The following is a 57671-nucleotide window of genomic DNA, read 5'->3' as shown; positions in this document are numbered from 1 at the left end:
ACAGTAATGATCAGCTTTAATGATAATACCCAAACCTTGAGGTTCACAAAGACGCTCTATCTCATCGGCTAAAATCATTACCGCCTCTTCTTGAATGTGAGGCCTTGAAAAGACCCAATCGGCGACTCTCGCAAATTTAGATAAGCCAATTACACGAGTACCTGGTTTTATTCCAATCCAACAGTGCCCCATAATTGGCACAAAGTGATGCGAACAGGCTGAACGAACAGTTATAGGTCCAACTGTATAGATCTCATCTAATTTCTTGACATTGGGAAAGCTCGTAACCTTGGGTTGCTTATGATATCTTCCTTTAAAAACCTCAGATATATACATTCGTGCAACTCTGCTTGCTGTTTCTTCTGTATTATGGTCATTATCTATATCAATCACCAAGCTCTTTAGAAGGTCTCTAAAGCGAACTGCTACTTCATTTTCAAGCTCTTTAAGCTCGCCTGGTTCAATGCATTCAGAAACGTTATCATTAGCGAAGTAAGAGATTCCTTTCTCAACTAATCGTGAACGAATCCTCTCAGAAACCAATTCACCATTAGGAGTACCCCCAATCTCCTGGATAACATTAGTTTCTTTTGTTACATCATCAGTTGATGAAGGAATAATAGAAGTCATAAATGCTGGTTAAAAAGCACCAGTAGCTGGCATAAGTGTTAGGTCTTCGATTACCTGTGAAGATGGTTGCTCCGCCATATAAAGAAGTGCAGATGCTGCATTTTCAACGGTAAGCATTGAATTACGGTCAAAATCACTTTGGACGGTATCAGTATCCCAAAGAGTTGAATTAACCGAACCAATGGTTAGCGTACACGCGCGTATTCCATTCATACGCTCCTCCTCAGCCAGGCATTTTGTAAAGCTAGCTAGAGCCGCCTTAGTAATGCAGTAAGCACCCCATTGAGGGAAAGCATTCCTAGCTGCATGGCTACTAACATTAATAATTAATCCACCACTAGACCTCATCAAAGGAACAACTGCTGAACATACTTGAAAGACACTAGTCACGTTCATCTGAAAAACCCATTGCCATCTCTCCAACGACATCGACAAAAGTTCACCAGTCCAAGCTACTCCAGCATTATTAATTAATACAGCTGGAGATACTCCATTCCCAACCAATTCATCTACACCTAATGCTATTGCTGCAGGATCTGAAAGATCAATTGATTTGTAGCGAATAGTGCTGACAGTAGTCTTAGTAAGTTCTTCAGTTAATAGCTGAAGATCATTATTACTACGAGCAACTAACAAAAGGTCCCAACCTGCTTTTGCAAACAATTTGGCGGCAGCTTTTCCGATACCTCTGGAAGCACCTGTGATAAGGACTGTGGACAATTAATAACTTATAAAGACTGCAAAAGATTTTAAGTGGTCAAATCTTTCTCTGTAGTGGTTTGTTCTAAAAACCGACCCATAGATCTAAATTTGCGATAACGAGCTTCACGCAACTGCTTCGTTGACAACTTCAGAAGTTCATCGAGATGCTTTTCTAAAGCTTGTTTAAGAACCTCACCTGCCTGTAGAGGTGCCCAATTATTCCCTCCAGCAGGCTCTTTTAAAACTTCATCAACAACTCCAAGAGTCAACAAGTCAGGTGCTGTTATTTTGAGTGCAGAAGCAGCCTCAGGTGCTTTTGCTGCATCTCTCCAAAGAATAGAAGCACACGCTTCAGGACTAGCAACTGTATAAACACTATGTTCAAACATCAAGAGTCTATCTGCCACTCCAATACCTAAAGCCCCGCCAGAACCACCTTCTCCAATAACTGTTGCAACTATAGGAACACGTAAGCGAAACATCTCACGCAGGTTTACAGCAATAGCTTCTCCTTGACCTTGCTCTTCGGCGAGGACTCCTGCATAAGCACCAGGGGTATCAATAAAAGAAATTATCGGTAAATGAAATCGATCTGCATGCTCCATTAATCGAAGGGCCTTGCGATAACCACCTGGAGTGGCCATCCCAAAATTCCTGGCCACATTTTCTTTGGTATCTCTGCCCTTCTGTTGACCCAATAAAAGCACGGATCTTTCACCAATTCGACCAATCCCCCCCACAAGGGCCTTATCATCACTACCATTTCGATCTCCATGTAATTCAACCCAGTCATCGCAAAACATTTGAATAAAATCCAAAGTGCTAGGGCGTTGAGGGTGTCGAGCCACTTGGATCTTTTGTGCAGGGGTAAGAGCTTGAAAAATCTCTTCTCTTCTTCTTGCCGCAAGAGTCTCTAGTTGAAGAAGTTGCTGACTAACATCTACTTCAGAATCTCTAGCAAGTTCTCGAATCTGTTCAATCTGCTTCTCGAGCTCTACAAGTGGCTTCTCGAATTCAAGTAGATAACGACGAGCCATAATGAAAAGATCGAGTAACTAAAAGCAAATATCCCTATCAGGCAGCGGCTGCCTGATAGGGATTATTGAGGTTAAGGGTTTTGAATCCATTTCTAACAGAAGCCTCCCCAATAAAATCCATCTTTTCAAGTGTGATGTTGTTACGTCCCCAACTGAAATTGGTGTGGCAATTTTCAAATTCAAGAAGCATGGCCTCTGCAAAACAGGCAAACATCTGCCTTTGAGGTTTTTCCATTTCTGCAAGCGCCATCATGTTCCAACCGATGTCATTAAAGAATTCAACAATTCCTCCCTTTAAAACATGCACACCTTCTCCTGAGACTTTTCCATCGAGATTCTTTGGGTAACCTCCATCAATCATTAAGCAAGGGTTACGTAACTTCGATGAATCAATTTCAAGTGTTCTAGGCATACTCGCTACCCAAACAACTACATCAGCCTCAGGTAGAGCATCTTTAAGACCAAGTATTCTTCCACCTCCTAGTTCATTTTGCAGTTCTAGAAGAGGTTTCTCCTGTCTCGCTACCAAAATAAGCTCAGCAACTCCTGTTCGCCTAGAAAGCCAACGACAAATCGCGCTGCCAATATCCCCAGTTGCACCTACTACTGCAACTCTAGATTTTTTGAGATCAATTCCTATTGAAGGAGCATTAATTTCTAACTGGCGACAAATCACCCAAGCAGTATGGGTGTTGCCAGTAGTGAAGCGTTCCCACTCAAGAGTGGTATTTCTAATATTTTTATGCTGAAGAAGGTTGAAATTCTCAAAAATAATTGACGTAAAACCTCCAAGAGCAGTGATATTTATTCCCTTCTTCTGGGCTAATTCCATTGCATTAAGTACTTTTCTTCGTGCTGCTTTGAACCGACCAAGCATTTCAGGAACAAAACAGGAGTCGATATAAGCCCCCTCAATTGTATTTCCAGAAGGACTTACAACTTTTACATGCTCTACCAATTGAGGGGGAGCACTACACCAAACATCTAAATCACCTTCGGCAATATGGTCATAACCCAACTCCATCGCCTTTAATCTGGCGTCCTTAAAACTTGTCGAGTGTCCGATCAATCCAAACATTGACAAAGTAAATAGGAATAACCGGATTAGAACTCTTGTCCCTAGGAGGGAAGAAAGGAGACTAACCCATCGTGATCCTAAGAAAAGAGTTGTGAGTAATAATCTTTTCTAGAAACCTATCAAAGAATAAATCCTTAACTGGTTTTTCTAGTTATACAACTGCAGAAAGAGCCATTCTTGCAATCTCCCGATTATCCAAACCAATCTCCATGAGTGAATCCTGGTAAGCAATCATGAATTCCTCCATCAACTCTTCCTTATCCATATGAAGTACAGAAGCATCTTCTGCAACTTGATCCAACATTGAACGAATAATTGGAAGGTTGATTTTATTAGCATTAATTAATTCTTCCTTACAGTTCTGCAAATTTGCTTTGAGCCATTCCTGGCCATAGTTCAAATGAAGATATTCATCTTGAACAACACCCTCTGTAATCTTCTTTGCGAAGGGGTCTGCTACTCGAATGTAAACGTGGTAAGCAGATATCGCAAAGGCTTCAATAAGTATTGCTTGTATGAGAATACAAGTAGTTAGGTTTCCCTTCTCTAAAGCTTTTTGAAAGTTGTCATGCAGAGGGGAAAAGAACTCCTTTGCAAAAGGCATGTCAGCCTGAACACCTAGGTTTTTACCGCACGCGGTAAAACCTTTCATGTGCTTTAGCTCCATTCGACCTAGTTTTTCAAGCTCTTCAGCCTGTTCTGGTATTAACGTTCCAATCGCCATGTAATTGCCATGAGCTTCCTTCTCGCCTTCTATGACAATTGCATTGATACGACTGTAGGCATCTTTATAGGCATCGGTTGTGAAGTCAGGCAATTCTCCAGAAGAGAAGTCCGGACGATCCAGCAATGCAACCTCAGATAATTCGACGGTCGCCATAGATCTATCAATAATTTGAGCAATGGGCGAGATATTACTCCCCATTCATGATAATCAGCTCCTTTGTGTTACTCCTTAAACTGAACTCAACCTTTTAATTGCTCAACTGGAGGCCATTTGCTCTCCATAAGACTGATTAAAAGACTTAACCAATGTTCAACAAGAGCTTTTTCCAATTCTTCCCCTAAAGATGAGGTGGATGCCCTGCTATCTCCAATAACACCAGACTCGCTTAAGTCCTCTGTGAGCCAGGCCCAAGGTGCAGCCCCCTCCAAACTCCAACCGCTTGGAGGAGTCGCCACAGCCTCTGAAGACAAATGTTCTCCATCCATAGGACGTTCAGGACCAACGAGTTCAGGAGCCAAGGAAAGCATCAAACTTGTCTCTCCAAGTCCTGCATGCAATCCAGCTTCACGCTCCTGGCGAGGGAGTAATTCTTTTAAAGGCTCCACCCCACTCCAAAGGAAACATGGCAGTACTGCCATAGAAGGACAATTAACCTTTAACTGCCTAGCTGCAGCTTGTAACAAGCCAATTTGACCTCCATGAGCATTGAAAAACAACAATCTTCGAAATCCCAACGATGAAGCCTGCTGACCAACCTCCATAACCAAATTCAACAAAAGCTGCGCTGAAAGTGAAAAGGTTCCAGGGAAAGCAGAGTGTTCTGGAGAGAAACCTAAGGGTTGAGAAGGCAACATCCAAATAGGGAAATCCTTAGGCAATCGATCTAAAACTTTCGTTAAAATTTTTTCAGCAAATAAATTGTCAGTAGCCAAAGGCAAGTGAGGCCCATGCTGCTCACAAGCACCAAAGGGCCAAACCAAAGTAGATCCATCCCTCTTTACCGCCTCTTCAGCCTTTGGCCAACTGAGATAATCGAAACGTCGAGGTTGAGAAGTCTTAGACATCGCGAGCTCGACTTTAAACAAATTAACTTCGCCTGTCAGAATGAGCCCCCGACGACCTCAAGGGGCCCATGGCCGGATCAGGCGTACAAGAGCCTAATAAACCCAAGAAACCTGTCAGGCAAGAAGCGGAAGCTCCTCGCAAACCTTTGCAGGTCATTCACATCAGTCGAAAAGACGAGCAGGAACGCCTTAACAAAATCTCGGACGATAAATCAAATGCAACTTCACAGACCAGTGCTGAGACAACCAAAGTTTCTCTAGGGACTGGACCAAATTATTCTGCTAAAGAGGCCACCCCATCTAATACAAAACCAATCAGTCGAAATCTGGACCTTGATGATCTCGAAGGGGTCAGCATGGCCGATTTTCTTAGTCCCCCTGATCAAGCGAGAGGTTTTAGAAATAATCAAACGTCAAAAGATTCACCATTAAATGATCTAAAAAGAAATCCAGAAACCCGAAGTGTTGATGATTTTGACTTTGATGAAGATGCTTTTTTAGCTGCATTAGATGAAAATGAGCCCATTGGCAATACAGGAGAAATAGCAAAAGGAGCTGTAATTGGGGTTGAAAGTGACGGTGTATACGTTGATATTGGAGGGAAAGCACCTGGCTTCATGCCTAAAAAAGAGTGTGGCCTTGGTGTGATAACTAGTCTCAAAGAACGTTTTCCTAAAGGTTTAGAAGTAGAAGTACTAGTAACCCGTGAACAAAATGCAGATGGAATGGTCACTATTAGCTGCAGAGCACTAGCCCTTAGAAAAAGTTGGGAAAAGGTTCGCCAACTTGAAGCTGAGGGGAAAGTTGTAAAGGTATTAATAAATGGTTTTAACAGAGGAGGAGTTACCTGCGATTTAGAAGGTCTACGTGGTTTTATTCCACGCTCTCAATTAGAAAACGGAGAAAATCATGAGTCACTTGTAGGAAAAACACTTGGTGTTGCTTTCTTAGAGGTGAATCCAGAAACAAGGAAACTTGTTCTTTCAGAGAAACGAGCTGCAATTACAGCTCGTTTCTCTGAACTTGAAATCTGGCAACTTGTAGAAGGACAAATTGCAACAATTAAACCGTATGGATATTTTGTCGACCTTGGTGGAATAAGCGGCCTATTGCATCATTCAATGGTTACGAATGGCAGCTTCAGATCATTGAGAGAAGTCTTTAGACAAGGAGACGCCGTAAAAGCCATGATTACCGAACTTGATCCCGCCAGGGGCAGAATTAGCCTCAGCACAGCACTCTTAGAAGGGCCGCCGGGCGAAATAATTACCGAAAAAGACAAAGTAATGGAAGAAGCGGTTGAAAGAGCAAATAAAGCGCGGATCGCTCTAAAAGAGAATGCTGAAAAACAGAAACAAGATCAGGAGAAAACGACTTAAAATGTCTACAGCTTCCCCAAAAGAATTACCTCTACTCCAAACATCTGATTGGGAGCTGGACTTTTACTCTCGACCAATAATTGAAACAGACGGCAAAAAACGCTGGGAACTACTCATAACGAGCTCAGAAAATCTGACAATGGCAAAACCATTTCGATGGGAAAAAAGATGTCCAGCTGGGGAAGTCAATTCAATTTGGCTTTCAGAAGCGCTTGAAGAAGCTATTGAAGATGCAAAAAAAGAAGGCTGGGGAATCCCCCTAAGACTGCGCTGCTGGCGAGCATCTATGAAAACTATGATCACAAAAGCTGCGACCAAAGTAGGAATAGAAGTCATCGCAAGTAGACGTACCTTTTCTCTTCTTGATTGGCTTGCTGAGCGTGAAAAAGATTTTTATCCAAAGCAAGAGGGCTATATCACAGGCCCTATAGCACCACCTCCTTCTCCGATACTGAATGAACCAGAACCACTCCCTGAAGCCGTAAGAGGGGATGCTTGGAGCTTCGCTTGGCTGCCTCTTGGAAGCCTTCATGAGGCAAACGAATGGCCAATTGAATTCAGTGGGCTTCTGCCAATAAAAGAAAGCTATGATCTTTCAATTCCTATCCCTGGATTACGTTTATTCAGCAAAACTCGTGCTCTTGCCTTAGCCGGATGGCTGGGTGGACTTGAACCTGTCAAATTAGTTATAGAAGGAAATCAACTCTTACTCGAAGCAGGGCAAGATGATCGCTGGTTAGTAACAGATATGACAAATGAAGCATCTAAAGAAGCAAAAGAAGTTCTTATCAGATCTAGAGAGAAGGCAGGTGGAATTCAATTCATATCAGTACAAAGCACTCCAGAAGAAAAAGTTTTCAAAGGTTTCTGGATGCTGAAAGATATAGCTGGCTACTAAATATTTATTCAACATCATTAACTAAAAACAAATTGTTGTCTAATAAACATAGTTCTGATTCAAGTAAAGACTGGCACTGGATCAAATCCAAAAAAGGAAGTTACCTACAAGCTAATTCACTTAGGGAAAATGGTATTCAGCATGGTTTCTTCACTAAAGAGTGGGGGAATCAATCGCCTAAAGAGTTAACAAAGCATCTAAATTTAGATCACAGCATTCATATAAACAAACAAATCCATGGCTGCAATGTTATAGAAGCATCAAAAGCATGCCAAATACCCTGGCCATCAGGAGATGGGATAGTTAGTGATCAAAAAAAACAAAGCATATGGATATATACTTCAGATTGCATACCTGTTCTGTATGCGGACCCTAAAAATGGTCTTGTTGCTGCAAGCCACGCAGGGTGGAGAGGGATATCCAAGGGTATCCTTTTAAAGACAATAGAAAAGCTGGAGTATTTCGGAGCTAATAGACACAATTTAATCATTGCGTTAGGCCCTGCCATTAGCAAGACTAACTACCAAGTTGGATATGATGTAGTTGAACTTATATGCCAAAGTATATACCAAGAATCATTCAACAAGCCCATTGAAGCTGAAGAAAAAATACTTAATATGTTCTATTTAGGCCTAATTGGTTTTGACTCTACTCCAAGAAAGTTTTTTCTAGATATTCGCCTATCTGCGGCTAATCAGCTATATAGAGCTGGTGTAAAACCTGAGAACCTTTCCATAAGCCCGTTTTGCACATTCTCTGACCAAAATCTTTTTAATTCATGGCGAAGAGATCAGCGCAAATTAATTCAATGGAGTTTTATCGCCAACTGATTCCAAAAGCATAATTTGATCATTCATATCATACTTCTCAACAATAATTTCGATTGATCAAGTTTATTTGCGAGGCGATTTAACGAACTAAAAACAACATCTAGTACCTATCATTAACATTTTAAACCAGCCAATCCAGCTTGATAAAGGCTTTGAGCTAAGTCAATCTTGCTTCGCAAAGGAATAATCTTGGCCAACAAAATACCATTATTTGTACCTTTTGGCATCAAGTTAACTTTTTCATTCTTTCTTAGCTTTGATCGTAAGTAATTAATTGCGGCAATTTCATCAGTCTTTTCTACTTCTACACAAGCCAACTTAACAGTATAACTTCTGTTTCTATCGCCTATTTGTAATAACGATGAGCTTCTGACCTGAAGCACTTCTGCTGCATAAAGATTTAAGGGGGAACAGAAAAAGATAAAGAATAAAAATATACAAAATAAATTCTTTATTTTCATTAAAGGGAAGTTCCACACTCCGGGCAATATCTATATTCATGCACAGTACTATTGCCACAAGCACTACAAGTTCGAGTAGCCCCCATTGCAAGTTCTGGATGAGCAGGTAATCCAACCATTTCTGCATTACTTTTCCCTGGTGGGACCATCGGATAACAATTTTCACCTCTTCGCACATGCACATCAATAATCATGGGACGAGTATCATTCAGCGCATTCTGCAATCCAGTCTTCAAATCATTTCGTTCGGTAATTAAAACTCCTCCAATACCAAAAGAGGCTGCCAAAGCAATGAAATCAGGCATACCTGGAAGCATGTCTGTTGATGAATAACGCTCTTCATAAAAACTTTCTTGCCACTGACGAACCATTCCTTGCCACTGGTTATTAACAATGACGACCTTTATAGGGAGTTGGTATTGAGCAATAGTTCCTAATTCTTGAATATTCATCAAAATACTTGCATCGCCTGCAATGCAAACAACTTTTTCTTGAGGGAGTGCAACTTGTATGCCCAGTGCAGCAGGCATTCCATACCCCATTGTTCCAAGACCTGAACTACTAGCCCACCTTCTTGGTGCATTTCTCAGATACTGAGCTGCCCACATTTGATGCTGCCCCACATCTGTAGTGATGTAGGCCTCTGGTACTAAATCTCGAATCGCCAACAAAACCTCTTGAGGGAAAATTTCTCCCTCTTTAGGCGGAAGAGTTAATGGATAAAGCTTCTTCCACTGCTCAATTCGAGCCAACCAAGAGGAAGTTTTGGGTATAACTTCTTTTTTTTCACTAAGCTCCAACAACTTTGAAAGAGCCTCGTCAACATCACCCAAAACAACAACATCTGGCCTTCGATTTTTTCCTACTTCTGCAGGGTCAATTTCAAAATGAACAACTTTTGCGCGAGGTGCAAAAGTATCTAATTTGCCAGTGACTCTGTCATCAAAGCGAGCTCCAACAGCAATCAACAAATCGCACTCAGTAACAGCAAAATTTGCATATGCCGTTCCGTGCATACCAAGCATGCCGACAGATAATGGATCACATTCATCAAAAGCTCCCTTCCCCATTAAAGTTGATGTAACAGGAATTTGGTGGCGCTTTACTAATACAGCCAAGCTTTCATGGGCCCCAGCTGAGATAACTCCCCCACCTACATAGAGAAGAGGGCGTTGAGCATTCTCGATCAGATCTAAAGCCGCAGATAAAACTAATGGGTCTGGATTATTGGGTAGCCGGAAACCAGGAGGAATAACACTTCCTGGCTGTACAGGAACATAATCAAAAAACTCTTGGCCTACATCTTTAGGTATATCTATAAGCACAGGCCCTGGACGGCCAGAAGATGCAATTAAGAAGGCCTGCGAAACAACTGAAGCTAAATCTGATGGGTCCCTCACAACCCAAGAATGTTTGACAATTGGCAACGTAACTCCAAAAATATCAATTTCTTGAAATGCATCAGTACCAATTGCAGGGCGGGGTACTTGACCAGTAACAACAACCATAGGAATTGAATCCATCTGGGCCGTTGCAATTCCTGTTACTAGATTTGTTGCACCTGGGCCTGAAGTCCCAAAACAAACACCGACCTTTCCTGTAGCCCTTGCATAACCATCGGCAGCATGAGTTCCACCCTGTTCATGACGAACAAGGATGTGTTTTAACCAACCTTCAGATTCAGCCTTATGAACAGCATCATATATAGGAAGAATAGCCCCTCCTGGATAGCCAAATATCGTATCCACACCATGTCGGCGGAGAGCATCCATAAGGGCATCTGCCCCTGAAATACGATGATGCTCCTGATTTTCTATTTCACCTACAGATTTAGGTGAAGAAGTCAGGGTCACAGCAGCGGCAATGAACGATGATATTCAAGATTAAGTCTCAAAGGCTCTATTTGCACAATTAATACCTAAACATTACATGCAGAGTTTAAGAATGAAAAAAAAGGATTGAGAGGGGAAATAAGGCAAAATTAGTTTTCAAGTTAAACTTAAGCCGCAAAGGGTGAGATTAAACTTATTCAAAAATATTTTAATTAACCCCCTAAATTTCAACTCTTCAATCTGAAAACTAACAACCAAAGCGGCCTAAGTCTCTTTAAAACTTTAGGAAGAAAGTCTAATATAATATTTTCAATGCCCAAGTTCGAGAAGATATTTAAAACCTGACAATCCATGATTTGAGAGCATAAATCTAATCAAGACTGTCTTTTTTACTCTTCTTAAATCTGAGAAGGAGCAACACAATTCACAAAGGAGTACCTAAAAAATAATAAAGAACAAAACAAGAACTCTGTAGACTTTTTTCAGACAATCTAAAGACCAAGAAAAACAGTTGAAAGTTCTACTAGCTATAGAAGCCCTATCATATGCAAAGGTCCGTTACCACCAACAACTTCCAACAAGAATTCAAGAAAAAGTATCATTGCGACTCTTCCATTCCAAACTTCTGAACTATTATTCCAGCCCCATTGCCATTTCTCTTGCGGATAAAGTTTGACACCTGCAGGCAACTCTGAAGCATCATCAAGGCTTATCTCAGGTCCTTCTAAAGATGTAATAACAAGATCCGCAAGTCCTTGGATAAATAATGGGTAAGTATCTAATGCTGGAACTCTTCGAAAATTAACAATGCCAAAGTTCTTAGCAAGATTGCGATATTCAATATCTATTTCTTGCAGAGTCTCTATATGTTCACTAACAAAACTAATAGGCACCACAACCAGCTCACGTGTCCCTTCATTAGCGAGCTTTTCCAAAATATCTTCTGTATAAGGTTGTAACCATTCTTCAGGACCAACCCTACTTTGATAAGACAAACTGGAAGGATTCCTGCTGCCCAAAACCTTTTCAAGTTCATCCATGATCAGATTCGAACAAGCTTCTATCTCTTTCTGATAAGGATCACCAGCTTCTTCTACATATATTTTGGGAACCCCATGAGCAGTAAAAAATACATGTGCATTGCCAGGCAACTCACACAAATTGACCTGTTCAGCAATTAACTCAGCCATAGAACGAACATAACCAGGATGGTCATACCAACTACGAATACAACGAAGAGATACTTTTTGGAACTCAACATCTCTATCCCGTAGTCGCCTCAACTCGCGAAAACTGGAACCACTAGTACTAATAGAAAAGTGAGGATAAAGGGGAAGTACTACTACTTGGTTGATTTCATCAGCCTTAATGTCAGCAACAGCCGATTCTGTAAAAGGATGCCAATAACGCATCGCGACATAGCTAGTCGCTTCAATCCCTCGCTGTCGTAATACGCTTTGTAATTCCCTAGCCTGTTGTTCAGTGATTCTTCGCAGAGGTGATCCACCACCTATTGAACGATATGCCTTCTGTGATTTATTACTGCGCAAGGAACTTATCCCCCAAGCAAGCGGTTTTTGAAGAACCGAGATGGGTAGTCTGATTATTTCTGGATCGGAAAAAAGGTTATATAAAAATGGCCCAACGTCCTGTATTCGTTCAGGTCCTCCAAGGTTCATTAAAAGGATGCCTACACGAGCCATTTAAGAAGAGAAATCTTTAAAGAAATTGAGGTTAAACCTTACAAACATAAAGATAGCTAAAATATAGAGTGGAATGGAACTCAATACTGAGCTTGCAAGAATTAACCATGACCTTGCGTCCAAAGGTATCAAGCTGAGAATTGAACGAAGGGAAACACTCCTAAATATAAGAGGTCCATTGCCATGCAATACATCAAAAGAATTAGTAAAAAACCAAAGAATAAGTCTGCATCTAAATGCTGACGAGGATGGACTAATAGAAGCCCAAAAAATGCTACAAATGGTTCTTTTTCAATTAAAGCACCAACAATTTAAATGGGAGCATTGGTCAAAAAAACGGTTAGCAAAAAAACCAACTGCATTAAAAAATGCTGCAACAGAAGCAGTCAAAAGCTTCAAATCAGCCTTTTTTTCAGAACCAAGCCGTAAAAATTCACATGCAGGCTCACTTACTACTTGGTCCTCCTCTTATTTGCCATATCTAAGGCGATTAGTAAATATTGAGCGGAAAACCAATTGTAATTTAAATATAGAGCTGCTCAACCAAACAATTGAAACATATTCAGAAAATAGCCGCAGTAGACAACAATGTGCAACAGCATTAGCAGCCTTAGCTAATCACTTAGATCTGGATCTACCAGAAGACTGGAGAGCGAAAGGGAATGGGTATGGACTACACAAAGCACATTTTCGTGCACTACCCAGCGATAATTCAATAAAAGCAGCATGGTTGCAAATTCCCAACCCAAAATGGCGCTTGGTTTTTGGATTAATGGCCACTTACGGACTTAGGAATCACGAAGTTTTCTTTAGCGATCTAACAGGGTTATCAAAAGATGGAGATAAAGTCCTAAGAGTTTTGCCTAACACAAAAACTGGGGAACACCAAGTTTGGCCCTTTCATCCCTCTTGGTGTAACGAGTTTGGATTAGAACAACTAGTCAATGATCCAAATAGCTTGCCTGCAATAAATACAGATCTAACTGCAACGACTCTGCAAAAAGTAGGTAGACGTGTTAGCGAACAATTTCGTCGCTACAACTTACCTCTCACTCCATACGATTTAAGACATGCTTGGGCTGTAAGAACTATTCACATAGGACTTCCAGATACAGTTGCAGCCAAAATGATGGGACATTCAGTGACTATTCACAACCGCACCTATCATCACTGGATAACTCGAAGAGATCAACAACAAGCTGTTGACAATGCATTAGCGAGAATCAATGCTTAAAGTTTCCTAGCTGAACTTTTCAAGAATAAGTAAAAAGTTTTTTGATGCTTCAGTCAATTAGTAGCAGCCTCCTAACAGATCTTATAAACAAGATATTATATTTAATCATTAAGGCCAAACTAGCTTCAAGTCCTGCCTCAGATTTTTCTCACAACATCATTAAAAAAAGACATAACAAATGAAAGACCTTGATCAACATGCAATCGAAATTGGGATGGGTGGTCATTTAGGAGAACAAATTAACGAAGACGGCTATCGAAAAAAAATGAAGAGGCGGAAGGAAGTGCAACGAAAAAGATTGGAAAAGAGGCAAGAAGAAAAAGGTTTAACCATAATCTTCTCTGGAAATGGCAAAGGGAAAACCACAGCTGCTCTCGGCATGGCGCTAAGAACTCTCGGTCACGGCAAGCGGGCCGCAATAATCCAATTCATCAAAGGAGGTTGGCAACCTGGTGAAGCCATGGCTCTAAAAATTTTCGGGGAGAGTATTAGCTGGCATGCTCTTGGAGAAGGCTTTACTTGGGAAACTCAAGATAGAGAGCGTGACAAAAAACTTGTATCAAAAGCATGGGAAATGTCTTTGCATTACTTGCAAGATGAAATACACAGCTTAGTAATTCTTGATGAAATAAATATCGCAATAAAGCTTGGTTACCTTTCACTAGAAGATGTCCTGCAAGGCCTAAATAACAAGCCACCTATGAAACACGTTGTACTAACAGGCAGAGGTGCCAAACAAGAACTAATTGATCATGCTGATCTTGTTACAGAAATGAAATTAGTTCGCCATCCTTTTAAAGAAAAAGGAATCAAAGCTCAAGCAGGAGTAGAATTCTAAAGATTTGTTTGATGTACCTTTTAATCTGCATTTAATAGTTCAGTTGCAGCAGTTAAAACCGATAATCCACTACATAGCGAAGCTCTATGGACAAATTGTTAATTCGAGCAAGAAGTGCTTTTACAGACTTTTTCTAAGGCCATAATGGTCAAAAAAGACATCAACCAGCTTTGGCTAGCGATCTGTTCTCCCATACCTTTCTGGAATGGGTGGTTAAAAAAAATTTGTAGACAATTACCAGAGAAACAAAACCTATTTATATATGTCAGAAGAAGACTTGCTACTGTCAAAAAGATATCGATAATAAATGCCCTACGCGAGAGTCCTACTTAAACTCAGCGGCGAAGCGCTGATGGGGAAAAAGCCTTACGGCATAGATCCAGCAATTGTTCAATCTATTGCCGCCGATGTTTCGAAAGTGGTGTCCAATGGCACACAATTAGCAATTGTCGTTGGAGGAGGAAACATATTTCGAGGCCTAAAGGGGTCAGCCGCTGGAATGGATAGAGCTACCGCAGATTATGTGGGCATGTTGGCCACAATAATGAATGCGATCACACTTCAAGATGGTTTAGAGCGCGCGGGAATAGCCACACGAGTACAAACAGCAATAGAGATGAAGGAAGTTGCAGAACCATATATCCGTAGGAGAGCAATTCGACACCTTGAAAAAAAAAGGGTGGTTGTCTTTGGAGGTGGTTGTGGTACTCCTTTCTTTACAACTGACACAACTGCAGCTCTAAGAGCCGCTGAAATCAATGCAGATGTAGTTTTCAAAGCCACAAAAGTGGATGGTGTTTACGACAAAGATCCTGAACGTTTCTCAGATGCAGTGCGCTACGAGAATCTCACTTATCAAGAAGTACTTCGCAGGGAAATAGCTGTTATGGACAGTACAGCTATTGCTCTCTGTAAAGATAACAATATTCCAATAGTAGTCTTTAACTTATTTGAACCCGGCAACATCAGCAAAGCTGTAGCTGGAGAATCTGTCGGGTCCCGTATTGGTAATTCCAGCTAAACAAAATATTTAGCTGGAATTAATTCTCCTAGTCTTTGCCTTTTCTCTAGCTCATGTCGAATCAAGAAGTCGAATCAAATATGCGCAAGTCTGTAGATGCAGCCCAGCGCAACTTCAATACCATCCGAACTGGTAGAGCTAATCCATCTCTATTAGACCGGATAAATGTTGAGTATTACGGTGCAGATACACCTCTAAAATCTCTAGCAACAATATCTACACCTGATTCTCAAACTATTGCGATACAGCCCTTTGATTTAGGGTCCCTAACTCTTATAGAAAAAAGTATTGCAACAAGTGATCTAGGTTTCACACCAAATAACGATGGGAAAATTATTCGAATAAATGTACCGCCTTTGACAGAAGAGAGAAGAAAAGAATTTTGCAAAATTGCTTCGAAGTATGCAGAAGAAGGCAAAGTATCACTACGAAATATTAGGCGCGAGGCAATTGAAAAAATAAAAAAACTAGAAAAAGCCGCTGAAATTTCTGAAGATCAAAGTCGAGATGAGCAGGACAAAGTACAAAAACTCACTGACAGATTTATTGCCGAAGTAGAAAAGCATCTGATTGAAAAAGAAGCTGATATTCTCAAAGTGTGAGAACTAAAGACGTTCTAATTATTGGGGCTGGGGCCGCTGGCTCTACCGCGGCCTTTCATCTGGCGAAAGCAGGTAATAATGTGACCCTGCTTGAACAGCACTCAAAGGAAAATTTAAAGCCATGTGGTGGTGGGATGGCGGCTGCAGTACAAGAGTGGTTTCCCTTTGATCTAATGCCAGTAGTTGACGAGGTAATCAATCGAGTTGACTTCACTTGGTGCCTCTCCGATCTGGTCATCGCTCCATTGCCTGGTTCCTCCCCTTTTTGGATCGTGCAAAGAGAAAAGCTTGATTCCTTTATTACTGAACAAGCAATTAATGCGGGCGCTGAACTTTTAAGGCCTTTTAAGGTAACAAATCTGCAAAAGCATGGAAACTATTGGCAAGTAACTAGCAAAGATGGCCAGCAACTAGAGGCAAAAGCTGTTGTCATAGCAGATGGCTCAAGATCTCCATGGCCAGAAATGTTTGGTCTAGGACCAAAGAAGCAACATTATGCTTTCACTACATCAGTACGGCTAGAAGGTAGAGGAAATATAGAAAAAGGTACTACCAAATTTGAATTTGGATTGGTTCATCATGGTTTCGCATGGGCCTTTCCTCTAGCAAAAGGCGTAAATGTAGGGATAGGTAGTTTCATCGGTCAACAGGCACTTAATAGTGATGCTGTGCTTGACAAGCTCCTACCAAGTCTTGGCTTTGATGCAAAGGAAGGGAACCGAAAAGATTCACTATTAAGAGTTTGGAATGGGCACAGCCCACTGAATGGAGATGGAATAGTTGTAGTAGGAGATGCCGGCTCATTATGCGACCCATTCCTTGCAGAGGGCTTAAGGCCTGCCCTCATGAGTGGGTATGAAGCAGCAAACAGCCTCAACTACTGGCTAAAAGGAGACAACAAGAACTTAAATGACTACACAAATAAAATTCAAAGAGAATGGGGTGACTCAATGGCATGGGGCAGAAGAATTTCTCAAGTCTTCTACCGATTCCCTAAGGTTGGATATCAACTCGGAATCAAAAGGCCAACTGCTCCACAGAGAATTGCAGAGATTCTTTCAGGGAAGCTGGGCTATGGCGATATCGCCACGCGGGTTATTAGAAGACTTCTCTTCAAGCGCACCTAATATCCAAAGCAACCTAATCATTTATTAGAATAAACAAATCATGGAAAAGAAAAAAGCCTGGGTTTGGTTTAAAGGAGGCTTGAACGGAGGATCATGGGTATCGGGCTTTATAGCTAGCAATGATGATCTCCAACCAGGAGTATTAATAGAAAAGGCAGATTTTGTAAGCTGCAGAGTCCCAGAATGGAGAGTCAGTTTTGATCAACCAGAACATAAAAAGAAAAGTCCTGAGATACCTAACAACCCAACATGGAAATATATTTAGAAAGTATAAAGAACTTTACGTTATCTAATCTCACTTATATTTTTCTAATTAGAAAAGCAACTGTATTAACAACACATTCCAATAAACAGAACAAGATAGATAAAATAGCTATAAAAACTAAATCATAAAAGTATTCACTTCAAGGCCAATTTCTTTCGTTATATCTTTCCTAAAGCCAAAGCAGCCCCAAGACCTGAGAATAAATCATTCTGAAGCAATCGACCATCGTGATCATTATCAAGAGCGTCAAAAACAGCATCGCTGCCTAGCCATTCTTCCCTAGTAATGCACCCATCTCCATCAAGATCATTGAGCATGAAGATCTCATGAACCACATGAGTAAAGGCAGATCCCCCTTCAAGAACAGCAAGGCGGTGAGCAAGTTGTGCTTCTAAAGTCTCAATCGCTTTACTAAAACCACGAATACCTTCATCCAACTTTTCTTTTGCCATGAGATCTTCTGCCATCAGAGAAGCAAAGCTTGTTTTATCTAAATGAACCTTATCTTCCTTAACAGATGGGTTTGCTGAATTTAGTTTTTGCTTCAAAGGCAATTCTGTTGTCTTAAGTTGGTCTAGAAGTTTTGGCGAAATTGTCAACAAGTCACACCCTGCTAATTCAATAATTTCTTCTATATTACGAAAACTAGCTCCCATTACTTCTGTCCTATATCCATGAGACTTAAAATAATTAAAAATTTTAGTAACGGAAATTACGCCAGGATCTTCATGTCCTAAATACGATTCTTTGCCTTTATTTGCTTTATACCAATCAAGTATTCTTCCCACAAATGGAGAAATAAGAGTTACCCCTGCTTCTGCACATGCCACTGCCTGAGCGAATCCAAATAACAAAGTAAGATTGCAGTGGATACCTTCTCTTTCGAGAACTTCTGCAGCTTTTATTCCTTCCCAAGTAGAAGCTATCTTAATAAGAACACGATCGTTATTAATCCCCGCTTCGTTATATAGGCCTATGATCTTTCTAGCTTTTGCAAGTGTTCCGTCTATGTCATAACTCAAGCGAGCATCTACTTCAGTTGAAACACGACCTGGAATTAGCTTCAGAATTTCTTTTCCAAAATCTACACAAATTTCATCTAGCGCCTCCTCTACCACCTCCTCTACTGCTGCAGAAGTGCCAATTCTTTTCCTGGAGGACTTAAGTGCCTCATCAATCAAATGCTGATAAGCAGGAATTTGAGCTGCTGCCAAAATCAAAGAAGGGTTGGTCGTTGCATCTCTGGGTTTAAACCTGCGAATAGCGTCAAGCTCTCCAGTATCAGCAACAACCACTGTCATAGAAGAAAGCTGTTCAAGAAGGGTGGCCATTAAAGGAATCTCTGCCATTCGCTAGTAAGTTAGCCACCTTTTGAAGGATTACACCCCTTTCTAGGAACTCAAAATGTGAGTTTTTCTAGATCTTGGCTTTTTTTTAAGTAAAAGTTTGATTTCTAGTTGCTTGGTGGAATTTTTTCCAATACCAGTAATCCTTCAATAATTTTCTTCGCAACAGGTGCCGCCACTGTGGAGCCAAAAGCATCACCTCCTTTAGGTTCATCGACAACAACTAATACGACATAACGAGGGTTGTCAGCTGGTAAATTGGCGACAAAACTACAAACCTTTAGACCACCTCCAAATTGACCGTTAACCAGCTTGTCGGCTGTACCAGTCTTGCCGCCTATTCGGTAGCCATTGATTTTTTTAAAGCCAACTACTGAGCCCGTATCTACAACAGACTCCATCCATCCACGTACAATCCTGGTCACCTCAGGTCGTAACAATGGAGCACTCTTATCAGCAGCGGTAGCTAAAGGTAAATCACCGCCTTTTAGTCCTCTTGTTATATGTGGACTCACTAAGTAACCGCCATTAGCAATAAGAGCGTGTAATTGCGCCAATTTCAAAGGGGTCAAGGAAAAACCATGGCCATAAGAAGCAACGGCAGGCTCAATTTCTTTATTCACAAACTCTTTCTTTGGCTTTAAATAACCTGCCACTGCTCCAGGCAAATCTGTCTGAGGTTTCGAATTCAAGCCCAGTCGATGTAACAACTCCCAGTAACGAGATGGATCTAAGTTTTGCATGGCCTTAACCATTCCAATGTTGCTGGAAGCTTGAAGGACTTCAGCAAAGTTCATCACACCATTAGATCCAAAATCGTAATTTCGCAAAGACCACCCACCAACATTTATTATTCCTGTGTCATTGACAGTGCCATCAGGTTGAATGACTCCTTCCTGAAGAGCCAAAGCAAGGTTAATAGGCTTAAAGGTCGACCCAGGCTCGTAAAGGTCTTGAACAGACCACTCCTTATAAAGGGCTGGAGAATATTTCCAAAAGCGATTTGGGTTATAGGAAGGAGTCGAAGCTAATGTCAAAAGCTCTCCATTCATGACATTCATTACAATTGCCACTCCCCTCGTCGCATTCCACTTGCTGATTGCATCTGTTAGAGCTTTCGCCGACAGTTCTTGAAGACGTGAATCAAGTGTCAACTGCAATTGCGCGTCATCTCTATAAAACACTCCAGGTGCCAAGTCATCTGGAAGAGGTGTGCCATCCATTGCAAGCCTCAACCTTCGAACTGGCTCTTTTCCTCTAGAAAGGGTCTTATCTAAACTTTGTTCTAAACCCGCTTGAGGAATCCGATCATCATTCAGAAACCCAACTACATTTGCGAAGAGGTCATCTTGAGGGTAAACACGTTGCAAATAGGACTCAAGTTCTAATCCACTAATACCGAGTTTCTGTATTTCAGAAGCCACTTCAGGCTCGAGTCCCTCAGCGAGTCTGATACCCGAGACTCTATTTCCTATAAGCTCAACTAATTCATTTTTCGATTTTGAGATTAAAGCAGACAACTTGTGAGCAACATCATCGGGCTTGCGAAGCAAAGAAGAGGCATCTCCAGGAAAGCGAAAATTATTAGGGTGTGCCCATAACCTAAACCGCTGAACATCAAGTGCCACCAATCGACCAGTTCGATCAACGATAGAACGTCTCGCACCAAGTGGCTGGATTCTTTGAATCTGAAAAGCTCTTGCTTTAGCTTGAAGTTCAGAAGTGCGAAATACCTGTAACCAAGCCATCCTAGACATAAGGCCTAATAGGCCTACCGCAAGAATAGCAAAAACAAACCTCAACCTAGAAGCTGAGACTAACTGAACGTCAACTGACCCTAAACGGTCACGTCTAGGTTTACGAGGCGGGCGATTCTTTGATAGCGGCATTAGTAGCCGTAATTTACAGGGTAAGAGGCAAACCTTTTTAAAAGGCTATTTCTAACTGAGTCAGACCTCTTAATCCCAGTAATTATATCTGGATTGTCTAAATAATATAATTTTGCTGCATTAGTTCTCACCATTGACAAAGGTAGTTTTGAGCGCTTCAAAAGATGCTGCTCAATCATCGCAGTAGAGGATTTTAATTTGTGCGTCAATTCTCGAGTTGTCTCGAGTTGTGTATATGCAACAGTCCACAAATGCCTCCAGTGCAATGAGAGTGCAGACATCATTAACACTGCTACAAGCACTCCCCATAGAGCTCCATCTGTAGCCCTATGAAACCCTGCAAGGACAGGATATTGCCGGGCAACCTTCTTTGGAGAGAAAGAGCCATGAATCAAACGAAGCGTGCTGGATGAACGGGCTATGGGCACAGCAAATTAAAAAGTGCATGGCGTTGTTTTACAACAACGCCAACAAAACAAGCTACTTAATTAATTAGTCAAACACCCTAAACATTTCATTGCAAGGTTTTAGTACATACATAATTTAAAAAAGATAAATTTATCCAAGAAGAAGAAGATTTATGAACGTAACTCCATTCCACAAAGAATGCATCAGCACACAAGGGAAAAGACGACCAGAGCTAAGCCTTAGCAACGCCAATCCAAGCCCTAAAACCACTAAAGGAGGAAACTCACCGACACTCAAATGAGCCAAAGCAAAAACCAAGGCACTCACAATCACTCCTCCACTACGGCCAAGTGTTTGAGCTAAAACAGGAAGAAGAGTTCCACGAAAAATCAATTCTTCAAATAGAGGTGCAAAAACAACAGTTGTCAAAAGCAGAAGAGCCAATGACAAAGGTTCTTGACTCTTTAAAACCAGCTCAAGTAATGGATTGCTGCCCCCCTGGTCCCCAACAAGAGAGTTCATTAGCCAGCTAGTAAGCAATACAAGCGGCATCACCATTAACCAACCATGTGAAGCCTGAACTAATCCATTACCAAAAGGCTTTAGCCGCCACTGCAACCAACCATTTTTCGGCAGGTCAAGGCCCTTAAGAGAGCCAAGTTGCTGACGAAGAATAAGTAAAGGAGGTATTGTCATGGCTATATAACCAAGAAATACCCTCAAAGACTCCTTAAGAGGACTGCCAATGTCCTTAGTTAAAGTTTCAGTTATTGGAGCAACTAGAGCTGGGAATAGAACCTCTCCTAATACAACAAACCCACCTGCAACAAGCAACACCATGTCAATCGGAAAAAGAGGTAGTGCAACAAGTCCTGGCCATGAAGCATTTACCCTCCTCAGCAAAAGCCACAGTTGACGTATCAAGAAGCCACTACCCAAAAGAACCGCTATTACCGGGACTCCTTGGCTAAACATCAACCTCAGGAACATTGATTTTGATATAAGGCCATCAACACAAGTCTTTTCATTCCCACCCAATGCAAAGCAAGTTAGTTGATAAAGCAATGGGTCATTCTTTATTTTTGCTAAGTCATTCAAAATGAATTGTGTATTCTTCTTGTCAGTAGAACTTTCTAATAATCTTTTTTGAATAGAGGATAAAGACTCATTTTCTGCAGTTTTCTGCAAAGTCGAACGTCTCACATCTTGCGATGGTTCAAGTAAAGCAAGAATCAATCTTTCGCGATCTTCCAGTTGATCTAAAGGAAGATCGCGTAGAATCTTTCTAAGATTACTTTTAGGTTTCTCTCCAATTAATAAAGGCTTTAGAGAATTAGGGACTGCAGGAGCTGCCAACAAAGAGATTTCTTGCTGGCGCATAGAAAGCTTTGGGACAACAGAAGGACGACTAAAGCTTTCTTGAAGCCCTTTCCCCCAAATCAATGTGGCCAACAAGAGTGAGAGAACAGCCAGCGCAACTTTTCCTGCCGAGGTGCCTTGTCTCATAAGATGTCCCACCCAATAAAAAGGCCTAGAAGAAGCAAATTCTCCTAATCAAAGAAAGCCTAGATCGACTGATTGCCAAATACGATGATTAATACCAAAACTCTTTTCCAGTGACTTTGCGCCTTTTACTCGTTCGTCATGGTTTGAGCAGCTTCAACCTCGAACGCCGCATTCAAGGTCGCAACGATCTTTCAACTCTTACTCCTGAAGGAAAAGAACAAGCGATCAAAACTGGGAAAGTTTTATCCAATACACCCATAAATGCTGTATATAGCTCACCTCTACAAAGAGCAGCCGACACTACAAGAAATTTACTTCAAGAATTCAAAAGCAAGCCAAAGCCAAATTTTGACCAAGGTCTACTTGAAATAGAACTTGGAACATGGAGTGGAATGACCTCAGACGAAGTAAAAGAAAATTTTCCTGAGATCTACGATACATGGCAAACTAATCCTGAAGAGCTAGTTCTAAAAACGAGTAATGGCAAGGAGTTTCAACCAATTAAAGAACTAAAAAGCCAAGCTGCAGACTTCATAAGAAGACTAATCAAAGAGCATCCACTAGAAAGCAATGATACAATTTTAATTGTTGCACATAATGCGATTTTGCGATGTATTATTCTTCAGTTATTAGGCCAGCCAAAGCAGGGATTTAGAAGACTTAAATTAGACAATGCATCCATATCTGTTTTTAATTTAAGCCCAAGCTTATTTAAGCCCTATCAAGCACAACTTGAATGCTTAAATAATACCGTTCATTTAAACTCGACTCTACATAAAAACAGTAATTATGCGCGAGTTATTCTTGTTCGTCACGGAGAAACAAATTGGAATCTTGAAGGTCGATTCCAAGGTCAAATAGACATTCCTCTTAATGACAATGGCAAAGCACAAGCAGCAGCAGCAGGTTTATTTCTGAGCATGGTGCGCTTAGAGAAAGCCTTTAGTAGTTCAATGTCTAGGCCTCAGCAAACAGCACAAGCAATCCTTAAGCATCATCCTGGTATAGAAATCGAGCTTCAAGAAGGTCTCATCGAAATAGGTCATGGACTCTGGGAAGGGAAACTCGAATCAGAAATCAGAATGAAATGGCCGGAACTTCTTGAAACCTGGAAAACTCATCCTGAAAAGGTCCAGATGCCAGAAGGAGAAACTATCCAAGACGTTTGGGCTCGAGCAGAAAATTCCTGGGAAAAGATCTGTTCAAGCCTTACCTCCGCGCAAACGGCCCTAGTAGTCGCCCATGATGCAGTCAACAAAACTATTCTTTGTAAATTGCTAGGACTCAGCCCAGCAGATATTTGGATGATCAAGCAAGGCAATGGTGCCATCACCGTAGTCGACATCCCAACCGAACCAACTCAACCTAATGTCGTTACTTGTCTCAATCTGACATCTCATCTAGGCGGGGTATTTGACTGCACAACATCAGGAGCACTTTAAAGTCATGCCTGAATCACATCTATTGGATCCAGTTCAAGTCCTTTACGGATCTCATAAAAAATCAACTAAAGACGCAGTTTTAATTAGTAATGGTCTAATAAAAGCTTTCGGAGAAAAAGCACGAGAACAAGGCAATCAAGATGGTGCTATAGCAAAATCTTTACCTAACCAATTACTTGCACCTTGTCTGGTTGATCCACATTCCATTCTAGAAGAACCTTTTAATAGTCGTAGTGAGACACTGACAACTCTTCGGCATAAAGCAGCCAATGCTGGATATGGGCATTTAGCTCTCCTGCCTCGTAGTCCATCATGGAGGGATCGAGCCAATCAACTTCAAGGGTTCGACAACCCTAATAGTGACGTAATCATTCACCTCTGGGGCAGCTTCAGTAAAAGTGGTGAAGGCTCAGAGCTCGCTCCACATGCTGAATTACTAAAGAATGGTGCTATTGGTATAGCAGAAGACGACAAGATGCTTCCCGTTGGACTTCTAAAGCGAGGCCTATCACTAGGAGAAATGCGCGAATATCCGGTTCTGCTAGCCCCGAGAGATATTGAACTACAAGACAATGGTTTGGTTAGAGAAGGAGTGGAAGCATTAAGAGCAGGATGGCTACCTGATCCCTTGGCGAGCGAAACAATTCCTCTTGGTCAATTGCTTGCACTACATAAACAATATCCAAAAATCTCAATGCGACTAATGAACATATCAACTTCAGAAGGGGTATCAATAATTGCCGACAGTAAATCTAAGATTATGTCTAGTGTGTGCTGGTGGCACTTAATAAAAGATATTAGTTCGCTTTCGCACAACGAGCTTGAATGGAGAGTTGTCCCTTCACTTGGTAGACCAGAGGATCGAAAAGCTCTAATAAAGGGATTACTTGAGAGAACAATTACAGCAGTAGCCGTTAACGGAGTTCCCCTCAATGAAGAAGAGACCAAACTCCCCTCAGATAAAAGGGCACCAGGACTAAGCGGATTTCAACTGGTTCTACCTTCATTATGGCAAGAACTAGTTGTAAAATCAGGATGGGAAATAGAGCAACTATGGGAAGCTCTAAGTTTCGGTCCCTCACGAATGCTCAATCTAGATGAAGAGCAGCTTCAGGTGAATAGTCGGCGCTGGTTATTATTTGACCCAAATAAAAAATGGATAAATAAATTAGATCACCAGAAAACACCATTTTGTGCGAATGAGCCATTTCAAGGGGAAGAGATTCTCGGAAAAGTAGTGGAATGTGGTCTCAGAGGCTAAGAGAATCAAAACGGTTAAGAGGCCAGAATCTCCATATTGCCCTTCCTAAGATTTCCCTCTCCGGCAAGAAAGGTCCTCCAGGCCAATAGCGGCCATCCCAACTATTACCCCGATTATCTCCCAAAACCAAAACATGTCCCATTGGAACCCTTGCCTTTAGGGTTTTGCAATTAGGAAAGGCTTTGGTTAATTGATCACAAAAATTTGTGACATATGGCTCTACAGTCTTTCGACCATTAAGAAAAACCTCTCCTTTCAAATTAATTAAAACTTGATCACCTCCTATAGCAACAACTCTCTTGATATAAGCATCACAAGCAGGATCTCCAATCCCTGTAAGCAATGCAAATAATGGGAACGTAACTAAAGCACATTTAAAAGTTGAAGGACCTTTCCTGCTGCGCAAATGTGGATCAAAAGAGTATGGCGAGTTAAATACAACTATTTCACCTCTTCTAGGTGCGCGCCTGAAAAAAGTAAGCTTTTCAATCAATAGTCGATCATTAATTTCTAATTCTGGAAGCATTGAGCCAGAAGGTATATATCTAGCCTCTGCGATATAATTTCGGATCCCTGTGTATAAAAACACTGTAAGAAAAATTGGGCCCCAAAAGTCCCAAAAAGGATGTGATTTAGAGTCAGAAGACTTCATTACCAAAAATACTTTTTTTAAGTGGTCTGTAATTCATACGAGTAAAGCTTCCGCCCAAATTTCAGGTTTAAATCCTATCAAAATTTTATCTTCTTGAGTAATTAGAAAAGGTCTTTTAATTAACTTCCCATCTGAAAGAAGTGCTTTAATAGCTTCAGAATCACTCATAGATTGAACCACCTTTGCACCCAATGCCCGATAACTAAGGCCACTTGTATTAAAAAGACTTTTACGGCTGCCTAAATCTTTCATTGCCTTAATAAGCATCTCTTTTTCAGGTGGATTTTGAGTAATGTCTATCAAAGTATAGTTAAGGTTATTTTCTTGAAGCCATTTCAGGGCTTTCTTGCATGTTGAACAAGAAGAATAACTATAGATCTGTAATTTAGATGTCATAAGAGTTTCTCAGCAGGTTTTCAATTGAAATAAGTACATTAGGTTTTTAGTCTATTTCTTGATCATTTTTTTCAGCCACTATGCAACTCTGTAGTAATCCATCAACAGCATCAAAGTCTCGCCAACCATCTATAACAATTACTCGCCCTTCCAAGCTTTTGTAAGTACGAAAAAATTCAGCAACATCTTCAAGTTGATTAGGCGCAATTTGTCGAATGCTGCGAATGGTTTTCTGACGAGGATCTGCAACAGGTACACATAAAAGTTTTCCATCATATGCACCAGAGTCATGCATATCTAGAACACCAATAGGACGAGCCTTAATAAGACATCCCGCAAAAGTTGGCTCAGCCATGATTACCATTGCATCAAGAGGAGCACCATCTTCTGCAAGAGTATTTGGAATAAAGCCATAATCAAATGGATAGCGAACCGAGGAGTGCAATACTCGGTCAAGGGCCATTACTCCAGCCTCAGAAAAATATTCGTACTTGTTCCTACTTCCAGCTGGAATCTCAACTACGAGATTCACCAAGCCTGGGGAGGGAGAGGGTAAGAGGGAGCTTAGATCCATCACTTTCTACGGCAGTGGGGACAAATATTTCCCTGCTTGAAGGCCTTTCAGTAAGCACTGCTACTAAAGGAACTCCAACTACAGCAATCGCCATAGTCAAACCAAACAAAGGAATAGAAGTACCACTCAAAGTGTAAGGGTCTTCACCATCTATGCCTTCTATTACTCCATTTTGAGACGATTTTGATGACATCTCACCCTGGATATAAGGCTTTGAGATGGCAGTTAATTCGGAATCCATTCATAGGTGAATTGAGAAAGCCCAGCAAGAAATGACATAAAAGGGGTTTGAAGCTAGGCAACTAAAGAAAGGAGGAAACCATTTCCAAACAAGCTGCACTTAATTCTGTCATTTAATTCAGCTATGCAGCAGGACGATCTTGAAGGTCACGATGAGTCGAAAGATCAGCAGGAGAATTCTTCAAGTCCTCAATATGAGATCTAATGAAACGAAGTTCTTCAAGAATAGAAACTAATACCTGTTGAGTTGCAGTAGAAGGAGAGTTAAGCACCTCAACGGTTACTTCTTTGATTCTAAGAATATCTTTTGCGAAGCGAGCAACTTCATTGGGATGAAACAAAAGCGGGTCTTTCTGATCACTTCTATATTCAGGATTTAGCTTCCGCGGGTTAAATGTAGGGTTAAGATTACGAGGGTCTGTATTGGTATACCGATACACTGATGCCCTTGAACGATTTAAAGATCTTTGAACATCATCAACGCCAACAAGCGAGTCAGAGTTAGCTATTACGGCTTGAATATCTTTACTTAGTTCAGGCACTGAAGAAGAACCAATAGAATTAGGATCTACATGCCCACTGAACATAATCTCCTCTCAGGAAGCCATCGGTTCATGAGAAATTAGCAGAGCAAACTCAACCTCAACAGAGCAGTTCACAGGAATGTGACAATCCTCACATTGGTTATTTATACCGGGTGTTAGTTTCTTTTCTTCTATGCAATAAGAACTATGCGCGTCTCCCGCCTAATGCTGGTGACGCTAAGAGACGTTCCAGCCGAAGCAGAAATAACTTCACACCAACTGCTTCTAAGAGGAGGCTTCATTCGTCGTATTACAGCAGGGGTGTATGCCTACATGCCTCTGCTATGGAGAGTCCTGAGCAAAATCACAAAAATTGTTCAACAAGAAATGGACTCTGCAGGTTGCCTTCAAACACTTTTGCCTCAATTACATCCTGCTGAATTATGGGAAAAGAGTGGCAGATGGACCAGTTATACAGCTGGAGAAGGTATTATGTTCCATCTAGAAGATCGTCAAGGAAGAAAACTCGGGCTCGGCCCTACTCATGAAGAAATAATAACAAAAATCGCAGGAGATCTACTTAACTCATACAAACAATTACCAGTAAGTCTTTATCAGATCCAAACAAAATTTAGAGATGAGATTCGTCCAAGATTTGGCTTAATGCGTAGCCGAGAATTCATCATGAAAGATGCATACTCTTTTCACGCAAATGAAGAAGATCTAAGAAATACTTACAACACAATGCATAAAGCGTATAAACAAATCTTCTTAAGATGTGGTGTACAAACAGTCCCAGTAGATGCTGATAGTGGAGCGATAGGCGGTTCTGGATCTCAAGAATTCATGGTCACAGCAGAGTCAGGGGAAGACTTGATCTTATTAAGCTTAGATGGTCTTTACTCAGCGAATCAAGAAAAAGCAGTTTCAAAAGCACCAGAGGCACTCGCTTTAGCAAATAATAAGCCCAGTATTCTTGAGACTCCGAATCAAAAATCTATTGAAGATCTCTGCAAATCGAACAATCTCTTAAAATCACAAATTCTAAAAGTAATTCTAACCTTGGCTGTTTTTGAAGATGGTGAACAACAACCTATATTAATAAGTATTAGAGGAGACCAAGAGCTTAACAATGTAAAGCTAATAAATGTACTAACTAAGAAGAGAAGCAAAGGAGTTCTTGGTGTTTCACAAATCACTCCTGAGCAACTAAAGGTCCAAGGCTTAGAAGTTTGGCCCTTCGGATCTATTGGTCCTGACTTAACAGATTCTATATTGAATGGTGCGAAACAATGGAACAACAAGTTCCTTAGGATAGCGGATAAAACTGCTGCCGAACTCACAAACTTTGTGTGCGGTGCTAACACAAAAGACCAGCATCGAATTTTCATGAATTGGGAGCTCCTTGGAGGGCTACCAGAACAATTTGATCTAAGGAATGCAAAAGCCGGGGATTTATGCCTTCATGATCCAAGCCAAAAGCTTATCGAAAAAAGAGGCATTGAAGTTGGACACATCTTTCAACTTGGGCGCAAATATTCCCAAGCATTAGGAGCAAGTTTTACAAATGAAGAGGGGAAACAAGAGCCTTTCATAATGGGTTGTTATGGCATAGGTATTTCCAGGCTGGCCCAGGCTGCAGTAGAGCAAAATCACGACGAAATTGGTATTTGCTGGCCAATTGCAATTGCTCCATTCGAAGTAATTGTTGTAATAGCCAATATCAAAGACCCCTCACAAAAAGATTTAGGGGAAAAGCTTTATCAATTTTTGCAATCCAAAGGCATTGATACCTTGTTAGACGATAGAGCTGAAAGAGCTGGAGTTAAGTTCAAAGATGCAGATCTGATTGGTATCCCATGGAGAATTGTCGTAGGAAGGGATGCCGCGTCAGGAAAAGTTGAATTAGTCAAGAGATCAAATAAACAGTCCAAGTTATTAAGTAGTGACAAAGCCATGCAAAAACTATTAGAGGAGATCTTTGCAGAAAGAACCTGATATAGCTTCTCTTGCCCTATAAAGTCAAAGGACCTCGCTATTGACAAATGACTTCCGCTTTCCAGAACCTGTACAAGAGGGCGCTGGGAGCAGCTCTGGCTGTCTTGATTGGACTTTGTCTAATATTGAGTCCTCTGGTCCCAAGTGTTGAAGCCAGTGGAGCTTTAATGAGTGGCGACTACATCAGCGACACTGTCTCAGTAGCTCACAGCCTCCAAGAAACTATTGCAATTCCAAAAGATGAAGAACGTAAACCAGAAGCAGAAATTGAAGCGGTTCAGCTAATCACCGCATATATATCAAGATATAGAAACCGCTCTCAAGTAAATCAAAGCATGTCATATACAACAATGCAGACAGCTCTGAATGCAATGGCTGGACATTACAAGACTTTTCCTAATCGAGTTTTGCCTGATCAATTAAAAGAACGCCTAAACAACGAACTGGAGAAAGCAGCACAACTTGCCACAAAAGAAAGTTGAAAAATGCTCTTTAATTTCAGTCCTTTGACTCAGGGTAGGAAGATCTGCGAAGGTTGCTTGTCTTGCAGTTTGGCGGTTTCGGGCCGCATTTTCCTTGGCAAACGTTGTTGTAATAGGTGCTCAATGGGGTGACGAGGGGAAGGGCAAGATCACCGACTTACTTAGTCGCTCTGCTGATGTCGTTGTCCGTTATCAAGGCGGAGTTAATGCCGGGCATACGATTGTCGTAGATAACAAGGTACTGAAGCTTCACCTCATCCCCTCTGGGATTCTTTACCCCGACACCATTTGTTTGATTGGATCTGGAACGGTTGTAGATCCCAAAGTAATGCTCCGAGAAATTGAAATGCTTAAAGAAAATGATATTGATATTTCAGGACTTCAATTAGCATCTACTGCTCACGTAACAATGCCTTACCACCGCTTGCTAGATCAAGCAATGGAACAACAACGGGGCACAAAAAAGATAGGGACAACCGGCCGAGGTATTGGTCCAACATATGCAGACAAGGCACAAAGGAATGGAGTCAGGGTTATAGATTTGCTTGACGAGCAAAGACTGCGAGACAGACTTCTTGTTCCTCTAAATGAAAAAAATGATCTGTTAAAGAAGATCTATGGGGTTACACCTTTAGACCCCGAAGAAGTCATCAAGGAATACCTCACATTTGGCAATAGACTTTCTCAACATGTAGTTGATTGCACAAGGGCTATTCATCACGCAGCACGAAATCGCAAAAACATACTGTTTGAAGGTGCTCAAGGCACACTTTTAGACCTAGATCACGGCACCTACCCATATGTGACCTCATCAAACCCCGTTTCAGGAGGAGCCTGTATTGGAGCAGGAGTAGGGCCAACACTGATAGACAGAGTGATAGGAGTCGCAAAGGCCTACACAACAAGGGTAGGAGAAGGCCCCTTCCCGACTGAATTAGAAGGAAGCCTCAATGATCAGCTATGTGATCGAGGGGGTGAATTTGGCACAACAACAGGTCGTCGAAGACGCTGCGGCTGGTTCGACGGAGTGATTGGACGATATGCAGTTGAGGTAAACGGGCTGGATTGTCTAGCGGTAACAAAGCTCGATGTGCTCGATGAGTTAGACGAAATCAAGGTTTGCATTGCTTATGAACTAGATGGAAAAACACTCAAACACTTCCCAAGCTCATCTGAAAGCTTTGCTAAATGCAAGCCCATCTTCAAAACATTGCCTGGCTGGAATTGTTCAACTGCTGATTGTCGCCGACTGGAAGACTTACCCTCCACTGCAATGAATTACTTGCGCTTCCTAGCTGAATTAATGGAAGTCCCAATAGCTATTGTTTCATTAGGAGCGAGTAGAGACCAGACAATTGTTGTGGAAGACCCTATTCATGGTCCTAAGCGTGCCCTTTTAAATCATTAACTAGTTCAAAGAAAATTATTTTCTTTTCAACTCACCTAACACTATTCAAGAGTTTAATGTCAATGGATTCAAGGTTTAGAAATCATGATTTTGATGTGATCGGGATTGGAAATGCCATTGTTGACATACTTGTTCAAACCAAAGATTCTTTTTTAAAGGCCAAATCCCTAACAAAGGGAAGCATGGTTTTATTAGATGAAAAACAGGCAGAACAACTTTATGGATCTATTGAACATGGGCACAAAACCTCAGGCGGTTCTGCCGCAAACACACTTGCTGGACTTGCACAGCTAGGAAGCAAATCAGGATTTATTGGTCGAGTTAGAGATGACAGCCTTGGCGAAATTTTCACTCAAGACATACGTTCTGCAGGAGCCTGTTATGAAACACCGCCAGCTTTAGAAGGCCCTGCAACTGCTAGGTGTTTGATATTTGTAACTCCTGATGCCCAACGCACAATGTGTACTTATCTAGGGGCTTCAGTGTTACTTGAGCCAAAAGATTTAGATCTTTCAATGGTCAAAAAAACCAAAGTACTGTATTTGGAAGGTTATTTATGGGACAATCCAGCTGCTAAAAGAGCCTTTATTGCTGCAGCTGAAACATGCAAGAGTGCAGGGGGGAAAGTAGCCCTCTCACTTTCTGATTCTTTCTGTGTAGAAAGGCACCGAGAAAGTTTTCTGAATCTTGTAAATAACCATATCGATATTCTTTTTGCTAATGAAAGTGAAATAATTTCTCTTTACCAAGCTAAAGACTTAAAAATGGCAATAAACAATGTAAGAGATCGCTGCGAGGTAACAGCTCTTACTTGTGGAGAAAAGGGGTCAATAATTCTTTCTGAAGATAATACCTATGAAATCAATCCCTATAAAATGGGCACGCTAATAGACACTACTGGAGCCGGTGATCTATATGCAGGTGGGTTCCTTTATGGTTATACAGCTGGCCAAGATCTCATTAAATGTGGGGCGATTGGATCACTATGTGCGGGGCAAATTGTTACTCAGCTTGGATCAAGGTCGCAGGTTCCGCTTAAGAGTTTGCTAGCAGAAAACTCCTTTAGTTAGACTCATAAGCAGGCAAAGTAACTTCTTTAACCCATTCCATATAAGCATCACTAGCAGATACATGCCAATGTATTAGTTCAGGGGTTTCGTAACTATGTAAATCCGTAATCATTTCTAGGAGATTCTGCAACTGATTATTAGTTGTTTTAATTAATAGTTGAGCCTCTTTAACTTCTTCCAGTTCTCCCTCCCACATAAAATAGCTTCTTATTTCACGAAGATTCACACAAGCCGCAAGTTTTTGCCTTAACAGTTCTTTTGCCAAGCTATCAGCAATATTAGTGCTTACTTCTGTTGTGAGAACTAAAACCAATTCATCAGAAGAGTCTTCATTAACCATGGAAGTGCAAACATGAAAAGAACTTCTAAAGCCTATTTGGATATTGAGATTCGACCCATCACAGCATTAAAAGTATGAAAAACTTCTACTTTACTAACAAGTTTAGGGCGCGAAATAAGCCATAAATTTATGCCCTCCTGATGACAAATATCCTGCCAGAGTTCTTGAGTAGCCCCACCAGACTGCCTACAAATAACATCACTGATTGACCAACGCCTACAAAGAGCTCTTTCCAAATCTCCAATCTGATTACCTTGAAGCGGGCGAAAAACCGCCAGGTCATCTTCAGGAAGTAAACAATTTAAAGATTGCTTTAGACTTTCTGGAGTTGGCAGAACTCGAGCAAATACCCTTGCACCACATTGACGAGCTGCATGCACAGCCTCATGAAGGTGTCTTGCCCCAAGAGCCATCAAAATATTTTTCCCTTGCAAAGAACAATTAGAAAGCCCTGATAAATCCTTAATCAAAAACGTCCTAGATGGCGCCTCCAAAGGCCTCTCATATCGAAGCAAATTCTGACCAAATTCTCTACAGGCCTTCTCAAGATTCGAACTGATTTCCACTGCAAAAGGATGAGTTGCATCTATCACCCAATCAAATCCTTGGTGCTCATTTAAGGCTTCGTCAAGGAATCCTTTAATACCTTCAACGCCTTGAAGGGGCCCAATACAAAGAGATGTCAAAGACATCTCTGAATAAGGCCAGGAAGCTTGAATAGAAACAACACTAACGCTAACCTTCCAGCCTTGTTCAATCAAAAGAGACGCAATAGTAGGACCTTCACCGGTGCCTGCAAGTAACCAAATATGCCTCTGGCCATTCTTTTGAAATTGCATCAAGATAGCCCTCACTACAAGAACATGAAATGAACCACTGCTTGCTCGAAGTCCAAGTTAAGAAAGCTCCAACGATTCGTTATACACAAGACAACAAAACCCCTATTGCAGAAATGGAAGTGTTATTCGAAGGGCTTCGAGCGGATGACCCATCTAGCGAACTCAAGGTTGTTGGCTGGGGAAACATGGCTCAAGAGTTGCAAAATCGTGTTCAAGAAGGACAAAAGCTTGTTGTGGAAGGTCGTTTGAGAATGAATACAATCCCACGTCAAGATGGGAGCAAAGAGAAGCGTGCCGAGTTGACCCTTACTAAATTCCACAATCTTTCTGCACCAGTTGAAGAAGAAATAAACAGTACAAATTTTGCTTCCACGAGAGTGAACACATCTTCTGAGAAATCACCTGCGAACAATCCTCCAAGATCACAGGGCCTAGAATCGAAAGATGAATCAGTTAGCTGGAATAGCGCTCCGCTTGTACCAGATACAGATGACATTCCATTCTGAAGGATCCCTTATGTCAACTCTCTCCCTCGACTTGATCAGAAGCCTTGCTTACGAGTTGGCCTAGCTCCCTTTCTAATGCAGCCAAATCCAATCGAAGCTCAGGCCAGTTTCCACGATCGATCTGCTCCAATAACCAAGCTCTATCCTTATCCAACTTAGCTATTAACGCAGAAAGATTTTTCGATTTATTTTGAGCAATTGCCATTGAACATCCTCCAAAAGAACCATCCTCGAACATTGAGCGCAAAAATGACATCATGAAGGAACTAATTTCCCCAGCCAACTTAATAACTGTTTCGGGAGCTGTCCTAACAGTTGTAGGTTTGACAGCTTATTTATCAGGCGCAGCAAACCTCAGCGTCCCAACACTCTTTTACGGGTTCCCAATCTTCTTGGGGGGACTCGCGCTAAAGACAACAGAATTACGGCCAACAAAAAAAATCAGTCCTAAGTCTCAACTCTCAAAAGTCGAAAGAAAAGAGTCTCCAGAACTTGCAAAAGTTGTGAAAGATGTAACTAGATGGCGCTATGGACAACATGCTCATCTTGAGTCTTCTCTAATTGCCCTAAAACTATGGGACCAAGAAAATCCACCACAACTATTGGAAATAGAAGAATTAGAAACTACAAAGGGCCTGGGAATTCGTTTAAGGTTTAACATCGCAGGGGTGCCTTTTGATCGCTGGCAAGAAAAACAAGAGCGCCTAGGAAGATTTTTTGCTAAAGATATGCAAGCAGAATTAATTTCACCACAAGAAGGTCAAATTGATTTAATGATTGTTCCAAAACAAAGCGAAGTTGAACAAACAACTCAGCATGGGACTAACGGACAGTGACATAACAGTGATTAATCCTTTCTTGGACGCTAATCAAGTAACCAAATTAGAAGATGAATCACTGAGAGTTTCTGTACTCAGTGAAGCTCTGCCATATATCCAAAGATTTGCTGGGCGCAGAATTGTCATCAAATATGGCGGTGCGGCAATGGCTCACAAGGCCTTACAAACGGCCGTTTTTAGAGATATCGCTCTTTTGGCAAGCGTAGGAGTGCAACCTGTTGTAGTCCATGGCGGAGGTCCTGAAATCAACCAATGGCTTCAAAGGCTTGATATTGCTGCTGAATTTCGTGACGGACTAAGAGTGACAGATGCAGAAACAATGGATGTTGTTGAAATGGTGCTTGTTGGAAGAGTTAATAAGCAAATTGTTAGCGGAATAAACCAGCTTGGAGCACAAGCAGTTGGCCTAAGTGGAATAGACGGCGGTTTAATAAAAGCTCGCCCATGGGGGGATGGGAGCCATGGCCTGGTAGGAGATGTTGCAAGTGTGAATCCAGATGTTCTGGAGCCACTACTTTCAAAAGGCTACGTCCCAGTTATATCAAGCGTTGCTGCAACACAAAATGGTCGTTCTCACAATATCAATGCAGATACAGTAGCGGGTGAACTTGCAGCGTCCCTGGAAGCAGAAAAACTAATCCTTTTAACTGACACCCCTGGCATTCTGAGAGACAAAAATGACTCTTCATCACTAATAAAACAAATAAGTTTGATGGAAGCACGTCAACTAATCAATGACGACATAGTTAATGGTGGAATGACCCCTAAAACTGAATGCTGTATAAGAGCTTTAGCGCAAGGAGTGGCTGCTGCTCATATCATCGATGGGCGAGTTCCTCATGCCCTTCTACTGGAAATCTTTACCAACTCTGGGATAGGAACAATGTTTTTAGGAAGTAGCTGAGATATGGACTCAGCCCTAGCATTTGCTGAGGCTGCCTTAGAGCGAGGTGACTACAGTCAATGCCTAATTGCACTAGAGGAATTAGCTCAAAAACAACCTCTAAATAGTCAGGAGGGTCCGAAGATAAGGATGCTAATGATTACAGCGTTGATGGGGAAAGGAGACAATGAAAAAGCCATATCTATGTGTCGTGAATTAACCCATTGTAAAGATAATGAACTACGCCAAATGTCTAAACAATTATTAGAGGTTCTAGAATCACCAAGCTTAGGGAGACCAGCCAACTGGTCAATTCAACTGCCAACTTTAGATTTAACGACTCAAACAAAAGGTAACTATTATTCAACTAACAAAAAATCAAACGATTCAGAAACTTCTCCTCTCCCTCCAACCGGAGAGACAAGTGGACTGGACTTTGGCTTCTCAATTTTAACTCTATTTGTAATTGCTGCATTAACTATTCTGTTAAGTGGGTGTGTAGAAATAACCACCAAAGTAGATATTTCTGGCCCCGATAGAATAAAACTGGGATGGGAAATTAAAAGTAATACAAAACAACTTTTACCATGGCAGCTTGAATTCGAGAATGCCCTAAAGGAAAGACATTCCAAAGGGGAAGTTGTAAGTTTCCGAGAAGGAGGTCAAAAAATCAGAACTCCTATATTGAGATCTGAAGAAGCAAGTCTTATACTCCAAGAAACATTCTCAACTGCTGCTAAATCAGCAGGGTTTGAAATAACTCCGCCAATTCTGTCCTTAAAAGAAAAAAATTGGTTTATAGGAGTCCAGCAGGAATTTAAATTAGTGGTGAATTTAGAGGATTTACCCGAAATTCCTGGATTAAAGCTATTGGTAAATATTCATTCTATTGACAAAGCAAAGCTAATCGGTAGCCCCTCATTACCAATATTGGAAGGTGATCATGTCAAATGGCCAATGAAGCAAGGCGAGGTAAACACACTTAAATTTCGCCAATGGCGATGGAATCACCTTGGTCTAGGAACGATCTTTGTAACCATGCTGCTTGGGTTAAACCTAGTCCTTCAAAGAATTCGATTAAATATGGGTTTTGGTTTCCCTGAACTACCCCCATAAAAAGTGATTTAGTTCACTAAATCAAAGTTGTAGTGGATCTGGATCTATAGCAAGAGAAACTCCTCTAGGAAGTCCATCCCATAATTCGGTTCCTTTTGGTAGAGGCAAAGGACTTGACTCAGGGCCATGCAACAAAATCTGCCACCGACTTTTGCCAGCAACCTTGGCAACTAAAGCAGGAGCAGGGCCAACTACATTCCAACTATTTGAATCACATAGTGGTCTTATCTGCTCGGCCAATGCAGAGGCTGCAGTAGCAGTGGCCAATGCTGATTCTCCCGAAAATCTAAGCAGACAAGCTCTACTAAAAGGTACCAAGCCTGCCTCCATCCTTAGTTTTAATTCCTTTTTTAAAAACTCCTCATAGCGACCATCCACCAAATGCATGATCACGGGATGCTCTGGGCAATAAGTTTGTATTAAAACCTTTCCAGGGCGTTCACCTCGACCAGCACGACCTGCAAGTTGCATAAAAAGCTGAAGGCTCTGTTCTCCTGCTAACAAATCAGGGCGATGTAACAACCCATCTGCAGCCAATACAGCTGCAAGAGTAACTCGAGGTAGGTCTATCCCTTTAGCAAGCATTTGAGTACCTATGAGTACATCTGCCTCACCAGAAGCGAATTTCTCAAGCAAATGTCGATGTCCATCTCTTCCTCCTGTGGTATCTCTATCAAAACGTAAAAATTTAACTCCCTCTAATTCCTGAGCCAGATGATCTATCACTCTCTGTGTTCCTGCACCGAAAGGTTTAAAAGCACTGGAACCACAGTTACTACAAAAGGGTTCAACAGCTGAGCGATGATCACACCAATGACAACGCAACCACTGATGATCGTTCCCTCCTCTGTGAACTGTTAGAGCTACATCGCAATGAGGACACTGCACTACTTCCCCACAACTTCTACAACTCAAGAAGCTGCTGTACCCTCGCCTTGGAACTAACACAATTGCCTGTTCCCGAGCTTCTGGCAATAGCGAAAGATGCTCCATCAGAGAGCGACTAATAAGTCGGCGATGACCTGCGGCCAACTCTTGCCGCATATCAACAACATGAACAGTTGGTAAAGGCTTATCAGAAATACGCCTATTTAATCGAGCAAGCGCTATGGGCCCATTAGGGACAAGGTTTTTCCAAGTAGATAACGATGGCGTTGCACTACCTAAAACAACTTTTGCCCGAGTGTTTTTTGCTCGACTCAAAGCCATCTCTCTGGCGTGATAACAAGGCATTGGCGATTCCTGTTTATACGAACTGTCATGCTCTTCATCAAGCACAATTAAACCCAATGGAGAAAGTGGGAGGAAAACAGCTGATCGAGTCCCTACAACTACAAGTGGATTTTGAGATCTCAAAATCTTGCGCCATGTCTTAACGCGCTCTTTTTCAGAGCAACCGCTGTGATATTCCAATACATGAGAACCAAAACGCCTTTTAAATCGATCAACCAATTGTGGTATCAATCCAATTTCAGGGGCAAGGATCAAACAATTTCTACCCTCTAACAATTCCTTTGCGACAATTTGCAAATAAACCTCTGTCTTCCCTGAACCAGTAATTCCCCATAACAACAAAGCATTTCCCAATGGCTGTTCATCAAAAATCTTTATCGCCTCTGCTTGCTCTTCAGTTAAAGGTTGAGGAGCCTCTAACTCAGCATTTAGACAAGGATCCAACAAATTAGAAATAACTTCAGCCTGATCAATCAGCTGACGCTTCTCTCTAGTCGCTACTTCTGTAGCTATCAAACTGCTAATCACCCCCAAAGAGAAGCCTTCAGAATGAAGCTCCTTTTGCCAGGCCCCTCCCCCTGCAATTCGAAGGAAGTTTTCTAAGTCTTTTTGACGAGCAGTAAGATCCCTCCCCTTAGGAGTTTTATGGGTAAGCAAGACCCACCAAAAACTTTTAGCCCCTTCATTTATCAACTTTCTTTGCCCCAACCAACCTGGAGGCAAAGCAGCTTTCAGCATTCGAAAAGCACTAATGTGACAATTATCGGCCATCTCTTCTAACCAGTCTTGCCATTGAGAGTCAACAGCAGCCTGCTGAACAAGCGCATCTACTGCTGCTAAAGCATTAGTTCCATATTGCAGCTGGCATTCCTTTTCCTTTGAGGCAAATCGTCTTGCAACTACAAGACCATTCATAGACCTACCTCTTAAACGGACCCGCACAAGATCGCCAAATCCAAGGCCAAATTGATGAATGTCTTGATAGGTAAAGCAACGACCTTCCTTCCCCACATCCAACCACACATCTACTTCCGCAGATTGTGGCTGATAATCATTACTTGCCGAGGTCACAAGTTTTTTTTAAAATTAGATTGTTGGACAGCCCTAAGGCTGTTGTCGGAACAGAGCAGAGTTCCGTCCAGTGGGAAGACAAGAAGCAACTACCACTTTTGGAATGCCCCATTAGAAGGTATGCCGGTCTGAGAAAGCCCCTGACAGCACTGCTCCAATCCACATTTACATCTTTGTCAGTTTCCACATCTAAAACCATCACACCTCTTATCTAATCAGATAAATACGATCAACAAACTCTCCTGAGGATTTTTGATCACTGGATTATCTCGATTTCTCAAGATTCCCTGTGCTTCGTTTTTAGGTGTTATTGCCATCACGGCATCGCATTTTGCAACATATTGCATTTCGATTAGCCGATCACCCTTGTTAGTTCGCGTGTCCTGAAATGAGCCAAGCCGCCACAAAATCCAAATCCACTCCTGCCAGCCAAGCATTAACTCTTCCAACCACGGAAGGAAAAGAAAAGAAAAAAGCTCCAAAAGCAAAACCACAGCAAAAAAAGAAGGCCGCTTCTCCTGCATCTAAAAAGAATCAAAAATCAAAAAATAAACCTGTTATTTCTACAACCCAATCATTAGATGCAGCAGCTGATCAGTTATTAGCTGAAGCTGAAATCTCGTCAGAAGAAATTAAAAACTCAGATTTTTCCACTACAACTTCTTCATTATCAATAAGCGAACAAGAGGCACGAGCACGAGCATTAGCAAGCATCAAGATCGGTCCAAAAGGAGTTTATACAGAAGATTCAATTAGAGTTTATCTCCAAGAAATCGGACGGATAAGACTCCTCAGACCTGATGAAGAAATTGAATTGGCTAGAAAAATCGCAGATCTTCTCCAGCTAGAAGAGCTTGCAGCACAATTCGAAAGCGAAAACGATCACTATCCAACAACTAAAGAATGGGCAGCACTTGTAGAAATGCCCCTAATCAGATTTCGTCGAAGGTTAATGCTTGGACGAAGAGCAAAAGAAAAAATGGTTCAATCCAACCTCCGCCTGGTTGTTTCTATTGCAAAGAAATATATGAATAGAGGACTCTCTTTCCAAGATCTAATTCAAGAAGGAAGCCTAGGACTTATTAGAGCTGCTGAAAAATTTGATCATGAAAAGGGATACAAATTCTCTACTTATGCAACCTGGTGGATTCGCCAAGCTATCACTAGAGCAATTGCCGATCAAAGTCGCACTATTCGACTACCTGTGCACTTATATGAAACCATCTCGCGAATTAAGAAAACGACCAAAGTCCTAAGTCAAGAATTTGGTAGAAAGCCCACAGAAGAAGAAATCGCAGAAAGTATGGAGATGACAATTGAAAAATTGCGTTTTATAGCTAAGAGTGCTCAATTGCCAATTTCACTTGAAACACCGATTGGGAAGGAAGAAGATTCTCGCCTGGGAGATTTTATCGAGGCTGACATTGAGAATCCCGAGCAAGACGTTGCAAAAAATCTTCTCAGAGAGGATTTAGAAGGTGTTCTAGCCACTCTCAGTCCAAGAGAACGAGATGTTCTTCGTCTTCGATATGGACTGGATGATGGGCGGATGAAAACACTAGAAGAAATCGGCCAAATTTTTGATGTAACACGTGAACGAATCCGTCAAATTGAAGCCAAAGCTCTAAGAAAGCTTCGTCATCCAAATCGAAATGGGGTTTTAAAAGAATATATAAAATAAAGTAGTGTTAATAAACTCAATGATTCATCGAGCAAGAAAAAGTAGTTTTTAACTATAAAAATAAAGGTAAAAAAGTAGAAGTAATCTCAGCTATTAGTTTCAACCAATGGCCGGCTTGAAAAAGCCCTACGACCATCGATCTAATAACGGATTGTCAGCGTGAGTGATTTTCGGAAGGTCGAATGTTTAATGTGAATAGGTGCAAAGAATTTCCATCAATGACCCTCGACCAACTGCGCATCGCCTCTCGCCGAAGCCAGCTGGCCATGGTCCAGACAAATTGGGTTAAGCAAGAGCTGGGAAAAAGGCACCCTGACCTGGTCATCTCTGTAGAAGCTATGGCCACTCAAGGTGACAAAATTCTCGATGTAGCACTAGCCAAAATTGGAGATAAAGGTCTTTTCACAAAAGAACTTGAAGCACAAATGCTTGTTGGACGAGCAGAGATAGCTGTTCATTCTCTAAAAGATCTCCCAACCAATCTTCCTGAGGGCTTAATGCTTGGATGCATTACAGAAAGAGAGGATCCAGCAGATGCGCTAGCAGTCAACAAGAAAAATGCTGATTATCAATTGGATACACTTCCTGCTGGGTCAGTCGTAGGGACCAGTTCGCTTCGCCGACTTGCACAGCTGCGACACAAATATCCAGAACTAATATTTAAAGATGTCAGAGGTAATGTCATCACCCGTCTCGAAAAACTAGATTCCGGTGAATATGACTGTCTGATTCTTGCAGCCGCAGGACTAAGCAGACTTGGATTTGAAAATCGAATCCACCAAATTATTCCCAGTGAGATTTCTCTTCATGCAGTTGGCCAGGGAGCACTGGGAATCGAATGCGTAGAAGGCAACCCTGAGGTACTAAATGTAATTAAAAGCCTTGAGCACAAACCAACCTCCCTAAGATGCCTAGCTGAGCGATCCTTTCTAAGAGAACTAGAAGGAGGGTGCCAAGTGCCTATCGGAGTAAACAGCAAAATTGAGTCTGAAGAATTAATTTTGACAGGAATGGTTGCCAGCTTGGATGGGCAAAGATTAATTCGTGATGAGAAACGGGGCTCAATAAATAACCCTGACTCAATTGGAATAGATCTTGCAAATTCGCTGAAGAAGCAAGGGGCTGGTGAAATTCTTCAAGAGATATTTGAAGCTGTAAGGCCAGAAGCTTAAGGGTTGAGCTATTAATCCAATTCGAACCGCCTTAAAGCTCAGAATTGAGCTCAATATCACTTTGAATTTCAAATAAGTACGGAGGTATTATTTATAGTAAGCAAGTTAGCTGTGATTAATTGACTAATTTCGGAGCTATGTCTGAAAGGTAGCGAGCCTCACACTCTTTCACAATTTCAACTGCTTTCTCAACACAAAAAAAGCCATTAACTCTACAGGTACCTGGCTTCTTGAGGTCCTTATAGTGCTCCCAATAATATTTAGTTTCGCTTAACCAATGCTCTCCTAACTGCTCAAAACTTTTTATATGGTCCATCCGTTTATCATCTGCAAGAACAGCAATTACTTTGTCATCTACTTCTCCTCCGTCATCAAAAGTCATTATTCCTATTATTCTTGCTTCAACAATCGACCCTGGAATTAGCGGTTCTGTTACTCCAACGATTTCAATATCTAGAGGATCGCCATCTTCATCCCAAGTTCTAGGAATACATCCGTAAGCAAATGGGTAAGCCAGAGTGGAATATCCCACTCGATCAAGCTTGAGGTGACCTGTTTCAGTAATCAACTCATACTTGTTGATTGTATGGGAATTGAGCTCAACAATGGTGTTAAGGCGCAGAAGAGTTTCATCCGCAAATGCAGGCAAAACATGTAATAAATTTGGCATGCTCCTACTCGGGGACTGTTCGATGTTGGCCATAAATCAATAGAAATCCCAGCTGACCATCCTAGAAGCTGTTATTCAATTTCTCTAGTTTGTTCTGGAGATACTTTAGGAAAGCAGAACTTGAAAGAGAGGAGCCCGTGACGTGCTCCACCAAAGTTTCTGTGTTCATTTTTCGCCCGTGTAAATGCACCTCCTGCCTAAGCCAATCAAGCAACTTGGACTCGTCGGCATTGCGAATACAAACATCTATAGGTTCGTCTTCTGTCATTCCGGTGTCACGAAGTGACTCATTCATCGATTCTGCCAACTGAGCACTAACCAAATGACCCAACAAGTAAGAAGGGAAATAGCCGAATTGCCCCTCACTCCAATGAACGTCTTGCAAACAACCCTCAGTATCATTTTGGGGAAGAATTCCAAGCAAGTCCTGATATCTCCTATTCCATTCAAGTGGCAAGGCTTCTACCTCTAGACCATCCTCCAGTAAAGCAATTTCAAGATCTGTACGAATAAGAATATGCAAGCCATAGCTCAATTCATCAGCTTCTACCCGGTTACAACCAGGTGTCAATGGATTCATTGCTTGCCAAAGGTCAACTCCACATTTCAATGGAGCACCCTCTTTAGCAAAGTGTGGCCAAAATCTCTCTGCGAAAGAACTACTTCGAGCAACTCTATTCTCCCAAAAAAGTGACTGACTTTCATGAACAGCCATAGATGTTGCTTGCCCTAAAGGCCATGCAAACCACTGATGAGACTGCGTGGGCAAGCCTTGTTCATATAAGGAATGTCCCCACTCATGCGCAGTGGCCAAAAAACATGAGAGAGGTTGTCCTTCCACGACACGAGTCGTCAATCGAAAATCTTTGGGCCCAAGAGTGATTGAAAATGGATGTGGGGACATCGCAACACCCGTAATATTGGAATCTCTACCCCACTCCTTAAGTAATTGATTACAGAGAACTTTCTGAGATTTTGGTTCGAGATCCCAACTAGGATTCCTTGGTCTTTTCCAGGATTTAATATCATTAAGCAACGCAGGTAGGGCATATCTCAAAGGGTCAAATAATTCCTTTAAGCGAGAGATAGACAAATCAGGTTCAAATGGTTGAGCCAATGTCTCCCAACAACTTCTAGCCTCTGAAAGCTGTCTTGCTTGTTCTTGTCTAAGCTCAATAAGATTACTTAATGCGGGAGCAAAGCAATTGAAATTAGAACTCTCTTTAGCTTGCTTCCAAAGGTTGTAGCCGTTTGCTTGTGCAGTTGCAAGCAGGCTGACTAAATCAGGATCAAGACGCTTCTGACGAATAAGATCCTGCTCTAACAACTCTATATTTCTAGCTCGGTCCGCAATCTCTGTCTGATTCAAATCTCCAGAAAAACGAATCTGATTAAACTCAAGCTTTGCTTCGGCAATAAGTTCTTCATAATGCTTACTACTTTGTCTTGCATGCAAATGCCTTGCTAAAAGACTTAGTTGCTCGGCTCTCCATGAAGCCGAATCTTTTGGCATAGTAGTGTTTTGGTCCCAGTAAAGGGTTCTCTGAATAGAGCCCAAAAGCTGAGTCTCATGTAAATAATCTCCAAGTCGATGCCAAGCAAGTGCAGGCAAAGCTGGATCCCTCACAGAAATAACCATATAAAGAAGCTAGCTGTAAGTCCTTAACTTGTTGACGAGATATCTTTTTTTGCCAATCAAGTAAAAAATTGACCTCTATATTTCTTGGAAAAAAAGCTTTTTTATTTGACAGGGTAAAGAGAGCATCACATGGAGAGTGTCTAAAAAAGCACGTCCCTTCTAGATCCATCGATTAAAATCGAACTCTCAAGGTCGCCTGAGAAAAGGGAATTTTACAGATATAGTTTGGCCTCCGAGCAACTTCTTTTAACTCTTAGATCAGAAATAACTACCTCTTGATCTCTACTCAACTGATTAAGTTCCCATCAACATTTTTTATTGTCCTTGACATCTAATTTCACGTAGCAAAGAGAAGTCATACAATGAAGGTTAAGATATTAAATACAAGGTAACTTTGAGAACTGGAGTTCGAACATAAAAAAAATCCCTCTAAAAAATAGGCTCTCTCAATAGAACGGCATTTATCAACTCATCTCAAAACCCTTCCACCTAAATGCTTATTTGATGCTATCAGAATACGAATAATTCATAAAGACCTTCATATATCAGTAATCTAATCTGTGTTGGCAAATGAAAGCAGCCTAAATATAATCAATGGGAATTTATGGTCTGTAAGTGAAACAGATCCTCTCTGAGCTTTCAATCGAAACCCCTGGCGAAGGGTTTATAGATATAACTTCTGAAATCAACAAGTGGATAATTAAAAATAAATTCCACCAAGGTATCTTGGTTTTATTTACAAAGCATACAAGCTGCAGCCTCACGATCAATGAAAATGCTGATCCAAGAGTATTAGAAGATCTTTCATCTTTTATGAAGGCACTTGTACCTGAAGAAGGCGTCAGAAAGCCCAATCATCAAGGACAATTCACTTTATATAGACATAATGAAGAGGGTGTCGACGATATGCCAGCACACATACGAACAACACTTACTTGTAGTTCATTGAGTCTTAGTATCAATGAAAAAAAGCTTGTGCTAGGTACTTGGCAGGCCATCTACCTTTGGGAGCATCGCTATTCAAGGCATTCAAGAAAGTTATATTTACATGCAATCGGAGAAGTTGAAGAAGACAAAGCTACCTTTTTCGCTGAAAGTAACGCTACGCTAACTGCGAGAACTAATGCATCGAAGCCTAACGAAGTTGTTCGTAAAAGACACAATTCTGAGGTTATGAATAAAGACAAAGATAGCACCAACACTAACTTTGACTTATTAAATCATCGCATTCAGGATCCAACAAACAAAGCTGATTCCATCACACCAGAAGGAATGCAATGAAAGAAAAGCTATTAAACAAAAAAGAACTCGCTTCACTTCAACAACAACTTCCAAAATGGGAGTTTCAGCAATCTCGACTCAAAAGAGAGTGGCGTTTCTTAAATTTTATAGAAGCCTTTGGGTTTATAACGAAAGTAGCAATGCTTTCCGAAGCAATGAATCATCACCCAGAGTGGACTAACGTCTACTCAAAAGTGACAATTGAATTAACTACTCATGATGCAGGAGGAATAACTCAACTCGATATTCGACTAGCCAAGGCAATCAATATGCTTGACACAAAATGATTGAAGGGGAAAGAAAATAGCTAACACCTACAAAAGGCCTTGCTCTAAAAAACCTAATCCACATCAAGCCATGAGTGAATCAATCGCCACCACTTCAGTAAATTCCTCTAATAATGATGAAGGAACAAAGGACTCTCTTGGGATACCCGTAACAATTCTCACAGGGTTCCTCGGTGCGGGAAAAACAACATTGCTAAATCACATTTTAACTAATCAAAAAGGGTTAAAAACTGCGGTTCTAGTCAATGAGTTTGGAGAAATTGGTATCGACAATGACCTGATTGTTGCGACCGGTGAGGAAATGGTTGAGCTAAGCAACGGATGCATCTGTTGTTCGATTAATGGTGAATTACTAGAAGCAGTTCAGCGAGTCCTAAAAAAACCTAACTCGATTGATTATTTAGTAGTTGAAACAACAGGTCTTGCAGACCCTCTCCCAGTGGCGATGACATTTCTTGGCAGCGAACTACGAGATCTAACGCGACTTGATTCAATTATCACTCTTATCGATGCTGAAAATTTCAACCTCAAACTTCTCGATAGCGAAGTGGCTCGAGCTCAGGTTATTTATGGAGACATCCTTCTTCTAAATAAATGTGATCTGGTTATAGAGAGTCGCCTATTAGAGATAGAAGCACAGCTTAGAGAGACAAAAAAAGATGCAAGGATTTTGCGCTCTATTAAGGGTGAAATTTCATTACCTCTACTTATGAGTGTTGGTCTTTTTGAAACCGATCAGATAAAAATCAGCCCAACTCAACAACACCAAGACCACAGCGATTGTGACCACGAACATGGACATTGCCAGCATTCACACAATCATGATGAATCACAACATCAGCTAACTCACAACTCTGACCATTTAGAAATCGAAGGATTCACATCCTTGGCTTTTGAAAGTAATGATCCATTCTCCTTACGAAAATTCCAAAATTTCCTAGACAACCAACTTCCTTCGGGCGTATTCCGAGCGAAAGGGATTTTATGGTTCAACGAAAGCGAACGAAGACATATTTTCCATCTTGCAGGTAAACGATTCTCTATTGATGACACAGATTGGAAAAGCGAAAGGAAGAATCAACTTGTCTTAATTGGTCGCCAACTTGACCATTCCACACTTAGGAGTCAGCTACACGCTTGCGTGACTCGTGATGATGGGAAAGGTTTTGCTAAATGAAATCAGGAATCTCACTGAAAAAAAGCCAAAAAGTTTTGAATCCTTCCAAAGGGCACTCAGGTAGAACAATACTTAGTGCTATTGCAGTAATTGTTTGTTTTATTGCCTTGTGGCCTTTAATTGGACTACTAGGAGAAGGTTTCAACGGCTTAAAAAACGGTTCCATCGGCCTTGGGGTAGACGGGCCTAGACAAATCATGGGGACATTATTCTTACTTGTTTTCACTGGGCTAGTTGGAGCTCTTGTTGGCACCACAAATGGTTGGTTACTAGCTAATTGCCGTTTTCCTGGTAGGAAATTGCTCAGGATTGCTCAACTGTTGCCGCTTGCAACTCCAGCATATCTACTTTCAGCAACACTTATAGACCTGGGAAGTATTCATTCCATAAGGATTTATGGAATGAATTGGGGGATTTTAGTTATGGCACTTACAACTTACCCATATGTATTCCTACTAAGCACAGAGAGTTTTACAAAATGTGGGAGGAGACAACTAGAAGCATGTAGAAGTCTAGGCGTCGGTCCATGGGACAGTTTCAGACGTATAGCGCTACCAATGGCATTACCTGCCATTGGCGCGGGAGTGGCACTGATCAGCATGGAAGTAATTAATGAGCTAGGTGCTGTACAACTTCTAAATATTCCAAGCATTTCTGCTGGCATAGTTGAGAACTGGGTAACGAATGGCAATCCAACTGGAGCAATAGCTCTAGCAATTATCGGGCTCTTAATAGTCATGATTCTTGTCGCCTATGAACGCAGCCTCAGAAGTAGAAGTCGCCGTTGGACAGAAGGAGTTGCGGGAGGAGAAGCACCTTGTTGGAAGCTCAAAGGACTCAGAGCAATGCTTGCTCAAAGCATTGCAATTGGTCCGCCAGCCTTCACTCTTGGTGTCCCAATTGCTTGGATCGCAGTCAATTTTGATCAATTGGGGAGAGGGCTCGATGGAGAACTTCTTCTCCTCACAGTACGAAGTCTTGGGCTTGGATTTGCCGCAGCCAGTCTTGCTGTTTTAGCAGCTTTACTACTGTCAGTTGCTAAAAGATGGAATACAAGTAAGTGGATGAAAAGTCTTACTTTTCTAGCAGGTATAGGGTATGCCATTCCAGGGGCTGTACTTGCTTTAAGCCTTTTTCCCTTTGCAGGCCCACCCTGGAGATTCGCTCCTTTAATTTTATTATTATGGGGGTATAGTGATAGATTTTTAGCCGTTGCAAAAGGAGGGCTTGACGCGGCTTTTGAACGCATTTCACCAACCCTTGATGAAGCTGCTATGGGACTTGGATGTAAATGGCAAAAAGTTCTTAAAGATGTTCATTTACCCCTACTCAAAGGGCCTTTAGGTGTTGGAGGTTTACTGGTTTTTGTAGACACCTTGAAAGAGTTGCCTCTTAGTTTTACTTTAAGGCCTTTTGATTTTGATACCCTTTCAGTGCGAATCTTTCAATATGCCAGTGATGAAAGGATGCCTGAAGCAATAGTGCCTTCTCTTATAATACTTTCACTAGGACTGATAGCTTCGTTAGCATTAATTCCAGGATTAGATAGTAGTACTAATATAGAAGAAGAGCGATCACATTAAAAATCAATATTTGTAAAATTAAAGATTTAATTCTTATGACTAATTAATTATATTTGAAGCTATAATTTTACTCCTTAGGAGAACACCAAAGCCAGCAAATAAGTCTGCAATTGTAGCTGTAAGTCTATAACAAAGTAGTGTAGCTAAAAGTGGAGCTTCTGGAACGTAAGTACCCACTCTGATAAGTAAGGCTGCCTCAAAAACACCTACACCTCCAGGTGCGGCAGGCACAACCAAACCAATAGTCCAAGCCAAAGCAAAAGCAGCCATCCATTCCATGAAAGGAATGGCCGACTCAAGGGAAAAAGCATTTAAGCAACACCAAAATCCCAGAAATCTAAAAAGGACAAAAAGGATCTCAGCAATTAAAGCTTTGAAAGGATAATTACTTCTCTGAAGACTAATATTATTAATGCCACTCCCAAAATGAATTTCAGAATAAATTTGCTCTAACTGATTAGCCTTTAGTCTTTCTAGCCTTCTAAGTAGAGGATCTCTAAAACGTTTAATAAAACATAGTGCTGGGATAATACACAAGCCTTCCAATCCTGATTGAAAACCTCCTAATGGGACCCAAAGCAATGCAGCCGCTGCCATCAGCAATGGCTCAAGCAACACTGAAGCCAGTGCTTGCCCTGAGCCCATCTGAGACCTTAGGGCCCTAAGTCTTTCAACAAAATGCCATATACCACCAGGTAAATACTTCAACAAGTTGCTGCTAAGGAAAAGTGGTATTAGCTCAATTTTATTTGAATCATAGTCCAGCCAAGACAATAATAATCTCCAAGCAATTGCGTTAACTATTAAGCTTAGAAGGCTGACTCCAATACCAAAAGATATCCAACTAAATGTAATTGTATCGAGAGGAATCTTGTTGAAATTTTCACTATTTCTAAAAAGCGAATATCCAACAAAAGTTAAACTAGTTATTGTTATCCATAAGCGAAAACCACCTGGGGGAGATACCTTAGCTAAAAATAGTTTTAAACGGCGCAAATTAACGTTCAATATATTAAATATCATGACCAGTCCTCGCTAGGAACAAAATCCTCGTATGTGCGAATCACCTGACTACGTACATCTTCAAGAGACTTTCCAGTTTCAAGGCTTATGCGAACTATCTCATCATGCTCAGGCTTAATTGTTAAGCATCCATCTGGGCGTCGAACCTGCTTTACTTCTATTTTCCCGAAAGCTGTTAAACATGTGCCTCTTCGACGAGATAAAACCCACCTGCCACCTAAGTTCTCCCTAAGACCAATAGTCGTACTTTTTAAAAACCAAACTAAACGCACTGCATCAATATCATTTGATGTAACTATTGCTTTAATGCATACCCCTTGACGACCTTTCTTCATTTGAACAGGTTGACTAACAACATCAATAGCTCCAGCTTTTCGCAGCTCATTAATCAGGTGAGCTATATCCTCAGGGCTAGCATCATCAATCCAAGCTTCTTGAAAAAATAAAGTTTGCCAAGTAAGTCCGTTACTTTCACTTAAAATGCGAGGACGTTCTATTTGGTCTAATAAATAAGCTCTCAACAAATTAGGTCTATCAAAATTCCTTTTACCTAAACCAATGCCAACCGCCTCTATCTCAAATGAGTTTGGCTGACAATATCTATCGGCCAATACAACCATCAAAGCAAGACCAGTAGGCGTTGTTAACTCCCCCTTGGGATACTCCTCACCAGTAACGAGTTTTATTTGATTAGTTTTTGCTAGTTCTACAACTACTGGGACAGGCACAGGCAAGAGTCCATGCGAGGTACTTACCGATCCAGAACCAGTAGGGAGAGGCGAACAACAAATTTCTAAAGGGTTCAAATATTCAACTGCAGCACATATGGACACCACCTCAATAAGAGCATCTAAAGATCCAACCTCATGCAAGTGAATATCCTCCAAAGCTGTTCCATGCACTGACGCCTCAGCTGCACCTAGTGTCATAAAGACATTTAAAACCTTATTTTTGAGTGGATTTGACCAAGAGGCCTGTTCGACTATTTCGATTATTTTCTTCAAACGTGTAGAAGAAGGCGCTACAGGCAATCCTTCTACACAAGTTCTTAATCCTCTAATCCCAAAACTACGAGCTTCTTGAATACCTAAAGAAAAGGTTTTACCCAAACCAATTGATAACAGAGGTTCCTCAATAACCCTCTTGGGAATTCCAATATCTAAAAGTGCTGACAAGAGCATATCTCCAGCAATACCTGTAGGACAATCAATAAAAAGCGATTTCATTACTACTTGCTTCTAAAAGTAAAGTTGGTACAGGCTAAATAGAAACGATATTTAATTAACACTATTCTGCTTAATTTAAAAAGGCCAGTTTTGAAAAGCATTTTGAGACTAACTACTAAACAAATGGAAAAAGTTGCCATAGTTCAAGACTAAATCTAAAGTCTCATTATCACTGAATTGGTTTACGGGGTCCTTTTCGAACAATTGCTTTTTTCTCTCCTCGCTTTTTACCTCCTCGTGTAGGCATAGGAGCAATAATCTTATGATCTTCCAAGCAAAGTTGACTTCCATGCCTTCTTACATCTAAATTAACAAAATTACGAAGACAATTTAGAGGAATACTACCTTTTAAGTTTAGCTTAAAAGGTAAAGGACGACTTCCATTAGGTCTTGATCTTTGACGCACCTTTATAACTAAATCACCTGACTCAGGCTTAGTATAGATTAATTCTCCTCTAATAGAAAAATAGTCATCACCTTCCGGTAATTCATCACATATAATTTTACTAGATTTCTCTAAACTGATTGAATCATCTTTCTGAAGATTAGCTTCACAAAGTGTACTTGGTTCCCAAATTCCAGCTATCTGCAAATGAAGATGATCAGCTTCTCTACATCTTGGATAGACCACCCAAAGATGAGGTTTATCTAAATCAATATGGCGTCTCATCAAAGTAAGGACTCGACCAAGTACAACTGCTTCTAGCTCTAGCCCATTAGCATCTACAAGGTGTCCCCGGGTAATCTGATCTGGATCATTTGGCCTATATTTGGCTCTAACAATACCTATTGCACGGTATTGCAAGGGTTCGGTAACCGAGGAAATCGGATGGTCTCGCATCGAAGAAAGGGCGAATAGCTGGCCCGACTTTCAATCTAGCCAACCTACGCGAATTACTCAGGGTTGCATTATCAAGATCTCTGCTTTGACATCAAGAGAGAAAGAGAGTAGTTCTGTTGGTAGAACTAAGAATTTGTTTAAGAATTGTATTAAGAATTTGTTAACTGATGCGCAAAGTCGTTCTCTCTCAAAAGCGCCAAGTCATCTTTCTTTATCTAAGGCTTAAACGAAATATTTAATTTCCTTGGGAAATGGTTATTTCTGGTCATGGATTGTCTAGCTCATTAGCATCAAGTGCTTTTAAAGCATCATCAATTGCATCAGAAGGACTAGTAGCGTCTTCCATTGCAGTAGCTCGGCGTAAACGATTTATTAAATCCATTGGATTAGTTGCATCAAGTAATGCTCCGTTTTTTTCGCCCGAAAACGTGTTGTGTATTTCCCTCTCTTTAGGCAGTTGATTTTCCCCAAGAGACTCAGCCAGAGAAGGAAGCATAAAGGCCAAGCAAAAGCAGACTATTGAAAAAGCTGAGGAGGCACTTAATCGCAAGATTAAACAAGAAGAGAGAAATGCTTTTTTCATGTATGACCCTTGTATTAATTGATTTAATGGTAATGGTCTCTATAGAAGATCTTAACCAGTGCAAATTGCCACCTGGAATGTTAATTCAATTCGGACTCGTCTTACACAAGTAAAAGGTTGGTTAGAAGAAGTTAGTCCTGACTTGCTTTGTCTACAGGAAACAAAGGTAGCGGACCCCTTTTTTCCAAAAGCAGAGATAGAAGCAAGTGGCTATCAAGTTTGCTTTCATGGACAAAAGTCTTACAACGGAGTTGCACTAATAAGCCGCCACCCTTTGAAGGATATTCGGCTTGGCCTTAGTGGAGAACTGCCTTGTGACTCCAAAGCTGATTATTTTGGAGAACAAAAGCGGGTTATAAGCGCACTGGTGAATGGCATTCGAGTCGTAAATGTATATGTTCCAAATGGCTCATCGTTGAACTCTGAAAAATACACCTACAAAATTCAATGGCTTAATTGTCTTGAACGTTACCTCCAGGCTCAGTCCAAACGCGATGAACCTCTTTGCATTTTAGGAGATTTCAATATCGCACTTGAAGATAAAGACATTCACAGTCCAGAGCGACTAACAGGAGGAATAATGGCCAGCGATGCTGAAAGAGGTGCTCTTCAAAACCTCTTAGGTGAAAGGCTTCAAGATGTTTTTAGGTTATTTGAACCTGGAACACATCATTGGAGTTGGTGGGACTACCGAAGCGGAGCATGGGCTCGTGACAAAGGCTGGAGAATTGATCACATTTATCTATGCGAAGAACTGCTTAAAAACGCAAAGAGTTGCGAAATCCATAAGAAGGTACGTGGCAATGATCAACCTAGTGATCATGCACCAGTTTTAACTGACATTAGTTGGCCTCCATTAGATGAGGACGACTCTGATCAGGGTAATGACCTATTCCAATATTGAAATCAACAAAGTTTTAGTCGGTCAAACTTGTCTAAAGGAATGAAGATCAGTCATTAATCAGCGCAAATCTCCTAATCAAGCCGCCAAACTCTTCAACTCTGTGAAGATCTATTGGAATATCGTCACACAGTTAATAAAAGTTCCAATACCGAATAACCATAAAAACGGCTCTTCGAAATCAGCCCAGGTCCCTTTCTATAACTCCATTATCGAAGAATCAGACCAATATCTTTTAGCCAAAATAAACAAAGGTTTGAGAAAAGAGGTATAGAAGGTACGAAGGAAATCGAGACGAAATTGACTCTTTTAGGCCAATATGGCGAACTGTGTTTCTAAGCCCATTGGCATCGGTCCCCGTGACAAACGCCTTGAACACCAGCCTTTCACAGAACATTTTCAGCGCAGCACAGGCGCTAATGCCTGGTGGTGTTAGTTCTCCTGTTAGGGCATTCAAGTCTGTAGGAGGACAGCCAATAGTTTTTGATCGTGTCAAAGGTCCCTATGCGTGGGATGTAGATGGCAATCGATTCATCGACTATGTAGGAAGCTGGGGGCCAGCAATTTGTGGCCATGCTCATCCTGAAGTAACCGCATCACTTCAAGAAGCATTAGAGAAAGGAACAAGCTTTGGAGCCCCCTGTCAACTAGAAAATAAATTGGCAGAAATGGTTATAGATGCCGTCCCAAGTGTCGAGATGGTGCGGTTTGTTAACAGTGGAACCGAAGCATGCATGGCTGTGCTTCGCCTAATGAGGGCCTACACAGGGAGAGACAAGGTAATCAAATTTGAAGGGTGTTACCACGGCCATGCAGATATGTTTCTAGTAAAAGCAGGTTCAGGAGTCGCCACGCTGGGACTTCCGGATTCTCCTGGAGTTCCTCGCAGTACGACTGCCAATACACTGACAGCTCCATATAACGATCTCGAAGCAGTAAAGGAGCTGTTTGCAGAAAATCCAGACGCAATTTCAGGGGTAATTCTTGAGCCTGTAGTCGGTAATGCAGGTTTCATTACACCTGAACCAGGCTTTCTAGAAGGATTAAGAGAACTCACCAAAGAGAATGGGGCTCTTCTTGTCTTCGATGAAGTAATGACCGGATTCAGGATCAGCTATGGAGGAGCACAAGCAAGATTTGGAGTTACTCCTGATTTGACCACTCTGGGAAAAGTTATTGGCGGAGGCCTTCCGGTAGGAGCCTATGGAGGTAGTACTGAAATCATGTCAATGGTCGCTCCAGCAGGGCCCATGTATCAAGCTGGCACACTTAGTGGCAACCCCCTAGCCATGACCGCTGGCATTAAAACGCTTGAATTACTTCGACAAGATGGTACCTATGAAAAGCTTGAGGCAACTACTAAAAAACTATTTGAGGGCATTCTCCAATCTGCGAAAGACTCTGGAATCCCAATCACAGGAAGCAGCATAAGTGCAATGTTTGGTTTCTATCTATGCGAAGGACCCGTAAGAAATTTTGAAGAGGCAAAAGCAACAAATACTGAACTATTTGGCAAATTGCATCGTGCAATGCTGGAAAGAGGAGTCTATCTAGCTCCTAGCGCATTCGAAGCAGGCTTTACTTCACTAGCCCATTCAGAAGATGACATCAATGCAACTTTAAAAGCCTTCCAAGAAAGTTTTGCAGAAATACAAAAGTAAAAAATATCAATTAATTAATTAATTGATTAATTAATATGATCTATGTCCATTCAAAAGCAATTAAAAACGTAATGGAAGAAAAGCAATCTAAATATATCAAAGTAGGTTTAATTCTTCAGCAATGAATAGAATTCTAAGGGCATTATCCTGCTTGATAATGCCCTTAGAATTCTATTTACGACCTCCAACTATTACTGGAGTACTTCCACCCTTAGAGCCAGGAAGTGCAGGAACAACCTGGGTTTTTCCATCCCATTTATCTAAAAACAACTTAAATAAGACCTGATCATCCAAGCTCCTAGTAAGGGTTTCATATCTCTTAGCTTCTTGTTCAGCAATCTTCACTTCAGTTTGTGCTCTCAATAACTGTTGCTCAGCAATCTGTTTCTGCTCAATAGCAGCTCTATATTCTTCTGCTATTTCCAAACCTGTAAGGTCAAGAGCCTGGACCTCCACATAATCAAATTTATTAAGCTCATCAGCAACAGTTTTTTCAACTATCTCAGAAATATCACTCCAAGAGCTAGCGATAGTAACTAGCTCATATTTAGAAAAGACAGATTTAAGCGCTTTTAACAAAGAAGGTTTAATAATACGATTATAAATTTCTCTATCGTTGTAAGAAATTGTCCTAAACACACGTCCAGCTTCATTAGGCTTCAAGGCATATTTAACTGTCGCTGTAGCCGCAATCACCTGCAAGTCCTTAGTTAAGGACTCAAACTTTTCTGGTTTTACCTGAGTTTGTACATTGAATGGATAAGTTGACTGTACAAAAGGAATTTTAAAGTTTAGGCCTGGTAGACGAGCACCTCCACTGACTTTACCCAAAGTAGTTACAACGGCCACTTGACCAGCAGGAACTACAAAAAATGAACTGGTAAGCAATATGAAGCCTGCGAAAGAGAGAATGAGCAGAACAGCTGCGTTTCCACCTGGACCAGATGGAGTGATGTTGCGAAATGGAGTGGTCATAGAAATTTTTATATGTATAAATTTTATGAGTTCCTTGCTCGTCTTGTGATAATTGTCATTTGGATAAAAGAATTCACTGACAATTGAGAGGTCCAGAACCAGGAACAACCAATCAAATGATCTCTAAAGTACTGAAGAGAATCGTCTTACCAATAGTCAGGGCTATTATTAGAGTGGCAATTATCTTTATGAATTTTCTATTTATATTAATCCATTAGAGATGGTAAAGTTTTTAAATTAATTTTCCTACTAAATCCAATAAGTTTATAATCATAAGAACTCTTTTCTACTTTCTATTGAAATATCTAGGTCCTAAGCCTATCTGCTAAATCACTATCTATAATTCTCAAATTGCAGGGGTAGGTCAAGATCATCTTCTTGCTTGCGTAAAAGGGATATTGCATTCTGCAAGTCGTCCTTATTCTTTCCAGTTACTCTTATTCTGTCACCCTGTATTGAAACAGTTACTTTCTTTAGTTCATCACGAATTTTTTTACTTATCATTTTTGCCATTTCTTGTGTAAGCCCTTTTTTTAAAAGTATCCTCTGAATAACCTTGCTACCGCCTGAAGCTTCAGGCGGTTGAAAAGCAAAAATCTTTAGAGAAAGTTTTCTTTTAGTAGCCTTTTGTCTAAGAATATCCTCAACTGCCTGCAAAGTCATATCACTTGAGGAGGTAACAATTAATTCTGTTTCTTCGATCTCAATAGTTGTATTTGTATCTTTGAGATCGTATCTCTGAATTATCTCCCTTCGCAACTGATCAACAGCATTTATAAGCTCTTGACGGTCAAAATCAGAAACGACATCGAAAGAATAGTTTGCAGCCATGAGACTTATTCACACTTTAAAGCTGTACAATATGGATTATAAAAACAAGAACGCAAATATAACTCATTCAAAATTTGAATCTCAATATCCCTATATATTCCCGCTCTGTAAATATCAGGACCACTCCTTAATCCTTTAAATAGGAATAGGGTCAGTCAAAGAACATCAAGCTAACAACTTTTCCCATTTCCTCTGCACTATGACAACTTGTCAGCAGTGTCTCACTATCGTGAAAAGCAAAACATATCAACTGATCGCATCGACTTATTATTTCTTGATTACAAAGGCTGCTTGCAATAGGCAGCGGTAAATCATCATTATCAGCCTTTTCAATCAAGTGTAAAACATGAGAAAGTTGATCTCTTATTTCAAAGCTTTGTCTTTCAAGACTCTGAGGCAATAAAACAGTAAGAAGTGATGGGTCAACATCCAAAACGCCTCTTATTACAGCAGCATTAACGCCTTGAGATCCTGAAGTAATAATTGAATGTCCTTCTTGTGCCAAAGAACGAGCAATTAGCTCAACAAGATGCATTGATACAACGGGCACATGGCGACTACCAAGAAAAGCTATTCGCCTCTTCCCCTTGTCTTGCAACAAGGCCAATTCTTGAGCAAGAGTATCTACTCGATCTAAGGACGGGAGATCCAGGGAGCGACTCAAGGACAATCCCAATAAAGATTAATTA

Annotated in this window: 58 protein-coding genes (1 of these 58 only partly in view); 27 read left to right on the top strand and 31 right to left on the bottom strand. The window is 41.1% G+C overall.

Features of this window, described 5'->3' with window-relative positions; translation table 11 throughout:
* From folE to SOI82_RS10335, 6 genes are all read right to left on the bottom strand, one after another.
* Positions 1 to 630, bottom strand: the 5' portion of a protein-coding gene (folE, locus tag SOI82_RS10360) for a GTP cyclohydrolase I (protein ID WP_320667326.1). The gene continues 138 nt to the left of window position 1, outside the view; the window shows 630 of its 768 coding nt (coding positions 1-630); the start codon lies at positions 628 to 630; its stop codon lies off the left edge, out of view.
* A 9-nt stretch (positions 631 to 639) separates the two neighbouring features.
* Positions 640 to 1350, bottom strand: coding sequence for an SDR family oxidoreductase (locus SOI82_RS10355; RefSeq protein WP_320667325.1), 711 nt, complete (start codon positions 1348 to 1350; stop codon positions 640 to 642).
* A gap of 29 nt (positions 1351 to 1379) precedes the next feature.
* Positions 1380 to 2369, bottom strand: coding sequence for an acetyl-CoA carboxylase carboxyltransferase subunit alpha (locus tag SOI82_RS10350; RefSeq protein ID WP_320667324.1), 990 nt, complete (start codon positions 2367 to 2369; stop codon positions 1380 to 1382).
* A gap of 37 nt (positions 2370 to 2406) precedes the next feature.
* A complete protein-coding gene (locus tag SOI82_RS10345; RefSeq protein WP_320667323.1) occupies positions 2407 to 3447 on the bottom strand; it encodes a long-chain acyl-[acyl-carrier-protein] reductase in 1041 nt (346 codons plus the stop codon).
* Positions 3448 to 3598: 151 nt separating this feature from the next.
* Entirely contained in the window at positions 3599 to 4327 is a 729-nt protein-coding gene (locus SOI82_RS10340) for an aldehyde oxygenase (deformylating) (protein ID WP_320668425.1), read from the bottom strand.
* Positions 4328 to 4413: 86 nt separating this feature from the next.
* Positions 4414 to 5238: a creatininase family protein gene (locus tag SOI82_RS10335; RefSeq protein ID WP_320667322.1), complete on the bottom strand. Its 825-nt coding sequence runs from the start codon at positions 5236 to 5238 to the stop codon at positions 4414 to 4416.
* A 68-nt stretch (positions 5239 to 5306) separates the two neighbouring features.
* Here SOI82_RS10335 and SOI82_RS10330 point away from each other — a divergent pair, with 68 nt between their 5' ends.
* Genes SOI82_RS10330 through pgeF form a run of 3 tightly spaced genes read left to right on the top strand, consistent with a single transcriptional unit; the run spans position 5307 to position 8345 of the window.
* Positions 5307 to 6617 (top strand): S1 RNA-binding domain-containing protein, encoded by a 1311-nt coding sequence (locus SOI82_RS10330; protein ID WP_320667321.1) that lies wholly within the window; start codon positions 5307 to 5309, stop codon positions 6615 to 6617.
* Between the two features lies 1 nt (position 6618).
* Positions 6619 to 7515 (top strand): Tab2/Atab2 family RNA-binding protein, encoded by an 897-nt coding sequence (locus tag SOI82_RS10325; RefSeq protein ID WP_320667320.1) that lies wholly within the window; start codon positions 6619 to 6621, stop codon positions 7513 to 7515.
* A gap of 35 nt (positions 7516 to 7550) precedes the next feature.
* Positions 7551 to 8345: a peptidoglycan editing factor PgeF gene (pgeF, locus tag SOI82_RS10320; RefSeq protein WP_320667319.1), complete on the top strand. Its 795-nt coding sequence runs from the start codon at positions 7551 to 7553 to the stop codon at positions 8343 to 8345.
* A 113-nt stretch (positions 8346 to 8458) separates the two neighbouring features.
* Here pgeF and SOI82_RS10315 read toward each other — a convergent pair whose 3' ends face one another.
* The 3 genes from SOI82_RS10315 to hemH all read right to left on the bottom strand — a co-directional run bounded on the left by SOI82_RS10315 (position 8459) and on the right by hemH (position 12341).
* Positions 8459 to 8806, bottom strand: a complete 348-nt coding sequence (locus SOI82_RS10315; protein WP_320667318.1) for a nuclease — start codon at positions 8804 to 8806, stop codon at positions 8459 to 8461.
* Positions 8806 to 10659 carry a biosynthetic-type acetolactate synthase large subunit gene (gene ilvB / locus SOI82_RS10310; protein ID WP_320667317.1) on the bottom strand — a complete coding sequence of 618 codons (1854 nt, stop codon included), beginning with the start codon at positions 10657 to 10659 and terminating at the stop codon, positions 8806 to 8808. Before ilvB ends, SOI82_RS10315 begins: the two co-directional genes overlap by 1 nt.
* A gap of 506 nt (positions 10660 to 11165) precedes the next feature.
* Positions 11166 to 12341: a ferrochelatase gene (gene hemH / locus SOI82_RS10305; protein WP_320667316.1), complete on the bottom strand. Its 1176-nt coding sequence runs from the start codon at positions 12339 to 12341 to the stop codon at positions 11166 to 11168.
* Positions 12342 to 12414: 73 nt separating this feature from the next.
* Between hemH and SOI82_RS10300 the strand changes: the two genes are divergently transcribed.
* From SOI82_RS10300 to SOI82_RS10275, 6 genes are all read left to right on the top strand, one after another.
* Complete coding sequence (locus SOI82_RS10300) at positions 12415 to 13575, top strand: site-specific integrase (protein ID WP_320667315.1); 1161 nt, start codon at positions 12415 to 12417, stop codon at positions 13573 to 13575.
* A 178-nt stretch (positions 13576 to 13753) separates the two neighbouring features.
* Positions 13754 to 14413, top strand: a complete 660-nt coding sequence (cobO, locus tag SOI82_RS10295; RefSeq protein ID WP_320667314.1) for a cob(I)yrinic acid a,c-diamide adenosyltransferase — start codon at positions 13754 to 13756, stop codon at positions 14411 to 14413.
* Between the two features lie 307 nt (positions 14414 to 14720).
* Positions 14721 to 15434 (top strand): UMP kinase, encoded by a 714-nt coding sequence (gene pyrH / locus SOI82_RS10290; RefSeq protein WP_320667313.1) that lies wholly within the window; start codon positions 14721 to 14723, stop codon positions 15432 to 15434.
* Between the two features lie 53 nt (positions 15435 to 15487).
* Positions 15488 to 16036, top strand: a complete 549-nt coding sequence (gene frr, locus SOI82_RS10285; RefSeq protein WP_320667312.1) for a ribosome recycling factor — start codon at positions 15488 to 15490, stop codon at positions 16034 to 16036.
* Positions 16033 to 17163, top strand: coding sequence for a geranylgeranyl reductase family protein (locus SOI82_RS10280; protein ID WP_320667311.1), 1131 nt, complete (start codon positions 16033 to 16035; stop codon positions 17161 to 17163). The genes frr and SOI82_RS10280 overlap by 4 nt, the downstream gene beginning before the upstream one ends.
* Before the next feature lie 40 nt (positions 17164 to 17203).
* Positions 17204 to 17428: a hypothetical protein gene (locus SOI82_RS10275; protein ID WP_320667310.1), complete on the top strand. Its 225-nt coding sequence runs from the start codon at positions 17204 to 17206 to the stop codon at positions 17426 to 17428.
* A 158-nt stretch (positions 17429 to 17586) separates the two neighbouring features.
* On the opposite strand, the gene SOI82_RS10270 is transcribed toward SOI82_RS10275, so the two are convergent.
* The 4 genes from SOI82_RS10270 to SOI82_RS10255 all read right to left on the bottom strand — a co-directional run bounded on the left by SOI82_RS10270 (position 17587) and on the right by SOI82_RS10255 (position 22589).
* Positions 17587 to 18759 (bottom strand): transaldolase, encoded by a 1173-nt coding sequence (locus SOI82_RS10270; RefSeq protein WP_320668424.1) that lies wholly within the window; start codon positions 18757 to 18759, stop codon positions 17587 to 17589.
* 122 nt (positions 18760 to 18881) lie between these two features.
* Positions 18882 to 20663 (bottom strand): penicillin-binding protein 2, encoded by a 1782-nt coding sequence (locus SOI82_RS10265; RefSeq protein ID WP_320667309.1) that lies wholly within the window; start codon positions 20661 to 20663, stop codon positions 18882 to 18884.
* Entirely contained in the window at positions 20663 to 21091 is a 429-nt protein-coding gene (locus tag SOI82_RS10260) for a hypothetical protein (protein WP_320667308.1), read from the bottom strand. Before SOI82_RS10260 ends, SOI82_RS10265 begins: the two co-directional genes overlap by 1 nt.
* Positions 21092 to 21221: 130 nt before the next feature.
* Positions 21222 to 22589 carry a type II CAAX endopeptidase family protein gene (locus SOI82_RS10255; protein ID WP_320667307.1) on the bottom strand — a complete coding sequence of 456 codons (1368 nt, stop codon included), beginning with the start codon at positions 22587 to 22589 and terminating at the stop codon, positions 21222 to 21224.
* Between the two features lie 98 nt (positions 22590 to 22687).
* Here SOI82_RS10255 and SOI82_RS10250 point away from each other — a divergent pair, with 98 nt between their 5' ends.
* The gene (locus tag SOI82_RS10250) at positions 22688 to 24019 is read left to right on the top strand and encodes a histidine phosphatase family protein (RefSeq protein ID WP_320667306.1); all 1332 of its coding nucleotides are present in this window, start codon (positions 22688 to 22690) and stop codon (positions 24017 to 24019) included.
* Between the two features lie 4 nt (positions 24020 to 24023).
* Complete coding sequence (locus SOI82_RS10245; protein WP_320667305.1) at positions 24024 to 25280, top strand: dihydroorotase; 1257 nt, start codon at positions 24024 to 24026, stop codon at positions 25278 to 25280.
* Here SOI82_RS10245 and lepB read toward each other — a convergent pair.
* The 5 genes from lepB to SOI82_RS10220 all read right to left on the bottom strand — a co-directional run bounded on the left by lepB (position 25270) and on the right by SOI82_RS10220 (position 27729).
* Entirely contained in the window at positions 25270 to 25932 is a 663-nt protein-coding gene (gene lepB, locus SOI82_RS10240) for a signal peptidase I (protein WP_320667304.1), read from the bottom strand. The two genes, SOI82_RS10245 and lepB, sit on opposite strands and share 11 nt — an antisense overlap.
* A 33-nt stretch (positions 25933 to 25965) precedes the next feature.
* Entirely contained in the window at positions 25966 to 26328 is a 363-nt protein-coding gene (locus SOI82_RS10235) for an arsenate reductase family protein (protein WP_320667303.1), read from the bottom strand.
* A 46-nt stretch (positions 26329 to 26374) separates the two neighbouring features.
* Positions 26375 to 26902: an inorganic diphosphatase gene (locus tag SOI82_RS10230; protein WP_320667302.1), complete on the bottom strand. Its 528-nt coding sequence runs from the start codon at positions 26900 to 26902 to the stop codon at positions 26375 to 26377.
* Positions 26844 to 27143: a hypothetical protein gene (locus SOI82_RS10225; RefSeq protein WP_320667301.1), complete on the bottom strand. Its 300-nt coding sequence runs from the start codon at positions 27141 to 27143 to the stop codon at positions 26844 to 26846. The genes SOI82_RS10230 and SOI82_RS10225 overlap by 59 nt, the downstream gene beginning before the upstream one ends.
* Positions 27144 to 27264: 121 nt before the next feature.
* Positions 27265 to 27729 (bottom strand): resolvase, encoded by a 465-nt coding sequence (locus SOI82_RS10220; protein WP_320667300.1) that lies wholly within the window; start codon positions 27727 to 27729, stop codon positions 27265 to 27267.
* A gap of 144 nt (positions 27730 to 27873) precedes the next feature.
* Between SOI82_RS10220 and SOI82_RS10215 the strand changes: the two genes are divergently transcribed.
* From SOI82_RS10215 to SOI82_RS10200, 4 genes are all read left to right on the top strand, one after another.
* Positions 27874 to 29664 carry a proline--tRNA ligase gene (locus SOI82_RS10215; protein ID WP_320667299.1) on the top strand — a complete coding sequence of 597 codons (1791 nt, stop codon included), beginning with the start codon at positions 27874 to 27876 and terminating at the stop codon, positions 29662 to 29664.
* A gap of 47 nt (positions 29665 to 29711) precedes the next feature.
* Positions 29712 to 30146, top strand: coding sequence for a photosystem II protein Psb27 (gene psb27 / locus SOI82_RS10210; protein ID WP_320667298.1), 435 nt, complete (start codon positions 29712 to 29714; stop codon positions 30144 to 30146).
* A 94-nt stretch (positions 30147 to 30240) separates the two neighbouring features.
* Positions 30241 to 31554 carry an adenylosuccinate synthase gene (locus SOI82_RS10205; protein WP_320667297.1) on the top strand — a complete coding sequence of 438 codons (1314 nt, stop codon included), beginning with the start codon at positions 30241 to 30243 and terminating at the stop codon, positions 31552 to 31554.
* Between the two features lie 56 nt (positions 31555 to 31610).
* Positions 31611 to 32624, top strand: a complete 1014-nt coding sequence (locus SOI82_RS10200; RefSeq protein WP_320667296.1) for an adenosine kinase — start codon at positions 31611 to 31613, stop codon at positions 32622 to 32624.
* On the opposite strand, the gene cutA is transcribed toward SOI82_RS10200, so the two are convergent.
* Positions 32617 to 32964: a divalent-cation tolerance protein CutA gene (cutA, locus tag SOI82_RS10195; RefSeq protein ID WP_320667295.1), complete on the bottom strand. Its 348-nt coding sequence runs from the start codon at positions 32962 to 32964 to the stop codon at positions 32617 to 32619. The genes SOI82_RS10200 and cutA overlap by 8 nt on opposite strands.
* 32 nt (positions 32965 to 32996) lie before the next feature.
* The gene (locus SOI82_RS10190) at positions 32997 to 33803 is read right to left on the bottom strand and encodes a precorrin-6A/cobalt-precorrin-6A reductase (RefSeq protein ID WP_320667294.1); all 807 of its coding nucleotides are present in this window, start codon (positions 33801 to 33803) and stop codon (positions 32997 to 32999) included.
* Positions 33804 to 33832: 29 nt separating this feature from the next.
* Between SOI82_RS10190 and SOI82_RS10185 the strand changes: the two genes are divergently transcribed.
* The gene (locus tag SOI82_RS10185) at positions 33833 to 34309 is read left to right on the top strand and encodes a single-stranded DNA-binding protein (protein ID WP_320667293.1); all 477 of its coding nucleotides are present in this window, start codon (positions 33833 to 33835) and stop codon (positions 34307 to 34309) included.
* 13 nt (positions 34310 to 34322) lie between these two features.
* On the opposite strand, the gene SOI82_RS10180 is transcribed toward SOI82_RS10185, so the two are convergent.
* Positions 34323 to 34514, bottom strand: coding sequence for a hypothetical protein (locus SOI82_RS10180; RefSeq protein WP_320668423.1), 192 nt, complete (start codon positions 34512 to 34514; stop codon positions 34323 to 34325).
* 52 nt (positions 34515 to 34566) lie between these two features.
* On the opposite strand from SOI82_RS10180, the gene SOI82_RS10175 reads away from it, so the two are divergent.
* From SOI82_RS10175 to SOI82_RS10165, 3 genes are read left to right on the top strand one after another with little or no spacing between them, the layout of a single operon-like run.
* Positions 34567 to 35145 carry a DUF2854 domain-containing protein gene (locus SOI82_RS10175; protein ID WP_320667292.1) on the top strand — a complete coding sequence of 193 codons (579 nt, stop codon included), beginning with the start codon at positions 34567 to 34569 and terminating at the stop codon, positions 35143 to 35145.
* Positions 35126 to 36052, top strand: a complete 927-nt coding sequence (gene argB, locus SOI82_RS10170) for an acetylglutamate kinase (protein ID WP_320667291.1) — start codon at positions 35126 to 35128, stop codon at positions 36050 to 36052. Before SOI82_RS10175 ends, argB begins: the two co-directional genes overlap by 20 nt.
* A gap of 3 nt (positions 36053 to 36055) precedes the next feature.
* Positions 36056 to 37147: a DUF3153 domain-containing protein gene (locus SOI82_RS10165; protein ID WP_320667290.1), complete on the top strand. Its 1092-nt coding sequence runs from the start codon at positions 36056 to 36058 to the stop codon at positions 37145 to 37147.
* Between the two features lie 21 nt (positions 37148 to 37168).
* Here SOI82_RS10165 and priA read toward each other — a convergent pair whose 3' ends face one another.
* A complete protein-coding gene (gene priA / locus SOI82_RS10160; RefSeq protein WP_320667289.1) occupies positions 37169 to 39451 on the bottom strand; it encodes a primosomal protein N' in 2283 nt (760 codons plus the stop codon).
* A gap of 388 nt (positions 39452 to 39839) precedes the next feature.
* Between priA and rpoD the strand changes: the two genes are divergently transcribed.
* Positions 39840 to 41132 carry an RNA polymerase sigma factor RpoD gene (gene rpoD / locus SOI82_RS10155; protein ID WP_320667288.1) on the top strand — a complete coding sequence of 431 codons (1293 nt, stop codon included), beginning with the start codon at positions 39840 to 39842 and terminating at the stop codon, positions 41130 to 41132.
* Positions 41133 to 41350: 218 nt separating this feature from the next.
* A complete protein-coding gene (hemC, locus tag SOI82_RS10150; protein WP_320667287.1) occupies positions 41351 to 42304 on the top strand; it encodes a hydroxymethylbilane synthase in 954 nt (317 codons plus the stop codon).
* Between the two features lie 115 nt (positions 42305 to 42419).
* On the opposite strand, the gene SOI82_RS10145 is transcribed toward hemC, so the two are convergent.
* Complete coding sequence (locus tag SOI82_RS10145) at positions 42420 to 43007, bottom strand: inorganic diphosphatase (RefSeq protein ID WP_320667286.1); 588 nt, start codon at positions 43005 to 43007, stop codon at positions 42420 to 42422.
* Between the two features lie 28 nt (positions 43008 to 43035).
* On the bottom strand, positions 43036 to 44613 hold the full coding sequence (locus tag SOI82_RS10140; RefSeq protein WP_320667285.1) for a carboxypeptidase M32: 1578 nt from the start codon (positions 44611 to 44613) through the stop codon (positions 43036 to 43038).
* Positions 44614 to 45228: 615 nt separating this feature from the next.
* On the opposite strand from SOI82_RS10140, the gene SOI82_RS10135 reads away from it, so the two are divergent.
* From SOI82_RS10135 to SOI82_RS10120, 4 genes are all read left to right on the top strand, one after another.
* Positions 45229 to 45894 (top strand): secondary thiamine-phosphate synthase enzyme YjbQ, encoded by a 666-nt coding sequence (locus SOI82_RS10135; RefSeq protein ID WP_320667284.1) that lies wholly within the window; start codon positions 45229 to 45231, stop codon positions 45892 to 45894.
* Positions 45891 to 46181, top strand: coding sequence for a 4a-hydroxytetrahydrobiopterin dehydratase (locus SOI82_RS10130; protein WP_320667283.1), 291 nt, complete (start codon positions 45891 to 45893; stop codon positions 46179 to 46181). Before SOI82_RS10135 ends, SOI82_RS10130 begins: the two co-directional genes overlap by 4 nt.
* 70 nt (positions 46182 to 46251) lie before the next feature.
* Positions 46252 to 47358, top strand: coding sequence for a GTP-binding protein (locus SOI82_RS10125; RefSeq protein WP_320667282.1), 1107 nt, complete (start codon positions 46252 to 46254; stop codon positions 47356 to 47358).
* The gene (locus SOI82_RS10120; RefSeq protein WP_320667281.1) at positions 47355 to 48941 is read left to right on the top strand and encodes an iron ABC transporter permease; all 1587 of its coding nucleotides are present in this window, start codon (positions 47355 to 47357) and stop codon (positions 48939 to 48941) included. The genes SOI82_RS10125 and SOI82_RS10120 overlap by 4 nt, the downstream gene beginning before the upstream one ends.
* A 39-nt stretch (positions 48942 to 48980) precedes the next feature.
* Here SOI82_RS10120 and SOI82_RS10115 read toward each other — a convergent pair whose 3' ends face one another.
* The 4 genes from SOI82_RS10115 to SOI82_RS10100 form a co-directional block, all read right to left on the bottom strand.
* Positions 48981 to 49949, bottom strand: a complete 969-nt coding sequence (locus tag SOI82_RS10115) for a lysylphosphatidylglycerol synthase domain-containing protein (protein ID WP_320667280.1) — start codon at positions 49947 to 49949, stop codon at positions 48981 to 48983.
* Between the two features lie 11 nt (positions 49950 to 49960).
* Entirely contained in the window at positions 49961 to 51190 is a 1230-nt protein-coding gene (gene larC / locus SOI82_RS10110) for a nickel pincer cofactor biosynthesis protein LarC (RefSeq protein WP_320667279.1), read from the bottom strand.
* 169 nt (positions 51191 to 51359) lie between these two features.
* Positions 51360 to 52031 (bottom strand): hypothetical protein, encoded by a 672-nt coding sequence (locus tag SOI82_RS10105; RefSeq protein WP_320667278.1) that lies wholly within the window; start codon positions 52029 to 52031, stop codon positions 51360 to 51362.
* A gap of 265 nt (positions 52032 to 52296) precedes the next feature.
* On the bottom strand, positions 52297 to 52527 hold the full coding sequence (locus SOI82_RS10100) for a hypothetical protein (protein ID WP_320667277.1): 231 nt from the start codon (positions 52525 to 52527) through the stop codon (positions 52297 to 52299).
* Positions 52528 to 52672: 145 nt separating this feature from the next.
* Between SOI82_RS10100 and xth the strand changes: the two genes are divergently transcribed.
* Both xth and hemL read left to right on the top strand, forming a co-directional pair.
* Positions 52673 to 53518, top strand: coding sequence for an exodeoxyribonuclease III (gene xth / locus SOI82_RS10095; protein WP_320667276.1), 846 nt, complete (start codon positions 52673 to 52675; stop codon positions 53516 to 53518).
* Between the two features lie 368 nt (positions 53519 to 53886).
* A complete protein-coding gene (hemL, locus tag SOI82_RS10090; protein ID WP_320668422.1) occupies positions 53887 to 55176 on the top strand; it encodes a glutamate-1-semialdehyde 2,1-aminomutase in 1290 nt (429 codons plus the stop codon).
* Positions 55177 to 55347: 171 nt separating this feature from the next.
* On the opposite strand, the gene SOI82_RS10085 is transcribed toward hemL, so the two are convergent.
* The 3 genes from SOI82_RS10085 to SOI82_RS10075 all read right to left on the bottom strand — a co-directional run bounded on the left by SOI82_RS10085 (position 55348) and on the right by SOI82_RS10075 (position 57646).
* Positions 55348 to 56151 carry a prohibitin family protein gene (locus SOI82_RS10085; protein ID WP_320667275.1) on the bottom strand — a complete coding sequence of 268 codons (804 nt, stop codon included), beginning with the start codon at positions 56149 to 56151 and terminating at the stop codon, positions 55348 to 55350.
* A 333-nt stretch (positions 56152 to 56484) separates the two neighbouring features.
* Positions 56485 to 56982, bottom strand: coding sequence for a YajQ family cyclic di-GMP-binding protein (locus SOI82_RS10080; RefSeq protein ID WP_320667274.1), 498 nt, complete (start codon positions 56980 to 56982; stop codon positions 56485 to 56487).
* Positions 56983 to 57133: 151 nt separating this feature from the next.
* Entirely contained in the window at positions 57134 to 57646 is a 513-nt protein-coding gene (locus SOI82_RS10075; RefSeq protein WP_320667273.1) for a DNA recombination-mediator protein A, read from the bottom strand.
* Positions 57647 to 57671: the final 25 nt, after the last annotated feature.

The sequence above is a fragment of the Prochlorococcus sp. MIT 1307 genome (assembly GCF_034092395.1).
Classification (GTDB): domain Bacteria; phylum Cyanobacteriota; class Cyanobacteriia; order PCC-6307; family Cyanobiaceae; genus AG-363-K07.
Note: the sequence above shows the minus strand (reverse complement) of the source record. Positions and strands in the feature narration are given on the sequence as shown.

Coding starts and splice junctions, on each gene's coding strand:
- rpoD (WP_320667288.1), top strand. CDS start 39,840: ATGAGCCAAGCCGCCACAAAATCCAAATCCACTCCTGCCAGCCAAGCA.
- SOI82_RS10270 (WP_320668424.1), bottom strand. CDS start 18,759: ATGGCCACCCTTCTTGAACAGCTTTCTTCTATGACAGTGGTTGTTGCT.
- SOI82_RS10190 (WP_320667294.1), bottom strand. CDS start 33,803: ATGCAATTTCAAAAGAATGGCCAGAGGCATATTTGGTTACTTGCAGGC.
- SOI82_RS10130 (WP_320667283.1), top strand. CDS start 45,891: ATGAAAGAAAAGCTATTAAACAAAAAAGAACTCGCTTCACTTCAACAA.
- SOI82_RS10330 (WP_320667321.1), top strand. CDS start 5,307: ATGGCCGGATCAGGCGTACAAGAGCCTAATAAACCCAAGAAACCTGTC.
- SOI82_RS10200 (WP_320667296.1), top strand. CDS start 31,611: ATGTCAATGGATTCAAGGTTTAGAAATCATGATTTTGATGTGATCGGG.
- SOI82_RS10145 (WP_320667286.1), bottom strand. CDS start 43,007: ATGGCCAACATCGAACAGTCCCCGAGTAGGAGCATGCCAAATTTATTA.
- SOI82_RS10185 (WP_320667293.1), top strand. CDS start 33,833: ATGAACCACTGCTTGCTCGAAGTCCAAGTTAAGAAAGCTCCAACGATT.
- SOI82_RS10215 (WP_320667299.1), top strand. CDS start 27,874: ATGCGCGTCTCCCGCCTAATGCTGGTGACGCTAAGAGACGTTCCAGCC.
- SOI82_RS10275 (WP_320667310.1), top strand. CDS start 17,204: ATGGAAAAGAAAAAAGCCTGGGTTTGGTTTAAAGGAGGCTTGAACGGA.
- SOI82_RS10120 (WP_320667281.1), top strand. CDS start 47,355: ATGAAATCAGGAATCTCACTGAAAAAAAGCCAAAAAGTTTTGAATCCT.
- SOI82_RS10265 (WP_320667309.1), bottom strand. CDS start 20,663: ATGCCGCTATCAAAGAATCGCCCGCCTCGTAAACCTAGACGTGACCGT.
- SOI82_RS10340 (WP_320668425.1), bottom strand. CDS start 4,327: ATGGCGACCGTCGAATTATCTGAGGTTGCATTGCTGGATCGTCCGGAC.
- SOI82_RS10345 (WP_320667323.1), bottom strand. CDS start 3,447: ATGTTTGGATTGATCGGACACTCGACAAGTTTTAAGGACGCCAGATTA.
- argB (WP_320667291.1), top strand. CDS start 35,126: ATGGGACTAACGGACAGTGACATAACAGTGATTAATCCTTTCTTGGAC.
- hemH (WP_320667316.1), bottom strand. CDS start 12,341: ATGGCTCGTGTAGGCATCCTTTTAATGAACCTTGGAGGACCTGAACGA.
- pyrH (WP_320667313.1), top strand. CDS start 14,721: ATGCCCTACGCGAGAGTCCTACTTAAACTCAGCGGCGAAGCGCTGATG.
- larC (WP_320667279.1), bottom strand. CDS start 51,190: ATGAAATCGCTTTTTATTGATTGTCCTACAGGTATTGCTGGAGATATG.
- SOI82_RS10225 (WP_320667301.1), bottom strand. CDS start 27,143: ATGGATTCCGAATTAACTGCCATCTCAAAGCCTTATATCCAGGGTGAG.
- SOI82_RS10220 (WP_320667300.1), bottom strand. CDS start 27,729: ATGTTCAGTGGGCATGTAGATCCTAATTCTATTGGTTCTTCTTCAGTG.
- frr (WP_320667312.1), top strand. CDS start 15,488: ATGTCGAATCAAGAAGTCGAATCAAATATGCGCAAGTCTGTAGATGCA.
- cutA (WP_320667295.1), bottom strand. CDS start 32,964: ATGGTTAATGAAGACTCTTCTGATGAATTGGTTTTAGTTCTCACAACA.
- SOI82_RS10245 (WP_320667305.1), top strand. CDS start 24,024: ATGCCTGAATCACATCTATTGGATCCAGTTCAAGTCCTTTACGGATCT.
- SOI82_RS10235 (WP_320667303.1), bottom strand. CDS start 26,328: ATGACATCTAAATTACAGATCTATAGTTATTCTTCTTGTTCAACATGC.
- psb27 (WP_320667298.1), top strand. CDS start 29,712: ATGACTTCCGCTTTCCAGAACCTGTACAAGAGGGCGCTGGGAGCAGCT.
- cobO (WP_320667314.1), top strand. CDS start 13,754: ATGAAAGACCTTGATCAACATGCAATCGAAATTGGGATGGGTGGTCAT.
- SOI82_RS10300 (WP_320667315.1), top strand. CDS start 12,415: ATGGAACTCAATACTGAGCTTGCAAGAATTAACCATGACCTTGCGTCC.
- SOI82_RS10100 (WP_320667277.1), bottom strand. CDS start 52,527: ATGCTTCCTTCTCTGGCTGAGTCTCTTGGGGAAAATCAACTGCCTAAA.
- lepB (WP_320667304.1), bottom strand. CDS start 25,932: ATGAAGTCTTCTGACTCTAAATCACATCCTTTTTGGGACTTTTGGGGC.
- SOI82_RS10105 (WP_320667278.1), bottom strand. CDS start 52,031: ATGCGAGACCATCCGATTTCCTCGGTTACCGAACCCTTGCAATACCGT.
- SOI82_RS10230 (WP_320667302.1), bottom strand. CDS start 26,902: ATGGATCTAAGCTCCCTCTTACCCTCTCCCTCCCCAGGCTTGGTGAAT.
- SOI82_RS10175 (WP_320667292.1), top strand. CDS start 34,567: ATGAAGGAACTAATTTCCCCAGCCAACTTAATAACTGTTTCGGGAGCT.
- SOI82_RS10125 (WP_320667282.1), top strand. CDS start 46,252: ATGAGTGAATCAATCGCCACCACTTCAGTAAATTCCTCTAATAATGAT.
- SOI82_RS10165 (WP_320667290.1), top strand. CDS start 36,056: ATGGACTCAGCCCTAGCATTTGCTGAGGCTGCCTTAGAGCGAGGTGAC.
- SOI82_RS10080 (WP_320667274.1), bottom strand. CDS start 56,982: ATGGCTGCAAACTATTCTTTCGATGTCGTTTCTGATTTTGACCGTCAA.
- SOI82_RS10085 (WP_320667275.1), bottom strand. CDS start 56,151: ATGACCACTCCATTTCGCAACATCACTCCATCTGGTCCAGGTGGAAAC.
- SOI82_RS10350 (WP_320667324.1), bottom strand. CDS start 2,369: ATGGCTCGTCGTTATCTACTTGAATTCGAGAAGCCACTTGTAGAGCTC.
- SOI82_RS10325 (WP_320667320.1), top strand. CDS start 6,619: ATGTCTACAGCTTCCCCAAAAGAATTACCTCTACTCCAAACATCTGAT.
- SOI82_RS10180 (WP_320668423.1), bottom strand. CDS start 34,514: ATGGCAATTGCTCAAAATAAATCGAAAAATCTTTCTGCGTTAATAGCT.
- SOI82_RS10315 (WP_320667318.1), bottom strand. CDS start 8,806: ATGAAAATAAAGAATTTATTTTGTATATTTTTATTCTTTATCTTTTTC.
- hemC (WP_320667287.1), top strand. CDS start 41,351: ATGACCCTCGACCAACTGCGCATCGCCTCTCGCCGAAGCCAGCTGGCC.
- SOI82_RS10140 (WP_320667285.1), bottom strand. CDS start 44,613: ATGGTTATTTCTGTGAGGGATCCAGCTTTGCCTGCACTTGCTTGGCAT.
- SOI82_RS10335 (WP_320667322.1), bottom strand. CDS start 5,238: ATGTCTAAGACTTCTCAACCTCGACGTTTCGATTATCTCAGTTGGCCA.